Source organism: Amycolatopsis sp. TRM77291 (assembly GCF_054166285.1).
In genome coordinates, this window is sequence record NZ_JBSZHF010000001.1 from 493,460 (window position 1) to 545,842 (window position 52,383).

At 69.5% G+C, this 52,383-nt stretch carries 50 protein-coding genes (1 of these 50 running past the window's edge); 28 read left to right on the plus strand and 22 right to left on the minus strand.

Annotated features, from left to right (window positions below):
• From ACXIZN_RS02330 to ACXIZN_RS02345, 4 genes are all read right to left on the minus strand, one after another.
• A protein-coding gene (locus ACXIZN_RS02330) for a GNAT family N-acetyltransferase (RefSeq protein ID WP_457952291.1) crosses the window boundary here: on the minus strand, positions 1-177 show its 5' end (the start). Its footprint begins 291 nt before the window's first position; the window shows 177 of its 468 coding nt (coding positions 1-177); the start codon lies at positions 175-177; its stop codon lies beyond the left edge, outside the window.
• On the minus strand, positions 167-1,375 hold the full coding sequence (locus ACXIZN_RS02335) for an MDR family MFS transporter (RefSeq protein WP_457952292.1): 1,209 nt from the start codon (positions 1,373-1,375) through the stop codon (positions 167-169). The genes ACXIZN_RS02330 and ACXIZN_RS02335 overlap by 11 nt, the downstream gene beginning before the upstream one ends.
• Positions 1,375-3,543 (minus strand): YcaO-like family protein, encoded by a 2,169-nt coding sequence (locus ACXIZN_RS02340; RefSeq protein ID WP_457952294.1) that lies wholly within the window; start codon positions 3,541-3,543, stop codon positions 1,375-1,377. The genes ACXIZN_RS02335 and ACXIZN_RS02340 overlap by 1 nt, the downstream gene beginning before the upstream one ends.
• 251 nt (positions 3,544-3,794) lie before the next feature.
• The gene (locus ACXIZN_RS02345; RefSeq protein ID WP_257485210.1) at positions 3,795-3,929 is read right to left on the minus strand and encodes a hypothetical protein; all 135 of its coding nucleotides are present in this window, start codon (positions 3,927-3,929) and stop codon (positions 3,795-3,797) included.
• 197 nt (positions 3,930-4,126) lie between these two features.
• On the opposite strand from ACXIZN_RS02345, the gene rlmN reads away from it, so the two are divergent.
• From rlmN to ACXIZN_RS02365, 4 genes are all read left to right on the plus strand, one after another.
• Positions 4,127-5,233: a 23S rRNA (adenine(2503)-C(2))-methyltransferase RlmN gene (gene rlmN / locus ACXIZN_RS02350; RefSeq protein WP_457952296.1), complete on the plus strand. Its 1,107-nt coding sequence runs from the start codon at positions 4,127-4,129 to the stop codon at positions 5,231-5,233.
• 33 nt (positions 5,234-5,266) lie between these two features.
• Complete coding sequence (locus tag ACXIZN_RS02355) at positions 5,267-5,545, plus strand: hypothetical protein (protein ID WP_126733397.1); 279 nt, start codon at positions 5,267-5,269, stop codon at positions 5,543-5,545.
• A 24-nt stretch (positions 5,546-5,569) separates the two neighbouring features.
• Positions 5,570-5,992 carry a hypothetical protein gene (locus ACXIZN_RS02360; RefSeq protein ID WP_457952297.1) on the plus strand — a complete coding sequence of 141 codons (423 nt, stop codon included), beginning with the start codon at positions 5,570-5,572 and terminating at the stop codon, positions 5,990-5,992.
• Positions 5,993-6,094: 102 nt separating this feature from the next.
• A complete protein-coding gene (locus tag ACXIZN_RS02365; protein WP_257485213.1) occupies positions 6,095-6,910 on the plus strand; it encodes a DUF1206 domain-containing protein in 816 nt (271 codons plus the stop codon).
• A gap of 76 nt (positions 6,911-6,986) precedes the next feature.
• On the opposite strand, the gene ACXIZN_RS02370 is transcribed toward ACXIZN_RS02365, so the two are convergent.
• Positions 6,987-7,760 carry an AraC family transcriptional regulator gene (locus ACXIZN_RS02370; RefSeq protein ID WP_457952298.1) on the minus strand — a complete coding sequence of 258 codons (774 nt, stop codon included), beginning with the start codon at positions 7,758-7,760 and terminating at the stop codon, positions 6,987-6,989.
• A gap of 91 nt (positions 7,761-7,851) precedes the next feature.
• On the opposite strand from ACXIZN_RS02370, the gene ACXIZN_RS02375 reads away from it, so the two are divergent.
• From ACXIZN_RS02375 to ACXIZN_RS02400, 6 genes are all read left to right on the plus strand, one after another.
• Positions 7,852-8,655, plus strand: coding sequence for a sulfite exporter TauE/SafE family protein (locus tag ACXIZN_RS02375; RefSeq protein ID WP_457952300.1), 804 nt, complete (start codon positions 7,852-7,854; stop codon positions 8,653-8,655).
• A gap of 127 nt (positions 8,656-8,782) precedes the next feature.
• Positions 8,783-10,768, plus strand: coding sequence for a peptidase S8/S53 subtilisin kexin sedolisin (locus ACXIZN_RS02380; protein WP_457952302.1), 1,986 nt, complete (start codon positions 8,783-8,785; stop codon positions 10,766-10,768).
• An 80-nt stretch (positions 10,769-10,848) separates the two neighbouring features.
• Positions 10,849-12,030, plus strand: a complete 1,182-nt coding sequence (locus ACXIZN_RS02385) for a cysteine desulfurase-like protein (protein WP_457952303.1) — start codon at positions 10,849-10,851, stop codon at positions 12,028-12,030.
• Between the two features lie 122 nt (positions 12,031-12,152).
• Positions 12,153-12,704, plus strand: coding sequence for a hypothetical protein (locus ACXIZN_RS02390; RefSeq protein WP_257485220.1), 552 nt, complete (start codon positions 12,153-12,155; stop codon positions 12,702-12,704).
• A gap of 137 nt (positions 12,705-12,841) precedes the next feature.
• A complete protein-coding gene (locus ACXIZN_RS02395) occupies positions 12,842-13,669 on the plus strand; it encodes a poly(ethylene terephthalate) hydrolase family protein (RefSeq protein ID WP_457952304.1) in 828 nt (275 codons plus the stop codon).
• Between the two features lie 68 nt (positions 13,670-13,737).
• Positions 13,738-14,292 (plus strand): isochorismatase family protein, encoded by a 555-nt coding sequence (locus ACXIZN_RS02400; protein WP_457952305.1) that lies wholly within the window; start codon positions 13,738-13,740, stop codon positions 14,290-14,292.
• Between the two features lie 6 nt (positions 14,293-14,298).
• Here ACXIZN_RS02400 and ACXIZN_RS02405 read toward each other — a convergent pair whose 3' ends face one another.
• The gene (locus ACXIZN_RS02405) at positions 14,299-15,726 is read right to left on the minus strand and encodes a PP2C family protein-serine/threonine phosphatase (protein WP_457952307.1); all 1,428 of its coding nucleotides are present in this window, start codon (positions 15,724-15,726) and stop codon (positions 14,299-14,301) included.
• Positions 15,727-16,072: 346 nt separating this feature from the next.
• Between ACXIZN_RS02405 and ACXIZN_RS02410 the strand changes: the two genes are divergently transcribed.
• Both ACXIZN_RS02410 and ACXIZN_RS02415 read left to right on the plus strand, forming a co-directional pair.
• On the plus strand, positions 16,073-16,897 hold the full coding sequence (locus ACXIZN_RS02410; RefSeq protein WP_457952309.1) for a GAF and ANTAR domain-containing protein: 825 nt from the start codon (positions 16,073-16,075) through the stop codon (positions 16,895-16,897).
• A gap of 28 nt (positions 16,898-16,925) precedes the next feature.
• Positions 16,926-17,789, plus strand: a complete 864-nt coding sequence (locus tag ACXIZN_RS02415) for an alpha/beta fold hydrolase (RefSeq protein ID WP_457952310.1) — start codon at positions 16,926-16,928, stop codon at positions 17,787-17,789.
• Positions 17,790-17,826: 37 nt separating this feature from the next.
• On the opposite strand, the gene ACXIZN_RS02420 is transcribed toward ACXIZN_RS02415, so the two are convergent.
• The 5 genes from ACXIZN_RS02420 to ACXIZN_RS02440 form a co-directional block, all read right to left on the minus strand.
• A complete protein-coding gene (locus tag ACXIZN_RS02420; RefSeq protein WP_457952312.1) occupies positions 17,827-18,168 on the minus strand; it encodes a hypothetical protein in 342 nt (113 codons plus the stop codon).
• Positions 18,169-18,332: 164 nt separating this feature from the next.
• On the minus strand, positions 18,333-19,868 hold the full coding sequence (locus ACXIZN_RS02425) for an alkaline phosphatase D family protein (protein ID WP_457952313.1): 1,536 nt from the start codon (positions 19,866-19,868) through the stop codon (positions 18,333-18,335).
• An 83-nt stretch (positions 19,869-19,951) separates the two neighbouring features.
• The gene (locus ACXIZN_RS02430) at positions 19,952-20,914 is read right to left on the minus strand and encodes an NAD(P)-dependent alcohol dehydrogenase (RefSeq protein ID WP_457952314.1); all 963 of its coding nucleotides are present in this window, start codon (positions 20,912-20,914) and stop codon (positions 19,952-19,954) included.
• Between the two features lie 7 nt (positions 20,915-20,921).
• Positions 20,922-21,143, minus strand: a complete 222-nt coding sequence (locus ACXIZN_RS02435; protein WP_410653126.1) for a helix-turn-helix transcriptional regulator — start codon at positions 21,141-21,143, stop codon at positions 20,922-20,924.
• Complete coding sequence (locus ACXIZN_RS02440) at positions 21,137-21,565, minus strand: hypothetical protein (protein ID WP_457952315.1); 429 nt, start codon at positions 21,563-21,565, stop codon at positions 21,137-21,139. Before ACXIZN_RS02440 ends, ACXIZN_RS02435 begins: the two co-directional genes overlap by 7 nt.
• Positions 21,566-21,673: 108 nt before the next feature.
• Between ACXIZN_RS02440 and ACXIZN_RS02445 the strand changes: the two genes are divergently transcribed.
• The gene (locus ACXIZN_RS02445) at positions 21,674-22,570 is read left to right on the plus strand and encodes an LLM class flavin-dependent oxidoreductase (protein ID WP_457952316.1); all 897 of its coding nucleotides are present in this window, start codon (positions 21,674-21,676) and stop codon (positions 22,568-22,570) included.
• A 255-nt stretch (positions 22,571-22,825) separates the two neighbouring features.
• Here the strand turns inward: ACXIZN_RS02445 and ACXIZN_RS02450 are convergent, their stop codons facing one another.
• Positions 22,826-23,212, minus strand: a complete 387-nt coding sequence (locus ACXIZN_RS02450) for a MarR family winged helix-turn-helix transcriptional regulator (RefSeq protein ID WP_219149891.1) — start codon at positions 23,210-23,212, stop codon at positions 22,826-22,828.
• 86 nt (positions 23,213-23,298) lie between these two features.
• Between ACXIZN_RS02450 and ACXIZN_RS02455 the strand changes: the two genes are divergently transcribed.
• Entirely contained in the window at positions 23,299-24,756 is a 1,458-nt protein-coding gene (locus tag ACXIZN_RS02455) for an MFS transporter (protein ID WP_457952317.1), read from the plus strand.
• 52 nt (positions 24,757-24,808) lie between these two features.
• Here the strand turns inward: ACXIZN_RS02455 and ACXIZN_RS02460 are convergent, their stop codons facing one another.
• Entirely contained in the window at positions 24,809-26,059 is a 1,251-nt protein-coding gene (locus ACXIZN_RS02460; protein ID WP_457952318.1) for a cytochrome P450, read from the minus strand.
• A 48-nt stretch (positions 26,060-26,107) separates the two neighbouring features.
• Here ACXIZN_RS02460 and ACXIZN_RS02465 point away from each other — a divergent pair, with 48 nt between their 5' ends.
• Positions 26,108-26,827: an alpha/beta fold hydrolase gene (locus ACXIZN_RS02465; RefSeq protein ID WP_457952320.1), complete on the plus strand. Its 720-nt coding sequence runs from the start codon at positions 26,108-26,110 to the stop codon at positions 26,825-26,827.
• On the opposite strand, the gene pdxR is transcribed toward ACXIZN_RS02465, so the two are convergent.
• Positions 26,817-28,253 (minus strand): MocR-like pyridoxine biosynthesis transcription factor PdxR, encoded by a 1,437-nt coding sequence (gene pdxR / locus ACXIZN_RS02470; protein ID WP_457952321.1) that lies wholly within the window; start codon positions 28,251-28,253, stop codon positions 26,817-26,819. The two genes, ACXIZN_RS02465 and pdxR, sit on opposite strands and share 11 nt — an antisense overlap.
• Before the next feature lie 12 nt (positions 28,254-28,265).
• The gene (gene metH, locus ACXIZN_RS02475; RefSeq protein WP_457952322.1) at positions 28,266-31,874 is read right to left on the minus strand and encodes a methionine synthase; all 3,609 of its coding nucleotides are present in this window, start codon (positions 31,872-31,874) and stop codon (positions 28,266-28,268) included.
• A gap of 330 nt (positions 31,875-32,204) precedes the next feature.
• Between metH and ACXIZN_RS02480 the strand changes: the two genes are divergently transcribed.
• Complete coding sequence (locus tag ACXIZN_RS02480) at positions 32,205-32,477, plus strand: SMI1/KNR4 family protein (RefSeq protein ID WP_457952323.1); 273 nt, start codon at positions 32,205-32,207, stop codon at positions 32,475-32,477.
• Positions 32,478-32,610: 133 nt separating this feature from the next.
• A complete protein-coding gene (locus ACXIZN_RS02485; RefSeq protein ID WP_457952324.1) occupies positions 32,611-33,069 on the plus strand; it encodes an SMI1/KNR4 family protein in 459 nt (152 codons plus the stop codon).
• 4 nt (positions 33,070-33,073) lie between these two features.
• Here ACXIZN_RS02485 and ACXIZN_RS02490 read toward each other — a convergent pair whose 3' ends face one another.
• Complete coding sequence (locus tag ACXIZN_RS02490) at positions 33,074-33,748, minus strand: peptidylprolyl isomerase (protein WP_126736058.1); 675 nt, start codon at positions 33,746-33,748, stop codon at positions 33,074-33,076.
• Positions 33,749-34,053: 305 nt separating this feature from the next.
• Here ACXIZN_RS02490 and ACXIZN_RS02495 point away from each other — a divergent pair, with 305 nt between their 5' ends.
• Entirely contained in the window at positions 34,054-34,656 is a 603-nt protein-coding gene (locus tag ACXIZN_RS02495; protein WP_457952325.1) for a hypothetical protein, read from the plus strand.
• Positions 34,657-34,668: 12 nt separating this feature from the next.
• On the opposite strand, the gene ACXIZN_RS02500 is transcribed toward ACXIZN_RS02495, so the two are convergent.
• Complete coding sequence (locus tag ACXIZN_RS02500; protein WP_126736056.1) at positions 34,669-34,938, minus strand: DUF2631 domain-containing protein; 270 nt, start codon at positions 34,936-34,938, stop codon at positions 34,669-34,671.
• A gap of 95 nt (positions 34,939-35,033) precedes the next feature.
• Between ACXIZN_RS02500 and dxr the strand changes: the two genes are divergently transcribed.
• The 6 genes from dxr (at position 35,034) to map (ending at position 42,467) form a co-directional block, all read left to right on the plus strand.
• Positions 35,034-36,239 carry a 1-deoxy-D-xylulose-5-phosphate reductoisomerase gene (gene dxr / locus ACXIZN_RS02505; protein WP_457952326.1) on the plus strand — a complete coding sequence of 402 codons (1,206 nt, stop codon included), beginning with the start codon at positions 35,034-35,036 and terminating at the stop codon, positions 36,237-36,239.
• Between the two features lie 3 nt (positions 36,240-36,242).
• Complete coding sequence (locus tag ACXIZN_RS02510) at positions 36,243-37,484, plus strand: M50 family metallopeptidase (protein WP_126736054.1); 1,242 nt, start codon at positions 36,243-36,245, stop codon at positions 37,482-37,484.
• A gap of 118 nt (positions 37,485-37,602) precedes the next feature.
• Positions 37,603-38,754, plus strand: coding sequence for a flavodoxin-dependent (E)-4-hydroxy-3-methylbut-2-enyl-diphosphate synthase (gene ispG, locus ACXIZN_RS02515; RefSeq protein ID WP_167373562.1), 1,152 nt, complete (start codon positions 37,603-37,605; stop codon positions 38,752-38,754).
• Between the two features lie 122 nt (positions 38,755-38,876).
• Positions 38,877-39,731 carry a GNAT family N-acetyltransferase gene (locus ACXIZN_RS02520; protein WP_457952328.1) on the plus strand — a complete coding sequence of 285 codons (855 nt, stop codon included), beginning with the start codon at positions 38,877-38,879 and terminating at the stop codon, positions 39,729-39,731.
• A 49-nt stretch (positions 39,732-39,780) separates the two neighbouring features.
• Positions 39,781-41,586 carry a penicillin-binding transpeptidase domain-containing protein gene (locus tag ACXIZN_RS02525; RefSeq protein ID WP_457952329.1) on the plus strand — a complete coding sequence of 602 codons (1,806 nt, stop codon included), beginning with the start codon at positions 39,781-39,783 and terminating at the stop codon, positions 41,584-41,586.
• Positions 41,587-41,609: 23 nt separating this feature from the next.
• The gene (gene map / locus ACXIZN_RS02530) at positions 41,610-42,467 is read left to right on the plus strand and encodes a type I methionyl aminopeptidase (protein WP_126736051.1); all 858 of its coding nucleotides are present in this window, start codon (positions 41,610-41,612) and stop codon (positions 42,465-42,467) included.
• Between the two features lie 192 nt (positions 42,468-42,659).
• Here map and ACXIZN_RS02535 read toward each other — a convergent pair whose 3' ends face one another.
• Positions 42,660-43,349 carry a FadR/GntR family transcriptional regulator gene (locus tag ACXIZN_RS02535; RefSeq protein WP_457952331.1) on the minus strand — a complete coding sequence of 230 codons (690 nt, stop codon included), beginning with the start codon at positions 43,347-43,349 and terminating at the stop codon, positions 42,660-42,662.
• Positions 43,350-43,397: 48 nt separating this feature from the next.
• Here ACXIZN_RS02535 and ACXIZN_RS02540 point away from each other — a divergent pair, with 48 nt between their 5' ends.
• Positions 43,398-44,645 carry a CynX/NimT family MFS transporter gene (locus ACXIZN_RS02540; RefSeq protein ID WP_457952333.1) on the plus strand — a complete coding sequence of 416 codons (1,248 nt, stop codon included), beginning with the start codon at positions 43,398-43,400 and terminating at the stop codon, positions 44,643-44,645.
• Positions 44,646-44,735: 90 nt separating this feature from the next.
• Complete coding sequence (locus ACXIZN_RS02545) at positions 44,736-45,212, plus strand: hypothetical protein (protein ID WP_457952335.1); 477 nt, start codon at positions 44,736-44,738, stop codon at positions 45,210-45,212.
• A gap of 157 nt (positions 45,213-45,369) precedes the next feature.
• On the opposite strand, the gene ACXIZN_RS02550 is transcribed toward ACXIZN_RS02545, so the two are convergent.
• Positions 45,370-46,764 carry a mycothione reductase gene (locus ACXIZN_RS02550; protein ID WP_457952336.1) on the minus strand — a complete coding sequence of 465 codons (1,395 nt, stop codon included), beginning with the start codon at positions 46,762-46,764 and terminating at the stop codon, positions 45,370-45,372.
• Between the two features lie 76 nt (positions 46,765-46,840).
• Positions 46,841-47,503: a M15 family metallopeptidase gene (locus tag ACXIZN_RS02555; protein WP_457960440.1), complete on the minus strand. Its 663-nt coding sequence runs from the start codon at positions 47,501-47,503 to the stop codon at positions 46,841-46,843.
• Positions 47,504-47,849: 346 nt separating this feature from the next.
• On the opposite strand from ACXIZN_RS02555, the gene ACXIZN_RS02560 reads away from it, so the two are divergent.
• The gene (locus tag ACXIZN_RS02560; protein ID WP_457952337.1) at positions 47,850-48,683 is read left to right on the plus strand and encodes a S1 family peptidase; all 834 of its coding nucleotides are present in this window, start codon (positions 47,850-47,852) and stop codon (positions 48,681-48,683) included.
• 33 nt (positions 48,684-48,716) lie between these two features.
• Positions 48,717-49,199 carry a GNAT family N-acetyltransferase gene (locus ACXIZN_RS02565; protein WP_457952339.1) on the plus strand — a complete coding sequence of 161 codons (483 nt, stop codon included), beginning with the start codon at positions 48,717-48,719 and terminating at the stop codon, positions 49,197-49,199.
• Here the strand turns inward: ACXIZN_RS02565 and ACXIZN_RS02570 are convergent.
• A complete protein-coding gene (locus ACXIZN_RS02570; RefSeq protein ID WP_457952341.1) occupies positions 49,165-50,352 on the minus strand; it encodes an 8-amino-7-oxononanoate synthase in 1,188 nt (395 codons plus the stop codon). The two genes, ACXIZN_RS02565 and ACXIZN_RS02570, sit on opposite strands and share 35 nt — an antisense overlap.
• Positions 50,353-50,495: 143 nt before the next feature.
• Positions 50,496-52,001 carry a DEAD/DEAH box helicase gene (locus tag ACXIZN_RS02575; RefSeq protein ID WP_457952343.1) on the minus strand — a complete coding sequence of 502 codons (1,506 nt, stop codon included), beginning with the start codon at positions 51,999-52,001 and terminating at the stop codon, positions 50,496-50,498.
• Positions 52,002-52,383 lie beyond the last annotated feature (382 nt).

A 52,383-nucleotide genomic window follows, 5' to 3' on the forward strand; every position in this document is an offset into this window, starting at 1 on the left:
GACCCCGTAGGCGAAGCCGCCGAGTGCTCCGGCCTCGCGCACCGTCGTCATCGCGAACCCGGGGAGCGCGGCGTGTTCGGCGAACAGCACACCGAAGCGGGCTACGTCGTCCTCGCCTTCGAGGTACGGCGGTTCGCGGTAGACGCGGCGGTAGACGTCGTCCAGTTCAGAGCGCACGGTTCAGTCTGCCCAGCACCACGATCGCCACGCCACAACAGCCGATCAGCACCAGCCACGGCAGAGCCGCACCGTGCGACAGCAACCAGGTGAACGTCGCCGGGGCGATCACCCGCGCCACGCTCCACACGAGTTCTTCGAGGCCGAGATAACGGCCGCGCAACCGCGCCGGGGCGATCGCGACGGTCAGCGCGCTGCTGGTCGGCGCCTGGAGCAGTTCGGCGGCGGTGAAGACGATCATCGCGAGGGTGAGCACGAGGAACGCCGTCGTGGGCTGCCCGGTGGGCACCAGCGCGAACAGGACGAACGACACCGCCCACACCGCGGCCGAAACCTGGAGCGTGCGCGGCATGCGACGCCGCTCGACCCGGCGCGACACCACGGTCTGCGCGAGCACGACCAGCACCGTGTTGATCGCGAACAGGACACCGGGCTGCCAGGCCGGCAGCTTGAGGCCGTCGAGGACGTACGCGCTCAGCAAGACGGTCAACGCCAGATCGCACAACGCGAAGACGAAGACGGTCACGAGGACGCCCCGGAAGATCCGGTCGGCGAACACCTTCCGGTAGCCGCCTGGGGGAACGGCCTCGGATTCGCTCTCGCGAGGGGCGCCCGCCGGGGCTCGCCACGAGGCGACCAGAACCGCGGCGACGACGAAACTCGCCGCGTTGACCAGCACGATCGCCGTGTAGCCGCCGGGTCCGCCCCAAGCGACCATCGCGGCGCCGAGTAGCCCGCCGAGCCCGATGCCGACGTTGCGCAGCGCGCGTTCCATCGCGTACCAGCGGGCGCGCTGGCCGTCGTCGGCCACCTGCGCCACCAGCGCGCCGGTCGACGGCCAGAACATGCCCTCGCCCCAGAACGTGATCGCGGCGAGGACGACCAGATGCCAGGCCTCGCCGGCGAAGAGATAGCCGGTGAAGGTCACCGCCCGGATCAGGTTGGCGGTGATCACCATCCGTCCCGGCCCGAACCGGTCGATCAGCCGTCCGGCGAGCGGACCCGACGGCAGCGCGATCATCGCCGCGATCGACAGCGCCACTCCGACGGCCGTCAGCGACAGACCCTTCGCCGCGTGGAAGTACACGACGGCGAACGGCAGGAACAAACCGGTCCCCAGCGCGTCGACGCTTTGCGCCGCGATGAGCGGGAACCGGCCGCGAGTGCTCGGGAGACCGAGCAGGTCGGCGGCGGCCATCACGCGTGGGGGAGCGGGAAGACGTTGAGTTCGTGCTCGGCGAGCGGTTCGTCGCGCCAGCCGAGCGCCACCGCCGCGTCGGCGATCCTTCCGTTGCCCCACAACGGAGATCCTGCGGGGAAGTTCGACACGAGCCCCGGGACCAGCGTATGCGCGGCGTGGAATCCGGCGGCCGCGACGTCGCAGGTCGTCAGGTCGACGCTGAGCACCTCGAAACCGCGGGCTTCGACGCGGGATTGGTAGGCCTTGAGCCGCCGTTCCCCGAGGGCGGGCAGGTCGTCCCAGCCCCGGCTCGGCAGGTCCGTGAGCCAGGGCGCCACTCGCTTCACGGCCCGCGGGTCGAGATAGATCTGTTGCTGGCAAAGGAGATCCGCGACGTCGGCGAAATCTTCGCGGTACGAGTCCAGGTAGCGCCGATCGGCCCGGTGCGGTTTGAGGTTGCCCAGATGCGGCAGGTCCCGGCGCATTCCGGCCAGTTCGCGTTCGTCGTCGAGGGCGCGGCAGGTGTGCTGGAGCGTGAACCCTTCGGCGAGCGCCTTCTTCGCGGCCTCCAGCGCGTCCGGCCGGGTCGCGAAACCGATCGACAGCCAGCGTTTCACGCGGTCGAGGACCACCGCGGCGACCACCGGGACGTCGAACTCGTTGTCCAGGTGGATGAGCGTGACCTCGTAGTCGTCGGTGGCGTCGGCGATGAGCGACCGGATCTCGTCCGGGATCGTGAGCCTGCCGAGCCGTGGCGTGTTGGCCCACCAGAGCATGGTGGTGTCGCGCTCGAGGACCTCTTCGAGGCCGGAGGTGACGGCGTGCTCCTCGGTGGTCCCGCTCGCGAGGCCGGCGATCAGCGGATCGGCGAAAGACGCTTCCCCCGGTTGGCGTTCGTTCGAGAACAGGAACGCCGGAACCCAGACGGGTTCTCCGCTGGTGTGGGAGAAGCCTTCCACCCATGAACATTCCGTGTCCTGGGTCAGCGGCGCGAACGGGAAACCCGGCGACCGGTACTGCGCGGCCGAATAGAGGTTCAGCCGTCGCGGGTCGAGTGCGGGGACGCCGTAGCGGAAGAATTGCTTGTAGCTGCCGAAGCACACTTCGCGCTCCGGAGCGAGCCAGCTTCCGCAGTAGCGCTCCACCGCTTCGCCGATGGCCGACTGGCGCGCGAGGTCGAAGTCGTGCCACGACGTACCGAAGGCCTGACGGTCGTTGGGCCAGTTCGTCACGCGGCGCATGTCCGCGACATCGACCGCGCAGACCCGCAGCCGGGCGGGCATCCCCGGCGCGGGCGGGATCTCGCCGACACCGGTCACGATCCCGGTCTGGTCGTCCACCAGCAGACCGGGGTCGGTCGTGGCGGGAACGGCCCGGGCCCGGTCGGGTACGGGGAGGATCGGACGGCGGATCTCGGTGAGGTCCGCCGGGTTCAGTTCGATCTCACCGGTGATCAGGCCGGATCGTCCGCCGGAGAGCCAGTGTTCGAGATGGACGGCGAGGGTGGTCAGCGCCCAGCGGGCGTCGCCCGGCCGAAGCGGGGTGGAGTCACAGGGGGCCGAGAGGAACGCTTCGACGACACGCGGGTCCTGCGCGGCGGAGCGGCGCCGTGCGACGACGTCGGCGAAATCGATGCCGCCGGGCGCGATGGCGGGTCCCGCGATCACCCGGCCGCGTTCGCGGCGCAACGGCAGCCAGCGCACCCCGCTGCCGGCGCACAACGCGTCCAGCGCGATCAGTTCGGTGTAGGCGGGGTGATCGAAGGCCGCGACCACGACGGTGTTCTCCATGTCAACTTCGGACAGATCGTGGAAATAGGGGACCGTCTCGACGCTCGTGTATCCACCGCCGTGGAGGATTTCCGCCAGCGGCTCGATGAGCGCGGGCGAACCGGTGAGAAGGATCGAGGTGGCGGCGACGTCGTCGGCCCCGGTGTCCAGGCCGGAGCGGAGGCAGCCGTCCGCTTCGAGGATCTCCATCATCTCCTCGTAGTCCGGATCCATGCCGGCCAGCAGCTCGGCACGGGTGCGGGTGCCGTCGCATCGGCTCGCCCAGGCACGGAACTCCCGGGTGGGCGCGGCGATGTAGAACTGTCCCCCGTTGGGCGTGACGAGAAAGCAGAGCTCCGGTTCGAGATCGGTGATCTCGATTCCGTCGAGCCGCGGTCTGATGTCTTCGGACCCCATGGCAACCCCATCGTTTCCAGGACTTCCGCCTCGCCGCCGCGGTCCCGGAAGCGGGACCGCGGCGGCGCGGGCGGCTTTCGTCGGCCGGTTTACTTGGCGGCGGAACGGTTGTGGACGACCGCGCGGTTGTGCACGACGGCCCGGTTGTGGACGACCGCGCGGTTGTGGACCACGGCGCGGNGGACTGCCGCCTCGCCGCCGCGGTCCCGGAAGCGGGACCGCGGCGGCGCGGGCGGCTTTCGTCGGCCGGTTTACTTGGCGGCGGAACGGTTGTGGACGACCGCGCGGTTGTGCACGACGGCCCGGTTGTGGACGACCGCGCGGTTGTGGACCACGGCGCGGTTGTGGACGACGACGGCGGCGGGGCGCTCGAAGGTCGAGATCATGAGTCCTCCTGATTTTCACTCGGGGTCGTCACGCTCCGTGGCGCGACATGACCAAGTCTCGGGCCTGACGTGACCTCCCGACGTCTCCTGATATGCGATCCGCACGGACGGCCCGGGCACGGTTCACGTGACTTGGGAAACAGCGATCCGGGGCGGCGAAGGCGCGTCAGAGGTGGACATGGGACACTGAGTGAGCTATGACTGCCCTCCCTCTCGTCTTCGACGCGCCCAAGCGCGGCCTTCCGCCGCGCCACCTCGCCGACCTTTCCGCCGCCGAGCGGGCCGCTGCCGTCGCCGAGCTGGGGGAGAAGCCGTTCCGCGCGAAGCAGCTTTCGAACCATTACTTCTCGCGGCTCACGGTGGACCCCGAGGAGATGACCGACATCCCCGCGGCGTCGCGGGAGAAGCTCGTCGGCGATCTGATGCCGACGTTGCTCACCGAGATCAAGGCGCTCGCGTGCGACGACGGCACCACGCGCAAGACGCTGTGGCGCGCGCACGACGGGACGCTGCTGGAGAGCGTGCTGATGCGCTACCCGGATCGGGCGACCCTGTGCATCTCGAGCCAGGCGGGCTGCGGCATGGCGTGCCCGTTCTGCGCGACCGGCCAGGGCGGCCTCGACCGGAACCTGTCGACCGCGGAGATCGTCGACCAGGTCCGCGCCGCCGCCGCGGTGATGCGCGACGGAGCGATGCCCGGCGGACCCGGCCGACTGTCGAACATCGTCTTCATGGGCATGGGCGAGCCGCTGGCGAACTACAAGCGGGTGGTGGCGGCGGTCCGGCGGATCACGGATCCCTCGCCGGACGGGCTCGGTATCGGACAGCGTTCGGTGACGGTGTCGACGGTGGGGCTCGCGCCGGCGATCCGCAAGCTCGCGGACGAGAAGATGCAGGTGCGGCTGGCGGTTTCGCTGCACACGCCGGACGACGAGCTGCGGGACACGCTGGTGCCGGTGAACGAGCGCTGGTCGGTGGACGAGGTCCTGTCCGCGGCCCGGTACTACGCGGACACATCCGGCCGCCGGGTCTCGATCGAGTACGCGCTGATCCGGGACGTCAACGATCAGCCTTGGCGTGCCGAGCTGCTGGCGAAGCGGCTCCGCCAGCACCTCGGCCAGCTGGTGCACGTGAACGTGATCCCGCTGAACCCGACGCCTGGCAGCAAGTGGGACGCCTCGCCGAAGCCGGTGGAGCGGGAGTTCGTCCGGCTGGTGAACGCGGGCGGAGTGGCGTGCACGGTTCGTGACACGCGTGGTCAGGAGATCGCGGCGGCGTGCGGTCAGCTCGCCGCCGAGAACTGAGTCCTTCCTTTCAGTGATGGAGATTTTGTCGTGATGTATGCCCCCAGCCTGCTGGATCCGGCTGCGGAGGAGCTGAAGCTCACGGACGTGATCGGCCACGGCGCGACCGGTGTCGCGCGCGAGGCCAGGACGTTGCTCGGTGAGCGGTTCAGCTCGGTGACCTTCATGTACGTCCTGATGCGGGCGTTCGAGGTGGAGTACATGGCGGCGCGGGACGCTTCGCGGTGGCACGAGTTCCACGGCGGGCCGTACGCGTTGTCCGACGCCGACCTCGAAGCCCTGCTGGCGCCCTGGCTCGGTTCCCGCCGCTAGACCGCGAGGTGACAGGATGCGGGCGTGTATTGCCTGCAGGCCGTCGTCGTCACCGAGTCCGCACGCGCTGAATTGCTCGCTTCGGTCGAGGGCGCGCGGCTCGTCCCGCTCGTGCATCACCTGTCGCTGATGCCGTTGCCCGAGGCGATGTCGGAAGCCGGGGAATTCCGGACCGTGCTCGCCGCGTGCTCCGAGCACGGCGCTGTGGCGTACGTCGAGGCCGAGTACTTCGGTGGTGCCGGGACGCAATCCGCGCAGGTGTGGGACGGCGGCGAGACGGTCCTCGGCCCGCTGCACCTTCCCGAGGACGAGACGGCCCCGGCCGCCGGCAGTCCGATTTCCCAGGCGCTTCGGCGGCTCGGCGTGGCCAAGGGCGACCACTTCGACGAGTTCGACGCCGTCGGGCTCGGCAGGCACCGCCACACCGGCGATTGGCTCTCCTCTTAGCGATCCGCTCCTCCTCTGCCGCTGGGCCGGACGGCCCAGTCACACGGCGGTCATGGCCGTCGGCGGCGACACTCGATGAAGACTCATGAGGAGGTGGACCGGATGTCCGCGACCAAAGCGAGACAGGTGCGCCACAACACGGCCGTCCAGGTGCTCGGACGGATCGGGATGGGCTGCTACGGCCTGGTGTATCTGCTCATCGGGTACCTGGCGGTGCGCGTCGCCGTCGGCGGTGGCGGCCAGGAGGCCGACGGCCGTGGCGCGATCACCGAGGTCGGCTCGACCCCGATGGGCGGCGTGCTGTTGTGGGTGCTGGCGGCGGGGCTGGTGGCCTACGGCCTGTGGCAGGGGCTGCTGGCCGCGGTCGGCTACACCTGGATCGACAAGCAGAGGAAACGCACCGTCAAACGGGTGACGTCCGGCGTGCGCTGCGTGGTGGGGATCTCCTTGGGCGTCTACGCGGCCAGGGTCGCCATGGGCTCGGGGGAACAGGGCAGCGGCGACCAGAAACAGCAGGAGTTCACCGCGCGGCTGCTCGGGTTGCCCGCCGGGCCGTTCCTGGTGACCTTGGTGGCCGTCGTCGTGTTCGGGGTCGCGGTGGGTTCGGTGGTGAAGGGCGTGCGCCGGACCTTCCTGCAGGATCTCGACCTCTCGCGGCTCCCGTCGGGGACGCGGCGGTGGGTCGAGCGGCTCGGCAGGATCGGTTACGTGGCAAGGGGTGTCGTATTCGGCGTGGTCGCGGTACTCGTCGGCTACGCGGCGCTGACGCACGACGCGGCCCGCTCCGGCGGGCTCGACGCCGCCCTGCGGACCTTGGCCGCCCAGCCGTTCGGCACGGTACTGCTCATCGTGGTGGCCGCCGGGGTCGCGGCCTTCGGCGTGTACTGCGTCGGGGCGGCACGGGCACAACGTGGCTGACGGCGCGGCCTGGGCCTGAACGGAAGGTAGGGGCGGCGTAAGAGTGGCCTCGTGTCTCACTTTGAGACATCGGCGATCAGAGCGACGACGCGGCGCGATAGTCCTTCGGCGAGGTCCCGAGAAGCCGGGTGAACATCGTGGAGAACGCGGCGGGGCTCTCGTAGCCGAGCGAGGCGGCGATCCCGGCGATGGGAAGACCGTCCGACAGCAGCGAGAGGGAATGCAGTACGCAGGCCCGCTGCCGCCAGCGGGCGAAACCCATCCCGGTTTCGGTGGTGAAGAGCCGGTTCAGCGTCCGCTCGCTCACGTGCAGCCGGTCGGCCCAGCCGCCGACCGGATCGTGGATGTCCGGAGCGTCCAAAAAGGACTCGCACAGGGCGCGCAGCCGGTCGTGCTTCGGCAACGGGAGATCGAGGCGGACCGGGGCGGCCCGGCGGATCTCGTGCAGGGTCAGGCCGATGACCGCGGCGTCCCGCCCGCGCGGGGTGTACAGCCCGGGCACGCCGACGGCCTCGTTCAGGAGTTCCCGGAGCAGCGCGGAGACTTCGACGACCTGACAGCGGCGCGGGAACCACGGCACCGCCTTCGGCTCGATGTACAGGCTCCGGGTGCTCACGGTCGTGGTGAAGACCTGATGGACCGTTCCCGGCGGCACGAGCACCGCCCGCCGCGTCGGGATGGTCCACGTGCCGTCGGCCGTTTCGACCCGCATCGATCCCGTCGCGCTGTAGAGGAACTGCGCCCGCCGGTGCCGATGCGGGAGGATTCGGTGCCCCGGCGGGTAATCGGTGCGGATCGCCACCACGGCGCGGTCGAGGTGGTCGACCTCGTCGATGGGGATGTCGCGCACCTCACCCAGCCTACGCCGGGTGTCCGATGCGCGAAAGAAAGTGGCGTTCTTTCGAATGCCCGCCGCGCCGCGGGCGCCTACCGTCGCAGGAGTGCTGATCGAGATCTCGGTGCTCCTCGCGTTCGGTTGCCTGAGCGGGGTCACCACCGTCCTTTTCGGATTCGGCGGCGGTTTCGTCACCGTGCCCGTCGTCTACGCCTTCGCGCTCGCCGATCCGGAGCACGCAGCGTCCGCGATGCACGTGGCGGTGGCCACGTCGACCGCGGTGATGGTGGTCAACGCCGGGAGCGCGTCCGTCGCGCAACTGCGGACAGGACGGCTACGCCGCGACTATTTGTGGCCGCTCATCGCGTTCATCGGCCTGGGTGCCGTTCTCGGGTCCTTCGCGGCGACCATGGCCGGCGAGGGCGTGCTGCGCTGGCTCTTCGTCGCCTATCTCGCGCTGACCATCGCCGACAGCGTTGTCCGGAAGGGATTCGTGAGCAGGCGGGACGACGGCAGGCCGCGCGCGCTCGGCGGGTTCACCACCACCGCGGGCGGAACGGGGATCGGTGCCGTGGCGAGCTTTCTCGGCGTCGGGGGCAGTGTCCTCACCGTCCCGCTCATGCGGCGCAAGGGTTTGCCGATGGCCGACGCGGCCGCGCTGGCGAACCCGCTGAGCCTGCCGGTGGCGGTGATCGGCACGGCCGTCTACGCCTTCGCGGTGACGGGCCCGGCCCCGGGCGCCGCCCACCTCGGCTACATCGACCTGGTGGCCGCGGGGGCGCTGCTGTGCGGATCGCTGCCCGCCATCGCCGTGACCCGCCGGGTGGTCGGCCGCATCCCGGATCGCGCCCACGCCATCGCGTACCTCGCCTTGCTCGCCACCGCGCTGATAGCGCTCGTCGTCCGTTAGTGATCCGATGAGTTCGGGTGATGTCAAGCCTTGACAAGGCATTGTCGGGATGGCAAGGGGTTATCGGCAGGCAAAGATCCGACGAATCCTCTATACCTTTGGGAGAACTTGCGCCAAGATCTCCCGCATGAAACTGAGATCGATCACCAAACGCATGTTCGTTCTCGGACTGCTGACGGCTCTCGGGACCACCGGGGCGACGTCGGTGGCCACCGCCGAACCCCAGCTGCCGCCTGCCGAGGTCAACGCGACCGGACAGCCGCACGGCGCCTGGGACCCGGTCGGCCCGAACAGCGTCGGCGGGCTGCTGGCGGTTTCACCCGCCGGGCTCGCGATGATGGTGCCCGGCCCGCCCGCCCTGTGGCTCTCCGGCGACCGCGGCGCCTCGTGGACCGTGCGCAGGGGCCTGCCGGCGGACACGTCCATGCAGGGATTCTTCGCCGATCCGGTGAACCCGGACCGGATGCTCGCGGTGGGCAACTCGCCCGGCGGGATGCCCGGCGAGTGGCACGGGATGCTGCTGCGGACCACCGACCGTGGTCAGAGCTGGGAGACCCTGCGCGAGTGGTACCCCGACGGCGCGTTCGGCATGGCCACGGACCCGACGGGCCGGGTCGTCGTGGTGCAGAACCTCGACTCGCTGAGTGTCAGCATCGACGGGGGCGAGCACTGGAACGACGTGCCGAGGACCTGGCCGCGCGAGGGGATCGCCTCGCCGGTCGGCGCGCTCAAGCTCACGATGGTCGGCGACGACGCCTACTTCGCGACGGTGTACCCCGAATACGCGCTCTGGGTGGTCCGCGGCGTCAGCGGCAAGGAGCGGCGGGCGGAACTCGTCTACCGCACCAACGGCGAGGTCAATCAGGTCGCCGCGGACGGCGGGCGGCTCGTGGTCACGGTCGGCCCCGAACTCCACGGTTCCGCCGACGGCGGCAAGACCTGGACGGTGCTGCGCCGCGAGCCGGCCGGGCAGACCCTGCGCGAACCGCGTTTCGTCGGCGGACGCCTGTACGTCTCGACGTATAACGACATAGACGTCAGCCCGGACTTCGGCCGCACCTGGGCCCGCAAACCGGTGCCCGCCCCGGGCGAAGGCGTCAGCGACATGATCGAGCTTCCCGCAGCGCCGGGCAAACCCGCCACCACGCTGATCTCCTCGCTGTACCGCGGCGTGTACGCCGATGGCGGCAAGAGTGGATACCAGCAGATCGGCGTGCCCGGTGAGACCATTCGCGACCTCGTGACCACCGGGAACCTCCTGCGGGAGAGCGTCGTCGCGGCCGGTGTGCAGGAGATCTACAACACCCCGCTCCCGCGCGGCAAGGTCTCCGCGACCGACCGCGTCTGGCAGTCGCACCCCACCGACCGGCTGCACGAGGACGCGAGCCTGTCCGTCTCGCCGAGCCGTCCGGACGTCGTCTGGCAGGTCACCCGGAACGGGTTCTCGCTCGACGTGCTGCGCAGCGGTGACGGCGGGCGGACCTGGCAGTTCGCGGCGAAGGCGAAGGAAGGGCTCCCCAGGACGATCTTCGCCCATCCGGCCGATCCGGACCGGATCTTCGTCTCGGCCTTCGCGCCGACCGGTTACGTGCTCTACCGCAGCGACGACGCCGGGAAGACCTGGGAAAAGCACTCGGTCGACAGTGGCTTCATCACGTTCGCCGGCGATCCGTGGAACCCGAACCGTGTCTGGGGCGGTGACTCCGGCGGTCTGTCCCGGTCGGACGACGGTGGCAAGACCTGGACCCACGTCTCCGATGAACCGGTCAGTTCCATCTCCGTCAGCCGATGGGGTGGCGGACGCGTCCTCGTCGGTGGCGCGGGCATCCTGCTCAGCGAGGACGACGGGCGGACGTTCCGCCGGGTCCGCGACGGCGAGGATCCCCGCGAGATCAGCCGGATCCGGCCGCATCCGTTCGACTTCCGGGTGTGGTTCGCGAGCAGCGCGACCGGGGGAGGCGTGCTGCGCAGCACGGACTTCGGCCGCACCTGGTCGCCGGTACCCGGCGCGATGCCCGATCCCAGGGTGCTCTCCCTCGCGATCAGTGCCGACGGCCGGTATCTGTTCGCCGGCACCGCGCAGTCCGGCGCGTACCGGTTGAAGCTGTACTGAGTCCGAGCGCTTCGTGGCCGGAGAAAGTTCCGGCCACGAAGCGTTTACTCGGTCCCCCGTCGAATGTCAGAGTCGAGTGCATGGCCATCGACGTCGCCGCCCTCCGGCTCCACTTCCCTTCCCTCGCCGACGGAACCGCCTTCTTCGACGGGCCCGCGGGTACCCAGACACCCCGGCCCGTCGCCGACGCCATCGCCCGGACGCTCACCGGGCCGCTGTCGAACCGGGGCAAGGTCAGCCCGTCCGAACTCAACGCCGAGAACGCCGTCGTGGCCTTCCGGGCCGCCTACGCGGACTTCCTCGGCGTGCCTGCCGAAGGTGTCGTCCACGGCCGCAGCGCCACCCAGCTGACGTACGACTTTTCCCGGCATCTGGCCAAAAACTGGTGTGCGGGCGACGAGATCGTCGTCAGCCGTCTCGATCACGACGCCAACGTCCGGCCGTGGGTCCAGGCCGCGGAACGAACCGGGATGACCGTCCGCTGGCTCGACATCGATCCGGAGACCACCGAACTCGACCTCGATACGCTGGTCCTCACCGAAAGGACGAGGCTGGTCGCGGTCACGGCGGCTTCGAACGTCCTCGGTACGAAGCCGCCGATCCGCCGGATCGCCGATCTCGCCCACGACGCCGGGGCGCTGGTGTTCGTGGACGGAGTCCACTACGCCGCCCACGACCTGGTTGACGTTCCCGCGCTGGGAGCGGATTTCTTCGTCTGCTCGCCGTACAAGTTCCTCGGCCCGCACTGCGGGGTGCTCGGCGCGTCGCCTGCCCTCCTCGAAACCGTCGAGCCGGACAAGCTCCTGCCGTCGCCCGGCACCGTGCCCGAACGGTTCGAATTCGGCACGCTGCCCTACGAAATCCTCGCGGGCGCGACGGCGGCCGTGGACTTCCTCGCCGCACTCGACCCTGGATCGGCCGGACCGCGGCGGGCGCGGCTGGCGAACTCGATGAACTCGTTGCATGAGCACGAACACACGCTGCGCGCCAGGCTGGAGAAAGGGCTGGGCGACGGCGTCACGGTCCACGGCAAGGCCGCCGACCGGACGCCGACCGTCCTGATGGGCCTCGGCGGCCGCGAGCGCGAGGCGCAGAAGTACCTCGCCGAGAGGAACGTCGTCGCACCGGCGGGATCCTTCTACGCCTACGAAGTCTTCGCTTCCCTGAAACTGGAGGACCCCGCGCTCCGCGTCGGGCTGGCACCGTACACCAGCACCGAGGACGTCGACAGGCTGCTGGACGGGCTTTCGGCGTTCGGGTGACAGGCCACAGTGGACAGTGCGGCGGGCCTGTGCCGGACGGCCTCCGCCGCTTCACCCGGGACCCGTAACTCGAACAGGTTGGATTTCCGCGCCGCCGCCGGGAGCCGTATTACCGTTCGGTCATGATCGACAACGGGAGGTTCGCGATGCGTTTCCGGTCGGTGGCCGCTTCTGTCCTTCTCGGTTGCGCGCTGTGCGTCGCGCCCGCGGCACTCGGGGCCGGGGCGCGGTCGCTCGCGATCCAGCCCTGCCCCGAGGTCAACGATCCGCCCGACTACACGATCTCGAACGGCGCCAAGGCGTGGATGAAGACGAATCTCCGCAGCGACTACCTGCGCGGGCCCGGGACGATCACCTACAACAAGACCACGACCTCGTCGGTCAACGCGTCCATCACCGGTACGACCAGTGCCGAGGCGGGCGTCATCTTCGCGAAGGCGAGTGTCTCGCTGGCGGTGAGCGTCGGGGCGAGCTACTCGAAGTCCGATTCCTGGTCCTATTCCGCGACGGTGCCCGCCGGGAAGACGTTGCGGTTGCAGCAGTACAAGGAAGCGCGCTCGTTCACCGTGCAGAAGTACCGGATCGTCCCGCCGTGCAAGGTCAAGTACCTCTGGAAGAAGAACGCCGTCGCGCCGGTCAAGAGCCCCAGCTACCTGTGGCAGCTCATCGGCTGACCCCGGTTTTGGGGCCGATCACAAGACTCGTTCGCCCGATCTTGTGATCGGCCACATGGACCTACGGTGACCGTGCCGACACGCTGGGAGGAGCGTCGCGGGCAACGGGGCCCGGACGGAACGGGACGGTGGCCACGATGGGGAGACTTCGCGCACGGATACTGATCGCCGGGATGGTCGCGCTCGCGACCGTGGGCATCACGCCCGCCGCGACGGCCGAGACCGGCATCGCGAGCCGGTGGAGTGAACCAGGGCCCTACGCGGTGACCGTCGAGGCCCTCGACAGCACGCACACCGTGTACCGGCCTTCGCGGCTGGAGAAGCACCCGGTGATCCTGTGGGGCAACGGGACCGGTGCCAGTCCGAAGATTTATGACGGCTTGTTGCGGCATCTGGCTTCCCACGGCTTCGTGGTCGCGGCGGCCGACACCCCGAACGCGGGTTCCGGCCAGGAGATGCTGGCCGGGGCCACGACCCTGATCGCGGAGAACTCCCGACCCGGCAGCCCGTACCAAGGGAAGATCGACACGGCGCACATCGGCGCCACCGGCCACTCCCAGGGTGGCGGCGGGGCGATCGCCGCCGGCGCGGACGCCCGCGTCACCACGACGATCCCGATCGAACCCGGACCGCAGGGCTCGGCCGCGGCGCTGAAGGGTCCTTCGTTCTTCCTGGGCGGGCAGTTCGACAACATCGTCGTTCCCGGGTTGTTGGTCATTCCGCGGTACCGCCTGGCGGACCAGGTCCCCGCGATCTACGGCGAACTCGCCGGAGCGACCCATTTCACGCCGGTCGGCGACGGGGGCGGGTTCCGCGGCGCGATCACGGCGTGGTTCCGGTTCTGGCTTTCCGGCGACGAAGGGGCCCGCGCGGAATTCTTCGGCCCTTCCTGCGGATTGTGCCGTGACGGGGCGTGGTCCGACGTCCGGCGCAACGCGAAGGCGCTGGCCGTCCCGGGCGCTTGATCGACGGATCTTGTCGGTGCCCGAGGCTAAGGTCTGCCGCAGCAGCCTGACCTGGAGGGATATCCGCGATGACCACACTCGTCAACCGGCCGAACACCGCGCTCCTCGTCGTCGACGTCCAGAACGGAGTCGTCGACGAGGCCCACGAGCGCGACGCCGTGGTCGCGAAGATCGGCGGGCTCGTCGGCAGGGCGCGCAGGGAAGGCGTGCCGGTCGTCTGGGTGCAGCATTCCGACGAGGAACTCGTGCGGGACAGCGAAGAGTGGCGCATCGTCGGCGAACTGGACCGTGAAGATTCCGAGCCTCTCGTCGAAAAGTCCTATGGGGATTCGTTCGAGGACACCGATCTGGAGCAGGTGCTCGCCGAGCGCGGGGTCGGGCGGCTCGTGGTCGTCGGGGCGGAGACCGACGCCTGCATCCGTTCGACCCTGCACGGCGCGATGGTCCGCGGGTACGACGCGACGCTGGTCGGCGACGCGCACACGACCGTGGACAAGTCGGAGTGGGGAGCGCCGACACCGGAGCAGGTCATCGCGCACACGAACCTGTACTGGCGGTATCAGGCCGCGCCGGGCCGGAAGGGAGGGACGGTCAAGGCGGAAGACGTCGTTTTCCGCGGCTGAACCGCTTCACCGCGTTCCCGGCCAGCACGCGATCAGCAGTCCGGCGTCGCCCGTGAAACCGCTGCCGTAGTGGGACTTCGCCGCGTCGAGCACGCGGCGGACGATTTCCGGCGGTACGTGCCCGGCACCGGCGGCCAGGCTGTCGGCGAGCGCGAACCTCTCGCGGTCGGCGGCGCCCGCTCCCGTGAGGCCTTCGGTGTGCAGGACGAGGAGGTCTCCGGGACGGAGGCGAGCGGTCGTGATGTGCCCGGGGCCGCCGTCGCCGAACGGTGGTCGCCGTGCACTGTCCACTGTGGCCGGCCCGTGCCCGGTGCCGAACACGAGCGGTGGTTCGCCGCCCGCTTCGAGATGGCGCAGGGTGCCTCGGGTGAGGTCCAATTCGGTCAGCGTGCCGCGGACGGTGGTGCCGTCACGGAACTGCGCCGAAAGTGCTTTGTCGACGGTGCTCTCCTGGCCGCGCAGGTCCTGGCCTTCGCGACGGGCCGATCGATAGGCCGCGAGCGCCGTCGAGACCGCCAGACCCGCGGACCCGGTGTCCCGGCCCGCGTCGAAGATCGCCAGCCACGCCGTCGTTTCGGAAAGGGCGTAGTCGAAGGACACTCCGCGAACGTCGTAGGCGGGCTCGACGCCGCCCGCCACCACGAAGTCGCCCGTCGCCGCCGTCAACGGCGGCAGGTTCTGCCAGAGCAGTTCGGCGGTGGGACCGCGCCACCTCCGGCGCCGGGTCGTGTCGAGGCCGTCGCCGTAGCGCATCGCGGCGGCGATGAGGTGGCCGGACAGCGACGCGAGCCACTCGCACTGGGTGCGCAGCGCGGGGTCGTGGAGGTCGGTGCCCTGGAGGGCGCCGATCTCGAGCACGCCCATCCGCTCGTCGCCGTCCAGGAGCGGGGTCCACAGCCGCGGCCCACCCGGCTCCTCGGTCAGCACGGTGCCGGCGTGCCGGTAGGCCCGTCCGGCGGTGCTGGCCTCGATGGGCAGCGGCACCCGGGCGGGCGCGGACTCGGCGGGGAGGGGGTGGAGCTGCCGCTGCTCGTAGTCGGCGAGATAGACCGTCAGCTCCAGGTCGAGCGACCGGCCCGCGGCGGCGACGATCGCGGGCAGCCGCTCTGGAGAGACCCGCTGGGCGCCGTCGAGAAGTCCCACCAGCGCGGCCAGGAGACCGCGGGGGCGGCTGTCGTCCCCGGCGTCGCGGCTGTACGGTGCCCGCCGCGCGCCGGAAAGCTCGTCGAGCCGCTCGTTGAGCGCGTGGGCCACCATGTCGCGCTGGATTCTGGACAGGTGGAGCACGCCCTGCAGGTAGGCCGACAAGTCGGCTTCGCTGACATCGCCGCCCAGCGCGAAATACCTCAGCCACAGTTGCTCCAAGGTGAGGCCTGTGCGCGCGAAGCATTCGGCGATGATCCGTCGCTGCTCCGCGGCCTGGAGCGAGGACACAGTGATCACCCCCGGGGTTCTCGGCGACACTGGCCCGGGTACCACCGCGCCGCCAGGTGAAACATGAGCCGTCCCGGCGCGGAATACGCCAGGTGGCCGAACCGGGTATCGCCGCTGTGGCCGGAAGACGCGAACCGGCGCGCGCCGAACGTGGGTCGCGGTAGGCCGGGTGATCGCATTCGGCTAAGGTCGGTTTCCGAAAGCGGTTCTGAGCGTTGAGAAGTTAGCGCCGATCCGCCGGTAACCGGGTTGGTTGCGGCGGTTGATGGTGCGCGCTCGGCGCCGGTTCCCGCCGGTGACTCCCGTGGTGCATCACGCCGATGTGCAGAAGTGGGAGAGGCGGGCTTTGGCCGATGAATTCGACTGGCAGCAGGACAAGAACCGATTCGTCGAGGATGTCGGCGACGGCGACCTGCCGGTGACCTCCGAAAGCGGCGCCCGGCTCATCGCCGGGCCACTTGTCACTCAGTTCGTAGCCCTGACCAGGGCGTTGCTGGATTCCGGCTCGATCGCGGCGGTGCTCGAACGGGTGGTCTTCGCAACGCGTGACCTGGTGCCGGGCGCGGATCTGGTCAGTGTCACCCTCCTCGATCCCGACGGCGGCTTCCACACGCCGGTGCGGACCGATGAGATCGCCGGTGAACTGGATCAGCTGCAGTACCAGTACGGCGAGGGTGCTTGCGTCGAAGCGGCGCGGGTTTCGGGGCCGGCGGCGGCGTTCAGCGACAATCTGGCGGAAGACGCCCGGTGGCCGCGCTTCGGTCCCGCCGCGGCGGCGCTCGGGTTCCACTCGCTGGTCTCGACGGCCCTCCTGCCGGAAGCGTCGAGTTCGCAGCTTTCCGGCGCGCTGAACGTCTATTCGCGGAGCCCGCACGGCATCGCCAAGGCCGACCGCGACGTGCTGCTGCTTCTGGCGACGCACGCGTCACTGGCCTTGGCGACGACACACGCGGTCACGCGAGGCCAGCTCCAGGAGGAGCAGCTCCAGCAGGCGCTCGACAGCCGTGACGCGATCGGGCAGGCCAAGGGCATCCTGATGGCGCGGCGCGGGATCGACGCCGCGGAGGCGTTCGAGGTGCTGCGGCACACGTCGCAGAACATGAACGTCAAACTCCGCGAGCTGGCGGAGATGCTGTCCAAACGGCATACGGAACTGCAACTGCCGGACTGAGCGGGCGGCCGCCACTACGATCGCGGTCATGGGTTTCGGCGAGCTGGAGTTGTCGCGGACGTTCGAATGGCGTGGCCGTTCGGTGGCGTGGGAACGCCTCGGCGAAGGCGCCCCGGTGGTGCTGTGTCACGGGACACCGTGGTCGGCGCAGCTGTGGGCGCCTTTCGCGCGAGCGCTCAGCGCGGAATTCGCCGTCCACGTCTGGGACATGCCGGGGTACGGCCGTTCGTCGAAGGATCCCGGCCACGCCGTCGATCTCGGGATGCAGGGCGATCTTTTCGCCGATCTGCTCGCGCATTGGGGGTTGACCGCCCCGCACGTGATCGCCCACGACTACGGCGGGGTCGTTTCCCTGCGCGCGAAGCTGCTGCACGGCGCGGAATACGCCTCGCTCGCCCTGGTGGACGTCGTCGCGCTGCGGCCGTGGGGTTCGGAATTCTTCCGGCTCGTCGCGGAGAACGCCGAGGTCTTCCAGGCACAGCCCCCGGTGGTGCACCGAGGAGCGCTGGAGTCCTACATCGGGACGGCCTCCCATCGTGGTCTCACCGGCGCGCAGCTGGCCACGCTGACCGGGCCTTGGCTGGACGCGGACGGTCAACGCGCCTTCTACCGGCAGATCGCCGAGGCCGACGTCCGGTACACCGACGAGATCCAGGACCGTTATCCGGAACTGGCGCTGCCGGTGAAGGTGATCTGGGGCGCGGACGACACGTGGATCCCCGTGGACCGGGCCGAGCAGCTCGCCGCCGCGATTCCCGGTGCCCTCCTGGACGTCATTCCCGAGGCCGGGCATCTGATCCAGTACGACGCGCCGGTCGAACTGGCTTTCTCCCTGCATCGGTGGCTCACCGCGGAAGTGGGCCGGTGGGGACCTGCCGGGAGCGGACGCTGAACCGCGCCGTCAAGATCGACATCGAGTCATTCGGATATCAGAATTCGTCTACGTGATATCCGGCGACGTACGCGCTCGAAAGCAGGGCACCGTGACATTCCGCCGTCGACGGGCCGAAACCGATCGGGACCCAATGCCCGACGGTGTACCAATAGGAGGATCCGGACGCGCAGTGGGCGACCACCCGGTAGGTCTCCGAGTGTCTCGGCAGCGAGAAGCAGGTCAGGGAAATGCCCTCGCCGAAGAGGATTCCGTAGCGATCGCCGTTGCATCCGTAGGGTGGGAACCTGCCTTCGGTCGCCGCGGAGGCCGGCGTGGCGGCCAGGAATACGGCCGCCGAAAAGGCGGCCATGACTAAAGCGGCGATTTTCTTCTTCATCGAATTCTCCCGCGGCTCGTTCCCAATGGAATGCCAAGGTTAGCCGCACGGAAGAATTGTCGTGAATTCATCGGGCAGGTGAAACGAGAACGCGTGCGGTGAACCGCGCTGCTCCGAAAGAGCGTCGTTCGCCCCTCTTCTGAGTTCCCGGCTCCCCTTTTGGCCTAGCGTCGCCGGTACTGCGCCGGAGACGTGATGGTGGACCGGTCTTCGTACGACCCGGGCCTGCCGCGGTCGACGTGGAACGTCGTCAGGGTGCTCACCGGGGAGCGCGGGTCGCGCCGGTCGCCGATCACCCGCATATGCGTGCTCCAGCGGCGCGGGGTGACCTCGTAGACGTCGTACCCGTACCGGTTGCCCTCGAAGTACTTGAGATGCGGGTTGGCCGCGCCCATCTTCGGTCCGTTCGTGGCGTTCCATTCGGGGGAGTAGGCGCCGGAGCTGACCGAATGCGCGGTGAACTCCGTGCCGATCACCGGGGTGGACGGATCCGCGAAGTCCGGGCGGATGTCGTCGACGAACGCGGAATGCCAGTCGCCGGTGATCACCACGAGGTCTTCGAGGCCGCTCTGGGCCACGTGGGTCAGCACTTCCTTGCGCTCGGCGAGGAAACCGTCCCATTGGTCCGTGAACATGTAGCCGCCGCCGGGCTTCGCGAGCTGGCTCAGCATGATCGAGTTCACCCAGCAGTGCCACGCCTCGCCCGCGCCGGTCACCTGGTCCTTGAGCCACGCCTTCTGGTCCGCGCCGAGGATCGTGCCGTCGGGCAGGTTCTGCGCCGACCGGTACTGCCGGAGATCCAGAATGGACAGATCGAGGAGGTCTCCCCAGCGCCGCTGCCGGTGGATCCTCGGCGTCGAGGGGTGGTCGGGGCGCACCGGCATGTGCTCGAACCAGGCCTGGTACGCCGCCGAGCGCCGCGCCCGCAAGGACGGGGTGGTGCCGCTGTAGTCGTTGACGACCTCGTGATCGTCCCAGGTGATGAACCAGGGGTGGGCGGCGTGGGCGTCCCGCAGCGAGGGGTCGGATTTGTAGAGCGCGTGCCGCCGCCGGTACGCCGGCAGGGTCAGCACCTCGGGGCCTTCGTGGTCGCGCAGCGGATTCCCGCCGACCTGACCGTGCTCGTAGACGTAGTCACCCAGGTGGACGACGAAGTCCAGCTCTTCCCGCGCGATCCCGGCGTGCGCCGCGTAGAACCCGTCGTGGAAGGCCTGGCAGTTCGCCGAGGCGAACCGCACCCGCCGCACCGGTCCGACCGGCGCGGTCCGGGTGCGGCCGATCCGGCTGACCTTGCCGAGCGCGTGGAAGCGGTAGTAGTACTGAGCGCCCGGCTCCAGCCCGGACACCGGGACGTGCACGCTGTGCCCGAGCCCGGCGGTGGCGGCCGTCGTCCCGTGTGCCACGCGGCGGCGGAACCCGCGGTCGGTGGCGACCTCCCAGGCGACCTCGACGGTGTCGTCCAGCGGCTGCTCGAACTCCATCGGCTTCGGCGCGAGCCTGGTCCAGAGCGCGACGCCGTACGGGACGGGGTCGCCGGACGCGACCCCGAGGGTGAACGGCGCTTCGTCCCAGGTCGCGCCCAGCGCCGCCGCGGCCTCCTCCGCCTGCGCGACCGTCATCCGCGAACTCAACGGCCAGGCCAGCCCCAGCGCACCGGCGGTGGCGGCGCCTCGCAACAGGTCCCGGCGGTTGACGGACATCGGTGGTCTCCTCGGCAGTCGGCGGATCGCTCTCCGACACCGAACACTGCCAAGATGGCCGGAGCCCGAAGCGGGGGAGAACATCAGACGGTGATGACGACCTTGCCGCGTGCGTGGCCTTCACGGACGTAGCGGATGGCTTCGGGCACGTCGGCCAGCGAGTAGGCCCGGTCGATGACCGGCGTCAGTTTCCCCGCTTCGGCGAGCGCCCGCAGCGTCTGGAGATCGTCCTGGTCCTCGGTGGAGAACAGGCCGCGCAGCTTCTGCTTCACGAACGGTCCGAGGAGCAGCGCCCGCACATTGCGCCCCACCGCGCCGATCCACTTTCCGTCGCTCTCGCCGCCGACGAGGACGAGGGTGCCTTGCGGAGTGAGGGCCTTCCGCAGCGAGGCCAGCGACCGGTTGCCCGCGGTGTCGAGGATGAGGTCGTAGCCGCCACCGAACTCCTCACGGGTGTAGTCGAAAACGCGGCTCGCGCCGAGTGAGCGGACGAGGTCGACCTTGCCCGTGCCGCACACACCGTCGACCTCGGCGCCGAACGCCTTGGCGATCTGCACCGCGAAAGTGCCGACGCCACCGCCGGCGCCGATGACCAGGACCTTCTGCCGGGGCGCGACCCGGCCTCTGTCCCGAAGCGCTTGGAGCGCGGTGAACGCGGAGATGGGCACAGCCGCCGCTTCGTCGAAGCCGAGCCGCTCGGGCTTCCGGGCGATCTTGTCCACTGTGGTCAGTGCGTACTCGGCGAAGGAACCTTGGCAGGTACCGAAAACCTCGTCGCCCGGCCGGAACCGGGTCACGTCGTCGCCGACGGCGTGCACCACGCCCGCGAAGTCCAGCCCGCGGACCCGGGCCTTCGGTCTCCGCACGCCGAAACCCATCAAGCGCACCAAATACGGCGTGCCCTCCATGAGGTGCCAGACTCCGGGATCGACCGCGGCCGCCCGGATCCGGACGACCACCCCGCCCGGTCCGGCTTCGGGTTCGGGCAGGTCGGTCAGGGTCAGGACGTCGGTGGAGCCGTACTCTTTCTGGGCGATCGCCTTCACGGCGGCCTCATTCCTGGTCTGGGTACTGGAAAACGTCGTCGAGCGCGACGCCGAACACCCTGGCGATCCGGAAGGCCGTCTCCAGGGACGGCGAGTAGCGGCCCTGTTCGATGGCGATCACCGTCTGGCGGGTGGCGCCGATCCGGTCCGCGAGTTCGGCCTGGGTCATCTCACCCTTCGCGAACCGCAGTGCGCGGATGGAGTTCGTGACCTTGGTCGGCTTCACCATGCCTGGAATCCCCAGCGGTAGGCGGCGATCTTCGCGATCGAGCCGAGCAGGGAGGACAGGACGAAGGCGAGGTACACGGTGTTGGCGATCCAGAAGTGGTCCAGCTCCGCCATCGCCATGACGAGTGCCGCGACACCGCCGATCACGACGAACGACTGTCCGATGTACTCGCCGAACCGGCCGATCTCGCGGTCGCGCTGGTCCTTGCGGCCCGCGTCACGTGGCGAGGTGATCGCGGCGGTGATGTTCAAGACGATCGAAGCCACGATGGCCGCGCCGATCGTCCACAACAACGGTGCCACGTAAGGGATGTCGGCGAGCGGGCCGGAGCCCGCCCGGCGGAGGACGACGATCAGGTACGCGGCATAGCCGAAGACCGTGACCACCACCATGATCCACGCGCGTTTTTCTTCCATCGCCACGAAGCCCAAGGTAAAGAGTTCTAGACATCATGTCAAATATTCTTTACTTAGACACCGGCAAGTAGTTCGTGATACAAATAGTGCGTACTGCGAACTTGAGGAGTGGTGATGACACTTTTCGGCTTCGGGCTCGAAACCGGCGTCGGCGAGGTGGAAGACCTCCTGCGGCACGCCGAACAGGCCGACCGCGCGGGACTCGACCTGGTCAGCCTGTCCGACCATCCGTACTTCGCCGACCGGCTCGACGCCTACGCGGCGCTGGGCGTGATCCTCGGCCGGACGTCGCGGGTCACGGCCGCGGTCAACGTGACCAACCTGCCGAGCCGTCCCGCGCCGATGCTGGCGAGGACGATCACGTCACTCTCGGCGCTCTCGGGTGGCCGGGTCGCGCTCGGCATCGGCGCGGGCGGGCTGTGGCGTGAGATCGCCAAACTCGGTGTCGCGCACCGGACGCCCGCCGAGGCGGTCCGGGCGATGGGCGAGGCGATCACCCTGATCAAGGCGCTTTCCGGCGGCGGGGCACCGGTGACCTTCGAGGGGGAGTTCTACTCCGTCGACGGGCTGGTGCCGGCGGCCGCGCCCGCGCCTCCCGTCTGGACGGGCGCCGTCGGGCCCAAATCCCTCGCGGTGACCGGAAAACTCGCGGACGGCTGGATCCCGGGGCATGCCGCGGACTGGCTCAGCCCGCGGTTCGCCGAATCCCGTCCGGTGATCGACCAGGCCGCCGTCGACGCCGGCCGTGACCCTGGCGAGGTCGCCACCATCTACAACTTCCCCGGCCGCATAACGGAAAAGCCCACGGCGTCGCCGCGTGACGACGAGGGGCGGTGGGTCGGTGGTTCGCCGGAGCAGTGGGTCGAGGAACTGGTCACGGCGGTGCGCGACCACGGCGCCGCGGGGTTCATCTACTTCCCGGTCGAAGACGGGACCACTACCGACAGCGCGCTCGGCCGCTGGGGGAACGAGGTCGTCCCGGCGATCCGTGAGGAGCTGGCCAAGGGCTGACCGCCGGTGACACGCGCGTTCCGCGGGCTGGTTCCGTGTCGCGAAAGCCACTTTGGGGACGTCTGATGTCCCGAAAGTGGCTTTCGCGACACCCGCCGACGACACGGGCCGTGCCGCCCGGGCCTTGAGCCCCGGCGATCNTGGAATCGTCCTAGCCACTCACGAGGCCTTGGTTCCGTGTCGCGAAAGCCACTTTGGGGACGTCTGATGTCCCGAAAGTGGCTTTCGCGACACCCGCCGAGGCTGGGCGTGAGGTCAGGCGCCGACGGTGAGGGTCTCTTCGAGGGTCGCCCGGTGCGTCGGCTTCGCCTCTTCGTAGCGGCGGCGCCCCTCGTCGGTCACGACGACGAAGATCCCGCGCCGGTCCGACTCGCAGAGCGCGCGCTGGACGAGCCCTTCGCGCTCGAGGCGGGCGACGAGTCGTGAGGTGGCGCTCTGGCTCAGGTGCACGACCTCGGTCAGGTCGGCCGCGCGGCATTTGCCGACCACACAGTTCACCAGTCGTTCCAGGGCTTCGAACTCGGTGACGCCGAGGCCGTGGCGCTCCTGAAGGCGGCACTCGAGCCGCCCGAAGACCGCCGCGTGCCGGGCGGACAGTTCGTGCCACTCCCGCAGCAGGTCTTGTTCGGCGACGTCGCTCACGCGGCCCAAGATAGCATGCACGTGAATTTTATGCAAAGTCATTAAATGCACTTGCATTAGATGCGTGTGCATGTACTGTACGGATCATGAGTTCTTCCGTGCAGCTGTCCACCAGCTCGACAAGGTGGGACGCGCGCCTCTGGGGTGTCCTGCTCACTGTGTCCGTCGTCGTGGGCCTCGACGCGCTCGACGTGTCGATGGTCGCCGTCGCCCTCCCGTCCATCCAGGCCGAACTCGGCCTCTCCACCGGTGCCCTGCAATGGATCATCAGCGCCTACGTGCTCGGCTACGGCGGCCTGCTGCTCCTCGGCGGGCGCACCGCCGACCTGCTCGGCAGGCGCCGGGTCTTCCTCGTCGCCGTCGCGGTCTTCGCGCTCGCTTCCCTGCTCGGCGGCCTCGTCGACGACGGCGCGCTGCTGATCGCCACCCGCTTCATCAAGGGTCTCGCCGCCGCGTTCACCGCGCCGGCCGCGTTGTCCATCATCACCACGACCTTCCACGAAGGCCCCGCCCGCAACCGGGCGATCAGCATCTTCGCCGTCTTCGGTGCCAGCGGTTACTCCGCGGGCCTCGTCTTCTCCGGGCTGCTCACCGAGGTGGGCTGGCGCTGGACGTTCCTGCTGCCGGTGCCGATCGCGCTCGCCGCGCTGGCCGCCGCGATCAAGCTGATCCCGTCCTACTCGCCGCAGACCGGTGGCGGCTACGACTTCCCGGGCGCGATCACCGGTGCGGCCGGTTCGCTCCTGCTGGTCTTCGCCGTGGTCGAGGCACCTGAGATCGGCTGGGCCGCGCCGCGGACGCTGATCTCGTTCGCCCTCGCGCTCGCCCTGCTCGTCACCTTCGTGTTCATCGAGAAGCGCAGCAAGCACCCGCTGCTCCGGCTCGGCATCCTGCGCTCCGGCCCGCTGGCCCGCGCCAACCTCGGTGGCGCGACGTTCTTCGGCGCCTACATCGGTTTCCAGTTCGTCGTCATGCTGTACCTGCAGAACGTGCTGGGCTGGTCCGCGTTGCAGACCGCGCTCGGGTTCCTGCCCGCCGCGCTGATCGTGGCCTTCGGGTCGCCGAGGATCGAGCCGCTGATCGACCGGCTCGGCACCCCGCGCACGATCCTCGCCGGTGTCGTCGCCCACGTCATCGGATACGCGCTGTTCCTGCGGATCGACGAGAGCTCCAGCTACGCAGGCTCGGTGCTGCCGAGCATGATCCTGCTGGGCATCGGCTTCATGCTGGCGTTCTCCTCGCTGAACATCCAGGCGACCAACGGCATCTCCGACGACGAGCAGGGGCTCGCCGGCGGGCTGCTGAACACGTCGATCCAGGTCGGCGGCGCGATCGGGCTCGCCATCGTGACCGCGGTCCTGACCGGGAACTCCGGCGGCGCCACCGGCTCGGCCGCGCTGCTGAACGGTCTGGCGCCCGCGCTCACCGTGGTCACCGGTATCGCCGTGATCAGTGTCCTGGTGGCACTGTCCGGAATCGTCGGCCTGCGCAAGGCCGAAGCCCGCTCCACCGTCGCCGAACCGGAGTTCGCCGCGGCCGAATGACCAGGGGGTGATGGGCCCCTTCCCGCGCTCGGGGGCGGGAAGGGGCTCTTCGCTACCAGCGGATCGGCAGCGATTTCAGCCCGTTCTGGAAGTTCGACCGCAACCGCACCGGAGCGCCGGCGGGTTCGACCTCGCCGAGCTGGTCCAGGACCGCTTCGAACATCGCGCGCAGCTGCACCCTGGCGAGCTGGGCGCCGAGGCAGAAATGCGGGCCGTGCCCGAAGGTCAGGTGATCGTTGGGAGCGCGGCCGATGTCGAAGCGGTCCGGATCCTCGAAAACGGTCTCGTCGCGGTTCGCGGCGGAGAACCAGACGACCACCTTTTCGCCCGCGCGGATGTCCACATCGGACAGAACGACGTCCTCGGTCGCGGTCCGGCGGAAATGCATGACCGGCGTCCACCAGCGCAGCATCTCTTCCACCGCGCCGGGAAGCAGGGAACGGTCGGCGAGCAGCCGCCGGTACTGATCCGGATGCGACAGCAGCGCCTGCATCCCGCCGGGGATGCCGTTGCGCAGCGTTTCGTTGCCCGCCACGGAAAACAGCCAGAACAGGTTCTCGAACTCCGCGATGGACACCCGTCCGCCATCTTCGACGTGGCCCATCAGGTTGCTCATCACGTCGTCACCGGGGTTCCGGCGTTTGTACTCGCCGAGCGCGGTGGCGTACGCGTAGAGATCCGGCATCCCCTCGCGAGTGCGCGGATCGGGCATCGACCCGTCCGGCCCCGGAACCGGCCGGACCGCCAGCGCCGCCCGCGCGAGATCGGTGACCTCGTCCGCGTCGACGGTCGCGCTCACCGCGTAGTCGGCGTCCTGATAGCCGATCACGCGATTGCTCCAGTCGTACATCAGCCGCCGGTCCCGCTCGGGGATCCCGAAGACCTCGGCGAGCGTCAGCAGCGGGAGATCCGCGGCGATCGCGGCGAAATCGCACTCGCCGTCCGCGCGGACGCCGGCGATCAGCTCCCTCGCCCAGCCCTGGATCCGCTCGGTCAGCCTGGCGACCGCACGCGGCGTGAACGCCTTGGTGAGCAGGCCCCGCAACCGGGCGTGCTCGGGCGGATCCATGTTGAGCATCATGCGGCGGACGTAACCGAGGTCCTGCTCGGTCGCCGGATCCCGGATCTGCGTCCCGCCGAGGTGCGACGAGAACAGCTTCGGGTTCTTCAGCACGTGCTTGACGTCCGAATGCCGCAGCACGGCCCAGAAATCGTCCACGCGTACGACCGGCGACTCCCGGCGCAGCGCCGCGAGGTGCTCGTACGGCACGCCTCGGGTGTATACGTCCGGATCGGTGATCACGGCGTCGACCCTAGCCCGCGGGCGGGGGACTGCGGAAAGATCCGTCCGGTGGACACGCTGAAGATGCGCACCGCCGGAACCGAAGGCCCCGCCGTGCTCCTGCTGCACGGCCTCGGCGCGACGGGCGCGGTCTGGGACGGGCTCATGGCGCTGCCGGGTTATCGCTGGCTGGCGCCGGATCTGCCCGGTCACGGTGGATCGGCGCGGTTGCCGCACTACTCGTTCGGCGGACTGGCCGCGGCGGTCGCCGACGCGCTCCCGGAACGCGGTCCGTTGCTGGTCGTCGGCCATTCCCTCGGTGGTGTCGTGGGGCTCGCGCTGGCCTCCGGCTGGTTCGGGCTGGAGGTCGCCGGGCTGCTGGCGGTCGGCGTCAAGGTCGAATGGAGCGAGGACGACCTCGCGCGGGCGGCCGCCATGGCGGCGAAACCGCCTCGAGTGTTCCCGGCACGCGAAGACGCCGAATGCGGCTTCCTCAAGATCGCCGGATTGACCGGATTGGCCGAAGCGGACCCCGACGGAATCGTCGAAACCGAAGGCGGCTGGCGGCTCGCCCTGGACCCGCGCGCCTTCGCGGTCGGCGCTCCCGACATGCCCGGCCTGCTCGGCGCGGCGCGCTGCCCGGTGACCCTCGCGGCAGGCGAGAACGACCCCATGAGCCGCCCCGAGCAGCTTCGCGCGCTCAGCTCGTCCGCCATCGAACTCCCGGGACTGGGCCACAACGCGCACGTCGAAAACCCGGCCGCGGTGCTGGCCGCGCTCAGCGCTTGAGCTTGCCGAGGACGGCGATGCCCTCGGCGATGTCACTCGCCGGGCTCGCCCCGTAGCCGAGGACGAGACCCGGATTCATCGGCCGCTGACAGTGCCACGACAGCGGCTGCACCTTCACACCCTGCTCCAGCGCGGCGGCGGCGAAGTCGAGGTCGGAGAACTCCGCGTCGAAGGTGATCGTCAGGTGCAGCCCCGCGGCGGCGCCGTGCACCACGGCGTCGGGGAGATGTGTCCGGAGCGCGTCGATCATCGCGTCCCGGCGGCGGCGATGCCGTTTGCGCACGAACCGCAGCTGCCGCTCCATCTCGCCGGACTCCATCAGATGCGCGAGCACCAGCTGCGGGAGGACGGCGTTGCCAAGGTCGGCGAACCGTTTGGCCGCGACCACCTCGTCCCGGTACCGCGACGGGACCAGCATCCAGCCCACCCGGAGCGCGGGCGCGAGCCACTTCGACACGCTGCCCGCGTAACAGACCTGCTCGGCGAGCATCGAGCGCAGCGCGGGAACGGGCGGACGGTCGTAGCGGTGCTCGGCGTCGTAGTCGTCCTCGATGATCAGCCCGCCGTCCGCGGCCCAGCGCATGAGCTCGCGACGGCGTTCCCCGCCGAGCACGACCCCGGTCGGGAACTGGTGCGCGGGCGTGAGCAGCACGGCGGGCGCGCCACTGCGCACGAGCTCGCCGACGTCGACCCCGTCCTCGTCGACGCGGATCGGCGGCGTCGCCAGCCGCCGGTCGTGCAGATGCTGACGGGCGCCCAGCGAACTCGGGTCCTCGACGGCGATCTCGGAGACGCCGTTCTCGAGCAGCACCTGGGCCAGCAGGCCGAGGCCCTGCGCGACACCGGCGACGATCAGCACGTCGTCGGCGTCGACGGTGATACCGCGGGTGCGGGCGATCCAGTGCGCGATCGCGAGGCGTAGCGCGGGCGCGCCCCGCGGGTCGCCATAGCCGAAGTCCGCCGCCGAGAGGCTGTTGAGCACCGTGCGTTCGGCACGTAGCCAGGCCGTTCGCGGGAACGCCGTCAGATCCGGCACGCCGGGGGACAGGTCGATCCTCGCCGGGGTCGCCCGCAGCGAGTCGAAGACGCCGATCCCGGGCGCGGGCCGGAAGATCGTGCCCGCGGCGGGCGGGCCGGAGGCCGTCTGCTCCTTGGTCCTCGCCGGTGCCGCGACGACCACCGTGCCCGCGCGGCCGCGTCCGGCGACGTGCCCGTCCTCGACCAGCCGCTGGTAGGCCTCGGTGACCACGCCGCGGGAGACCCGCAGGTCCGCGGCCAGCGCCCTGGTCGCGGGCAGCCTGCTGCCGACCGGCAGGCGGCCGTCGGAGATGGCGTGCCGCAACCGCGACGCCAGCCAGGCCGACCGGCGCCCCGGCGGGGCGTCCCCGATGTCCAGCTGCAGGAAGTCCGAACCTTCGGCAGTCACCTGATCATTGTGTCATTCGGGCTCGTAGGCGAGGTTCGGCCGCAGCCACTGCTCCATAGTGGACAGTTCGAGGCCTCGGCGGGCGGCGTAGTCCTCGACCTGGTCCTTGCCGAGCCGTCCGACGGTGAAGTACCGGGAATCGGGGTGGGCGAAGATCAGCCCGCTGACGCTCGCCGCCGGCGTCATCGCGAACGACTCGGTCAGCCCCATCCCGAGCCGGTCGGAATCGAGCAGCTCGAACAGCTCCCGCTTCTCGCTGTGGTCCGGGCTCGCCGGGTAGCCCAGCGCCGGGCGGATGCCGCGGAACCTTTCGGCGTGCAGATCCTCCAGCTTCGGATCGGCGTCCGGCTCGAACCAGTCCCGCCGTGCCTTGAGGTGGAGGTACTCGGCGAACGCCTCGGCGAGCCGGTCCGCGAGCGCCTTCACCATGATGGCGCGGTAGTCGTCCTGCTTGGCCTCGAACTCGGCCGCGAAGTCCTCGGCACCGAGGATGGTGACCGCGAAGCCGCCGAGATGGTCGCCCGCGCCGGCCGGGGCGATGTAGTCCGCCAGGCAGCGGTTGGGCCGCGACAGCGGTTTCTTGGTCTGCTGGCGCAGCATCGGGAACTTGACGCCCGACTCCAGGATGATGTCGTCGCCCTCGGAGTGCGCCGGCCAGAACGCGTACGCGCCCTTCGCCTGGAACCGCTCTTCGGCGATGATCTGGTCCATCAGGGTGTTCGCGTCGTCGAACAGCTCCCTGGCCACCGGGTTGTTCAGGATCGCCGGGTACTTGCCCTTCAGCTCCCAGGCCAGGAACAGGAAGGTCCAGTCGATCATCTCGCGCAGCTCGGTGAGCGACGGCGAGACGTACCGGACGCCGGTGAACGCGGGCGTCGGGATGTCGTCGAAGGAGACCTTCTCCGGGTTGGCCCTCGCCTCCTCGACCGTCAGCAACGGCGTCCGCTGCTTGTTCGCGTGCTGGACGCGCAGCTCTTCCTGGTCCTCGCGGTTCTTCTTGTCGAGGATCTCGGCGCGGTCGGCGTCGAGCAGGTCGCCGACGACGCCGACGACGCGGGAGGCGTCGAGGACGTGCACGGTCGTGTGCTCGTACGCGGGCGCGATGCGGACCGCGGTGTGCTGGCGTGACGTGGTCGCGCCGCCGATCAGCAGCGGCAGCTTCAGCCCGCGCCGCTCCATTTCGGCGGCGACGTTGACCATCTCGTCCAGCGACGGCGTGATCAGGCCCGAAAGCCCGATGGCGTCGGCGCCTTCGGAGACGGCGGTGTCCAGGATGACCGAGGCCGGGACCATCACGCCGAGGTCGATCACCTCGTAGTTGTTGCAGCCGAGGACGACGCCGACGATGTTCTTGCCGATGTCGTGCACGTCGCCCTTGACCGTCGCCAGGACGACCTTCCCGTTGCCCTGGCGGGTTTCGATCCGGCCTTCGAGGCGCGCCTTCTCCTTCTCGGCCTCCATGAACGGTTCGAGGTAGGCGACCGACCGCTTCATCACGCGCGCGCTCTTGACCACCTGCGGCAGGAACATCTTGCCGGACCCGAACAGGTCGCCGACGATCTTCATGCCGTCCATGAGGGGGCCTTCGATGACCTCCAGCGGCTTCGGCAGCTTCTGGCGCGCTTCCTCGGTGTCCTCTTCGATGTAGTCGACGATGCCGTGCACCAGCGCGTGACTCAGCCGTGCCTCGACGGTGTTGTCGCGCCAGGAAAGGTCGACCGTGCGCTGGGTTCCCTTGCCGTTGACCGTTTCCGCGAACGTGACGAGCCTGTCGGTGGCGTCCTCGCGGCGGTCGAAGAGCACGTCCTCGACCAGCTCCAGCAGATCCTTGGGGATGTCCTCGTAGACCGCGAGCTGCCCGGCGTTGACGATGCCCATGTCCAGCCCGGCGCGCACCGCGTGCAGCAGGAAGGCCGAGTGCATCGCCTCGCGCACGACGTTGTTGCCGCGGAAGGAGAAGGAGAGGTTCGAGATACCGCCGCTGATGTGCACGCCGGGGCAGCGTTCCTTGATCCGCGGCAGCGCGTCGATGAACGCCTTGGCGTACCCGTTGTGCTCGGAGATACCGGTCGCGACCGCGAGCACGTTCGGGTCGAAGATGATGTCCTCGGCGACGAAACCCGCCTGCTGGGTGAGCAGATCGTAGGCGCGGGCGCAGATTTCGACCTTCCGGTCGGCGGTGTCGGCCTGGCCCTGTTCGTCGAAGGCCATCACGACCACGCCCGCGCCGTAGTCGCGGATGCGGCGGGCCTGCTGGAGGAACTGCTCCTCGCCCTCCTTGAGGCTGATGGAGTTGACGACTCCCTTGCCCTGCACGCATTTCAGCCCGGCCTCGAGCACCGTCCAGCGCGAGCTGTCGATCATGATCGGCAGCCGGGCGACCTCGGGTTCGGTGGCGATGAGGTTCAGGAACGTGGTCATCGCCTTTTCGCTGTCGAGCAGGTCGGCGTCCATGTTGACGTCCAGCAGGTTCGCCCCGCCGCGGACCTGCTCCAGCGCGACGTCGACGGCGGCCTGGTGGTCGTCGGCCTCGATCAGCTTGCGGAACTTGGCGGAACCGGTGACGTTGGTCCGCTCGCCGATCATGACGAACCCGGTGTCCTTGCCGATCTCGAACGGCTCCAGCCCGCTGAACCTGGTGTGCGGCTTCGGGGCCGGGACGTTCCGCGGCTTCATCCCGCGGACGGCGTCGGCGATCTCCTTGATGTGCGCGGGGGTCGTGCCGCAGCAGCCGCCGACGACGTTGACCATCCCGGCCGTGGCGAAGTCGCCGAGCAGCCCGCCGGTCTCCTCGGGCGTCTGGTCGTAACCGCCGAACGCGTTCGGCAGACCCGCGTTCGGGTGGCAGGCGGTGTACGTGCCCGCGAGGCGGGACAGCTCGGCGATGTGCGGGCGCATCTCCTCGGCGCCCAGCGAACAGTTGACGCCGACGAGCAGCGGATCCGCGTGCTCGATGGAGCTCCAGAACGCCTCGACCGTCTGCCCGGACAGCGTCCGGCCGCTCAGGTCGACGATCGTCACCGAGATCCACAGCGGCAGATGCGGCGCGACGTCGCGGGCGGCGGCGATGGCGGCCTTGCAGTTGAGCGTGTCGAAGATCGTCTCGATGAGCAGCAGGTCCACGCCGCCCTCGGCGAGCGCCTTGATCTGGTCGGCGTACGCGGCGTACACCTCGTCGAAGGTGACCGCGCGGAACGCCGGGTCCTCGACCTTGGGTGACAGCGACAACGTGACGTTCAGTGGCCCGACCGACCCGGCGACGAACTTCCCGCCCGCCGCGTCCGCCGCCTCGCGGGCGATCTGGGCGCCACGGAGGTTCATCTCGTACGCGAGATGCTCGAGCCCGTAGTCCGCCTGGCCGATCGTGGTGGCGGTGAACGTGTTCGTGGTCGTGATGTCCGCGCCGGCGTCCAGATACTGGCGGTGGATGTCGAGCACGACGTCCGGCCTCGTGATGTTCAGCAGGTCGGGGTCGCCGGTGATGTCACGGGGATGGTCCTGGAACCGCTCGGTGCGGTAATCCTCCGGCTTGAGGCCGGCGTTCTGGAGCATCGACCCCCACGCCCCGTCGAGCACGACGATGCGCTCATCAAGCAGCTTTCGCAGGGCCGTCGTTTCCATCCAGCGCTCCTCCCATGTCGTGGGAGGCGCCCTTGCGGTGAAGTCCGGGGCCGAGCGTGGCGGACCCGGCGGTCCGTTGCAGCGCCTCTCGACCTTGGTGCTCAAGACTACCGGATCAGGACAAGGGCACTTCGCCTGAATTGCTCTCGTGCTGGCCAGCGCGGGTTCGGCTTTCCCGCATCGTGGGATGGCGGGTTTCGGCCTGCGTGGGCCACGATCCTGTGGCCGACGTCGATCATGCGGGGGTCGTTGCCGGATTTCGGTAATGCCACCATCGTGCGTTCGGCGCGGGATGTGGTCGCCGCGGCGACGGGAAGGCCGAGTCATCGAATGAGCATCGACGCGAGCGAGCGACTGATCGAACTGGTGCGTGCGAACGGCGACGTGTCGAACCGCGCCGACGGTGCGAACGAGGGGACGATCGCCGCCGCGGAACGAACTCTGGGTGTCGAGTTCCCTCGGTCGTATCGACGCCTGGTCGAGGAATTCGGCACCTGGGACATCGCGGGACTGGAGTTCCTCGGTGTGTACAGCGCTCCCGGGGTGCGGTGTGGTGGTTTCGCAGCGACGGCATCGATTTCGAGGACTGGCTGGAATCGGTGACGCGGGATCCGGTCTGGAGAACGCTCCGGCGGAAGGAGATCGCCGAATTCGTTCTCACACAGGAATCTGTCTGACTTCGGCGAGCAGTGTTTTGGGGAGGACGACGGTGGTCGAACCGTTCGCAAGCGTAGACATGTTCGCAGGCCCACCTGTCGACGATGCGCTGATCGCTGAGACCGAGAAACGACTCGGGTATCGCCTCCCGTCGTCCTATTTGGACGTCCTGCGCCGGGCGAACGGCGGGGTTCCTCCGGCGCAGGCGGTGTCCGACTTCGTTCCCGACCTCTGGGTGGCCGATCATTTCGAGGTGCGATCGCTGATCGGAATCGGCGGTGCCCAAGGAATCGACTCAAGCGGCGGACACGGAAGCAAGGGCATGATCGCGGAGTGGGGGTACCCGGATATCGGGATCGTCCTCTTCGACATGCCTTCCGGTGGGCACGACGCGGTCATGCTCGACTATCGCGAATGCGATGGCGATGCTGAGCCATCCGTCGTTTATCTCGACGAAGATCGGGTTCCCCGCCGGATCGCCCGTGATCTCGCCGAATTCCTCGGGCTCCTGGTCGAATCCGGTGACTCGCGAGTCTGAACGATCAGAAACCCACAGTCGCCTTCTGGATCTTCACCGGCTTCGCGGGCAGCCCGTCGGCGGGACCGTTCGGATCCGTCGGGATGATGCCGTTCGCCACGATCCGGTCCAGCACCTCCATGCCCCGCACGACCTTGCCCATCACCGAGTAGTTCTTCGGGATGTTCGCGAACGAGTGCACGATGAAGAACTCGCTGCCGTTCGTGCCGGGGCCCTGGTTGCCCATGGCGATGGTGCCGCGTTCGTAGGTCTCAGTGCCGTCGACCTCGTCCGGGAACTTGTAGCCCGGCCCGCCCTTCTCGGCTTCGTAGATGTCGCCGCACTGGAGCACACCGAGGCGCGACGAGTTCGTGAGGCGCCAGCACTGGCTGTGGTCGTAGAAACGCTGGAGCGCCAGGCTCGCCAGGTTGTGGACGGCGCACGGAGCGGCGCCGGCGCGGTTCAGGCGCACGGTCACCGGGCCGTAGTTGAAGCGGAAGGTGACGTCGACGGTGCCGCGCGTGAACGCGAAGGGGAGCGGGCGCAGGACCGGGCGGGCCGCGGGGTTTTCCGGTGTCGGCGTGAACTCGCAGCGCACGATCGGCAGGGACGCCGGGGCGGGCGCGGCGGTGGCCACGCCGGGCAGCAGGACGGCGGCGAGAGCGGAAACGACAGCGGTGACACCCCAGCGCAGCTTCATGAGGGGGAACCTAACCCAAAAGGATGGTCGTCGGGTAGCCGTTCACGTGGGCGCGCTGCCTCGCGTCGGTCCGTGAAGGCCTCCTTGCCTACCCTCAAGGTAGTGAAGGAGGCCTTCACTACCTCGCCATCGCCCCAATCGCCCCAGGTGCAACAGCAATCGCAGAGGCGGGCGCGTCAGCTGAGGAAACTCGGCCTTCATGTCCATCGGGCGGGTGAGGGTGGCGGTGAGACATCGGTCCAGGTGGTCGTGACCGCCGATTCGGGCTAGAACACGAATCGCCACTCAAGATCACCTGGAGCCGCATGTTCACCGCCGCGTACCTCGCCCTTTCCCTCGTCCTGCTCCCGCCCACCGAGATCCGCCCCGACCAGGTCGAGCACGTCGCCCTGCCCTGCGTCCAAGCAGGCGCGACGAGCGACGACGCGGACGCCGCCAAAAGCCTCAACCAGCAGCTCGCCACCAAGATGCGCGGCTACATGAACCCGTACAACACGTCGTGCGCCAGAGTGATCGTCGAGACGGTCCAGAGAGCGGGGCTCAACGATCGCGCGGCGGCCATCGCGATCGCCACGGTGATCGTCGAGTCCAGCATCGCCAACCTCGACGGCGGTCTCGGCGACTCGGTCGGACTCTTCCAGCAGCGCGCGAGCTGGGGGAGTTTCGAGCAGCGGACCGATCCGGTCTGGGCGACCGGCCGGTTCCTCGCCGTGATGCGGCAGTTCTACCCGAACGACTCGTGGAACAACGTCGCCATCGGGGAGGTCGCCGCGGTCGTCCAGCGGCCGGCGGCGAAGTACCGGCATCGCTACGGGGTCGAGGCGGGCGACGCGGTCAAGATCGTCGGCGAGTTGTGGTCCCAGAACGGCCGATGGCCCCTGACCACGAAGGTGGACAGGGGCCATTGAGCCGTGAACAAGCTACTTGCGCCAGGCCGTGCGCTGCTTGCGGATGTCCAGCACGAGGCCGAACACGAGCAGCAGGGACAGGCCGATCAGCCACAGGTTCTCGGTCCAGCCGTGGTGGTTGCCGTACAGCATCACCAGCAGGATGATCGCGGTCAGCCAGCCCGCGATCCGCGTCGCCTTCGGGAAGGAACCGTGCCAGCCCCACTCGGCCGACGGCTCGTCGCGGGGGTCAACGGTGTCGACGCCCACCCGGCCGCGCTTTTCGACCGCCTTGCTCGCCACGATCAACTCCTCAAAACCCGATGGTTCGCTTGCCCGCGAATGATCCCACACCTGGCTGCACGCGCCCGACGGGCCCCAAGCGACAATGAGCCCCGATGACTACCTCGCGAAGTGTGCTCGTGCTCGGTTCGACCGGATCGGTCGGCGCCCAGGCCCTCGACGTCGCGGCCCGCAACCCGGAGCTGTTCCGGGTCGCCGGGATCGCCGCGGGCGGGTCCGACCCCGCCGCGCTGGCCGCGCAGGCCCTGGCGCACCAGGTCGACGCCGTGGCGATCAGCAGGCCGACGGCCGTGGAAGACCTGCAGCTCGCGCTGTACGCCGAGGCGCAGAAGCGCGGCTACAACCGCGGCGACTTCAAGCTCCCGCGCATCTTCGCCGGGGCCGACGCGGTCGTCGAGATGATCGACGCCACCCCGGTCGACGTCGTGCTCAACGCGCTCCCCGGCTCCCAGGGGCTCCCGCCGACCCTGCGCGCGCTCGCCACCGGCGCCACGCTCGCGCTGGCCAACAAGGAGTCGCTGATCGCGGGCGGGCCGCTCGTGCTGGCCGCGGCCAAGCCCGGCCAGCTGGTGCCCGTCGACTCCGAGCACTCCGCGATCGCGCAGGCCCTGCGCGCCGGCCGCGAGTCCGAGGTCGCCCGGCTGGTGCTCACCGCGTCGGGTGGCCCGTTCCGAGGCCGCGAACGCGAGGAACTCGCCGACGTCACCGTCGAGCAGGCGATGGCGCATCCGACCTGGTCGATGGGCCCGCTCATCACGATCAACTCGTCCACTTTGGTCAACAAGGGGCTGGAGCTGATCGAGGCGAAGCTCCTGTTCGACATCGAGACCGACCGCATCGACGTGGTCGTCCACCCGCAGTCGATCATCCACTCGATGGTGACCTTCGTGGACGGCTCGACGATCGCCCAGGCCAGTCCGCCCGACATGCGGCTGCCGATCGCGCTCGCCCTGCACTGGCCGGACCGCGTCCCCGGCGCCGCGGCCGCGTGCGTCTGGGACAAGCCAGCGAGCTGGACGTTCGAGCCGTTGGACAACGACGCGTTCCCCGCCGTCGAGCTGGCGAGGCACGCCGGAACGGTCGGCGGCTGTGTCCCGGCCGTCTACAACGCGGCGAACGAGGAGCTGGTGGCCGCCTTCCTGGCACAGAACACCGGCTTCACCTCGATTGTGGACACTATTGCCCAGGTGGTGGAAGCCGCCGACGAATGGCGTCGTGAACCTCGCGACGTTGATGACGTACTAGCTGCCGAGCGCTGGGCTCGCGCGCGTGCCGGTGCGCTGATCGGTAAGGGGAAGTAGCGCGTGGTCTTCATTCTCGGGATCGTGCTGTTCGCGCTGGGCATCTGCCTGTCCGTCGCGCTGCACGAGGCCGGTCACATGTGGGCGGCGAAAGCCTTCGGCATGAAGGTCCGGCGCTACTTCATCGGCTTCGGGCCGACGATCTTCTCCTTCCGCCGCGGCGAGACCGAGTACGGCATGAAGTGGATCCCGCTCGGCGGGTTCTGCGACATCGCGGGCATGACCGCGCTCGACGAGGTCACCCCGGAAGAGTCGAAGCGCGCGATGTGGCGCTTCAAGACCTGGAAGCGCACCGTCGTCATGTCGGCGGGTTCGGCGATGCACTTCATCCTCGGGTTCATCATCCTGTACCTGATGGCCGTCACCATGGGCCTGCCGAATCCGGCCGCGCAGGCCGCGCCCACCGAGGCCGTGATCAGCGCCACGTCGTGTGCTCGTCCGGCCACCACCGTCGAGCAGCTGAACGACACGGCCTGCCCGCCCGGCGCCCCGACACCCGCGAAGACCGCCGGTCTCCAGGCCGGCGACAAGGTCGTCTCCGTCGCGGGCAAGCCGATCAAGACCTGGCGCGAGATGCTCGCCGCCGTCCAGGTCGCCAGTGGCCCGACGCCGTTCGTGGTCGAACGGAACGGCCAGACGCTGAACCTGACCGTCGACGTGCCGCGCGTGCAGCGGCTGGTCGCCGACGGTTCCAACAACACCACGGTCAAGGACGTCGGCATGATCGGCGCTTCGCCGATCCAGAACACCGCGCCGCCGCTGCTGAGCTATGGCCCGGTGGACGCTGTCGGCGCGACGTTCTCCTTCACCGGCACGATGTTCTCCGAGACCGCCAAGCGGCTGATCGAGTTCCCGTCGCGGATCCCGGCGGTGGTGGACTCCATCTTCGGCGGCGAGCGCGACCCGAACACCCCGGTCAGCGTGGTCGGTGCCAGCCGGATCGGTGGCGAGGCCGCCGAGCGCGGTCTGTGGGAGATCTTCGTGCTCCTGCTGGCGAGCCTGAACTTCTTCATCGGCGTGTTCAACCTGCTGCCGCTGCTCCCGCTCGACGGCGGGCATATCGCGGTCGTCTGGTACGAGCGCGTGCGGGACTGGTTCCGCAAACTGCGCGGCAAGGCGGCGGGTGGTCCGGTCGACTACACGAAGCTGTCCGCGGTGACGATGGTGCTCGTCTTCATCGGCGGCGCGGTGACTCTGCTCACCGTCACCGCCGACATCGTGAACCCGGTCAAGCTGTTCCAGTGACGCGGGAGGACGGCGGGAGAGCGCGCTGTCAGCATCGTTGCGCTGCCCAGGTAATGCTGCTCACCGTGACGGCTGACGTCGTGGATGTCCGCCGATCGGGGTAGGTACGCTTGAGGACGTGACTGTCGCTCTTGGTATGCCAGCGCTTCCTCCTCCCGTCCTCTCCGAGCGTCGCAAGACCCGACAGCTGCAGGTCGGGCCGGTCGGCGTCGGCAGCGAGCACCCGATCTCGGTGCAGTCGATGACCACCACGCTCACCTCCGACGTCAACGCGACCCTGCAGCAGATCGCCGAGCTGACCGCTGCGGGCTGTGACATCGTCCGCGTCGCGTGCCCGTCGGCGGACGACGCCGAGGCGCTGCCCGCGATCGCGAAGAAGTCGCAGATCCCGGTGATCGCCGACATCCACTTCCAGCCGAAGTACGTCTTCGCCGCGATCGAGGCGGGCTGCGCGGCGGTCCGGGTGAACCCGGGCAACATCCGCAAGTTCGACGACCAGGTCAAGGAGATCGCGCGGGCCGCGAAGGACCACGGCACCCCGATCCGGATCGGCGTCAACGCCGGTTCGCTGGACAAGCGGATCATGGACAAGTACGGCAAGGCGACCCCGGAGGCGCTGGCCGAGTCGGCGCTGTGGGAGGCGTCGCTGTTCGCCGAGCACGACTTCTACGACGTGAAGATCTCCGTGAAGCACAACGACCCGGTGGTCATGGTGCGCGCGTACGAGATCCTCGCCGAGCAGTGCGACTACCCGCTGCACCTCGGCGTCACCGAGGCGGGCCCGGCGTTCCAGGGCACCATCAAATCGGCCGTCGCGTTCGGCGCGCTGCTGCGCCAGGGCATCGGCGACACCATCCGCGTGTCGCTCTCGGCGCCGCCGGTGGAAGAGGTCAAGGTCGGGATCCAGATCCTGCAGTCGCTCAACCTCAAGGAGCGCAAGCTCGAGATCGTCTCCTGCCCCTCGTGCGGCCGCGCGCAGGTGGACGTCTACACCCTCGCCGAGCAGGTGACCGCCGGGCTGGAGGGCATGGAGGTCCCGCTGCGCGTCGCGGTCATGGGCTGCGTCGTCAACGGCCCCGGCGAGGCACGCGAGGCCGACCTCGGCGTCGCTTCGGGCAACGGCAAGGGCCAGATCTTCGTGAAGGGCGAGGTCATCAAGACCGTGCCCGAGCACGCGATCGTCGAGACGCTGATCGAAGAGGCCATGCGCATCGCCGAGGAGTCGGGCCAGACGATCGGCGAGGGCGAGCCCACCGTCACCGTCGGCTGAGTGGTCGAGACCACGCCGGGAACGGACCTTTCCCGGCGTGGTGATCTCGACCTGCCGAAGTTCTCTCAGCGTGTCGTGAAGCTTGCGTTCCGTTTACGCCGTCGATCTGGCACCCTGGAGTGGTGTTGCGGCTTGCAGGTGCACGGCTGCTCGATGATCGGGACTATCCCGCGGTCCGTGCCGCGCTCGCCACAGACCCGGTCGGCAGCTGCATGGTCAGTGCCAGGGTGGAGACCGCGGGTCTCGACCCCTGGCGGCTCGGTGGTGAGCTCTGGGCCGCGGATTCCCGCCCCGTTCGCGCGGGCAGGCTCCAGGGGCTGTGCTTCTCCGGGCCGAACTTGATCCCCTTGCGCGGCAACGCCTCGGCCCTGCGTTCTTTCGCCGATCGCGCCCTGCGCCGTCAGCGCACCTGTTCGTCACTGGTCGGCCCGGCCGAGCAGGTTCTGGGGCTCTGGGACGAACTCGAGCCGGAATGGGGCCCCGCCAGGGAAGTCCGGCACGACCAGCCGTTGATGGCGCTCGACGGGATCCCGTCCGTCGCCGCCGATCCGCTGGTCCGCGCGGTACGCCCGGAGGAACTCGACCGGTATCTCCCGGCCGCGATCGCCATGTTCATCGAGGAGGTCGGCGTCGACCCGCGCAGCGGTGACGGTGGCGCCGGATATCGCGCCCGCGTCGCCGAGCTGATCGCCGGCGGCCGCGCGTTCGCCCGGTTCGAGGACGGCGAGGTCGTCTTCAAGGCCGAGATCGGCGCGATGTCCTCGACGGTCGGCCAGATCCAGGGTGTCTGGGTGCATCCGGAACGCCGCGGCGGCGGGGTCGGCACGGCCGGGACGGCGTCCGTGGTGACCAGGCTCGTCCGCGGGATGGGCCGCACGGCGAGCCTGTACGTCAACGCCTACAACAGCCCGGCGCTCGCCGCGTACCGCAAGATCGGCTTCCAGCAGGTCGGCCGGTACGCGACGGTTCTGTTCTAGACCGTGTCGCGTCCGGCCGGACGAGGCCGGGGCTGGCAGGATCCGACGCATGCCTGCAGGTCGTCGTGTCGCCGTCGTCGTGCTCGCGGGGGTGGTGGGCCTCTCGGCCGCCGGATGCGGCCTCTTCGCCGATTCCGGTCCTGAAGACGCCATCTCGGGCTTCCTCGGCGGTCTTTCCTCCGGTGACGTCACCGCCGCGGCCTCCTTCACCGATTCGCCGGAGGCCGCGCGCGCGTCGCTGGAGATGGCTCGGAAGGCGCTGTCCCCCGAGTCGATCACCATCGTGGACAAGCAGGTCCAGCATTCGTCCGGGGCGGACAACGGGACGGCGACCTACCAGCTCACCTGGAAGCTGCCACGCGGCCGGACTTGGACGTACAAGGCCGACGCGCAGGTCCATTCCACGCAGGACGGCTGGAAGGTGCGCTGGTTGCCGACTGCGCTCCATCCGCAGCTCGCCGCCCAGCAGAGCATCGCGCTGAAGGCCGATCCGCCGGAGCTCGCGCCGGTGCTCGACCGCGACGGGTTGCCGTTGCTGCGTCCGCAGACGGTCGTCAGCGTGGTGCTCGACCCGGCGAAGGCCGGCGATCTGGTGGCCGTCACCGACAAACTCGGCGCGGCGCTCAACCGGTTCGAGGCGTCGGTGACCGGCCAGTCGATCCGCGACGGGATGAAGACGCTCAAACCCGGCTCCGGCTATCCGGTGGTGAGCCTGCGGGCGAACAGCTATCAAGAGGTGAAGCCCGAGATCTACGATCTGCCGGGCGTCCGGTTCAGCCAGCAGGAAAGGCTGCTGCCCGACGACAAGAACTTCGGCAAGCAGGTGCTGCCCGCGGTCCGGTCGCTCGTCGAGGACCAGGTGGAGGGCTCGGCGGGCTGGCGCGTCGTCACGCTCGACACGGGCGGCGGCGAGATCACCGACCTGCACTCCGAGAACCCCAAGCCCGCGCCCGCCGTCGTCAGCACGCTCAGCGTGAAGACGCAGGGTTCGGCGGAGCGGGCGCTCGCCCCGGTCCCGACGGCCTCCGCGCTGGTCGCGATCCAGCCGTCGACCGGCGAACTGCTGGCGGTGGCGCAGAACGCCCCGGCCGACCCGCAGGGCGCGATCTCGCTCACCGGCCGGTTCCCGCCGGGCTCCACGTTCAAGATGGCCACCGCCGTCGCGGGGCTGACCGCGGGTTCGGTGCGGGCGGACAGCCCCGTCGACTGCCCCGGCACGGCCACGTTCGAAAACCGGACGGTGCCGAACGAGGGCAAGTTCGCGCTCGGCGTCGTCCCGCTGTCCACGGCGTTCGCCAAGTCCTGCAACACGACGTTCGCGAAACTCGCCACCGACCTGCCGCCCGCCGCGCTGACCGACGCCGCACGCGACCTCGGCGTCGGCGCCGACTTCGTGATCCCCGGCCTGACCACGATCACCGGTTCGGTCCCGCCGGCGAACACCGTCGCGCAGCGGGCGGAGAACGGTTTCGGCCAGGGGACCGTCGTGACGAGCCCGTTCGGGCTGGCGGTCGCCACCGCGACGGTCCAGTCCGGGAAGGTCCCGGTGCCGACGCTGGTGCGCGGGATGACCACGACGTCGTCCGGGCTCGGCAAACCGATCAAGCCGGAGGTGCTCGACGCGCTGCGCGGGATGATGCGCGAGGTCGTCACCGACGGCACGGCGACGCTGCTCAAGCCGTTGGCGGACGTACGGGGCAAGACCGGCACGGCGCAGTTCGGCGACGGCACGCGTTCGCACGGCTGGTTCGTCGGCTACACCGGCGACCTGGCCTTCGCGGTGCTGACGACCGACGCGGGAACGTCCAGGCCCGCGGTCGAGGCCGCCCAGCGCTTCCTGACGGGGCTCGGCTAGCCGCCAGGTCGTAGGCTGGGCTCATGTCCGTTCGCTCCCCCTTGAAGCCCGGCGTCCAGACGCCGAGGCGAGTCGTCCCCGCCAGCATCGCCCGTCCCGAGTACGTCGACCGGCCGGCGCCGAAACGCGACACGGGCAACGGGGTCCGCACGCCCGAGGTCATCGAGGCGATGCGGGTCGCGGGCCGGATCGCGGCGCAGGCGCTCGAGGAGGGCGGCAAGGCCGTCAAACCCGGTGCGACCACCGACGACATCGACAAGGTGATCCACGAGTTCCTGCTGGACAACCACGCGTACCCGTCGACCCTGGGCTACCGCGCGTTCCCGAAGTCGTGCTGCACCTCGCTCAACGAGGTGATCTGCCACGGCATCCCGGACTCGACGGTGATCGAGGACGGCGATATCTGCAACATCGACGTCACCGCGTTCATCGGCGGCGTCCACGGCGACACCAACGCGACGTTCCTGGCGGGTGACGTCTCCGAGGAGGCGCGGCTGCTGGTCGAGCGCACGCGCGAGGCGACGATGCGCGCCATCAAGGCCGTCCGCCCCGGCAGGCAGCTCAACGTGATCGGCCGCGTCATCGAGTCCTACGCGAAGCGGTTCGGCTACGGCGTCGTGCGTGACTTCACCGGCCACGGCGTCGGCCCGGCGTTCCACACCGCGCCGACCGTGCTGCACTACGAGGAGCCGTCGGTCGACACGGTGATCGAGCAGGGGATGACCTTCACGATCGAGCCGATGATCACCCTCGGCACCATCGACTACGACATCTGGGCCGACGACTGGACCGTCACCACCAAGGACAAGAAGTGGACGGCGCAGTTCGAGCACACCCTCGTGGTGACCGAGGACGGCGCCGAGATCCTCACCCTGCCGTAGCCACCTCGTGAAGGACCCCTTCATTGCGTCTAGCGCGGTGAAGGGGTCCTTCACGTGTTTGGGCCGGGGCTTCGGATGGCGATCGCGTAGTCCGTGAAGGCCTCCTTCCCTACCTTGAGGGTAGGCAAGGAGGCCTTCACGGACCTTCGACCAAGGCCACGCCCAGTGGGTCGCCTAGGCCCCCTGTGCCGGTCAGCTCTCGTCCTGCTCCACCCTGGCCAGGAGTTCGTCCAGGAAACCGCACGCCTCGCTGGCGGCCCGGTCGGCGTCCTGGTCGGCGATGGCCTCGGCGAGGCCTTCATGCCCTATCTCCGGCAGGTACTCGCCCCCCGGCGTCACGTTCGACGTGGCGGCCACGCTGGCCGTGATCACCTCGGTGAGCCCGCGGTACATCTCGGTCAGCAGGGTGTTATGTCCACTTTGGACGACGGCGAAGTGGAATTCCGCGTCGAGGCGGGCGAAATCCTCCCAATGGCCCTCGCGCAGTTCGGCGTTGCGGCGTTCGAGCAGTTCCTTGAGCTCGGCGACCTCCTCGTCGGTCCGCGCCGCGGCCGCGAGCCGGGCGCCTTCGACCTCGAGGATGCGCCGCACCTGCAGCACCTCGCGCAGTTCCGAACCGCACAACCGCCGGATCGCGCCCGAGACCTCGCTCGTCGCCCGCACGTAGGTCCCGTCGCCCTGCCGGACCTCGAGCAGCCCCGTGTGCGCGAGTGCGCGCACGGCCTCGCGGACGGTGTTGCGCCCGACGCCGAGCTGCCCGGCGAGCTCCGGTTCGGTCGGAATCCGCTGGCCGATGGGCCATTCTCCCTGCGTGACGGCGTCACGCAGCTGCTCGATGACCTGATCGACCAGGCCGGCACGGCGCGTGGTGGCCAATGGCACAGCGTTGTCCCTTCATCCAATCATCCTATGTATGTGATACTAGCCGACGTGCGTGTCGACTCTCGAGAATCCGTGGCCCCGTTCGACGAAAGCCTTGAACTCGAAGGTTCGATCGAAACGGAGTGGCGGCCGGGAGTGATCACCGGCGGCGTGCTGCTCGGTGTCGCGGTGATCCTGGTGGCGCTCAACCTGCGCCCCGCGATCACCAGTGTCGGACCCATGCTCGGCGAGATGCGCGACGACCTCGGCGCCACGGCGACCTGGGCAGGCGTGCTCACCACGCTCCCCGGCCTCTGTTTCGCGGCCGCCGGTCTCGCCGCGCCCCTGCTGGCCCGCCGGTTCGGTATCGGCGCGGCCATCGCCTCCGCGCTTTCGGTGCTGGCCGTCGGCCTTGTGCTGCGCGTGCTCGACGGCCCGTACGTCGTGCTCGGGGGGACCCTGGTGGCCACGGCGGGAATCGCACTGGCGAACGTACTGATCCCGGTCGTCATCAAGGACTCCTTCCCGGCACGTGTCGGCATGATGACCGGCGTGTACACCGCCGCTCTGCAGGGCGGGGGCGCCCTGGGGTCCGCGCTCACCCCTCCCTTGGAGAACGCGTTCGGCGGCTGGCGCCAAGGTCTCGGCGCCTGGTCGGTACTGGCGGTGCTCGCACTCCTCGTCTGGATTCTCGCAGCCCGCGGTGCGGGACGTGCGCCCGTTGCCGAGGCAGGCAAGCAGGGTAGCGGGCGTTCGCTCCTGCGTAGTCCCCTTGCGTGGATGGTCACGCTTTTCTTCGGAACTCAGGCCTTTTTGGCCTACGTCGTGATGGGCTGGCTGCCGGAGGTGATGATCGACGCCGGGGTGAGCAAGGGTGATTCCGGGCTGCTGCTCGGCCTGATCTCGCTCATCGCCGTCCCGATCAGTCTCGTGGTCGCCCCGATGGCCGCGCGGCACAAGAGCCAGAGCCCGTGGATCGTCGGGCTGGGTGTTCCCGGTTTCGTCGGCATGGTCGGCATGATGGTGGCGCCCGCCGCCTCGCCGCTGCTCTGGTGCCTCCTCATCGGGCTCGGGATGAGCGTCTTCTCGCTCGCGCTGACCGTGATCGCGCTGCGGGCGCGCACCGGTGAGGACACCGCGCGGCTGTCGGGGATGGCGCAGGGCATCGGCTACCTGATGGCCGCCGTCGGGCCCTTCCTCTTCGGGCTGCTTCACGACCTCACCCACGACTGGACCGTCCCCTGGATCATGATGCTCGTGGTCTTCGCCGCGCAGATGACCTTCGGCGCCTTGGCCGGTCGCCGCCGCTTCGTCTGAACGCGTTCAAAAAACATCTTGACCCCACCGTGGGCGGAGCCATAGCCTGACCGAGTTGAACCTGTTCAAAACTTGGTCCTGGGGGTCGGCGTGGTGGAGGGACTGGCGTACGGGGCGGCTCTGGCGTGTTTCGCCGCGGTGTGTGTCGCCGTGGCGCCGGAGCGGCCCGCGGCGGTGGGCTCGCCGCACGAGTTCTACCGCGCCGTGGACCGGGTGTGCGTGCGGGTGTGGAAGGACAGCGGTGCGGACATCGAGCGCTACTGGCCGGATCCGGAGGGAGACGCCGCGGCGGAGCTGCGCAAGTGGCAGCACTACGTCGCGACGCGGGTGGACGACGCCAAGGACGTCCTCAAGGGGGCGACGGGGGTCCGCGCGGTGCAGGGAGGGGCGGCGTCCGCGCGGGAGGAGTTCTTGGCGGCGATCCGCCGGTACGTCGAGGCGGGCGAGCGGTTCTCGGGGGACGGGGCCCGCTCGGCCGTCTTGATGGACGCCTCGGACGTCGAGAGGAACGCGGTGAGCGCGCTCGCGGCGCGGAACGGGGCCCGCGCCTGCGACCGCGTCGTCTGACCGCCCGCATTCAGAGGACTAAATGCGAGATAAGGCACAGGCGGCGGGTCGCGAAAGCCACTTTCGCGACGTGTGATGTCCTGAAAGTGGCTTTCGCGACACGGTCACCGATCGGGCCGGGACGAGCCGCATTCAGAGGACCAAATGCGAGCGGGGGTCAGTCCAGGGGCAGGTTCAGCAGCGCGTTCTCGACCAGTTCCGGCATCGCGGGGTGGATCCAGTACTGCCCGCGCGCCATGCTCTTCGCGTCGAGGCCGAAGCTCATCGCCTGGATCAGCGGCTGGATCACCGAAGACGCCTGCGGGCCGATGATGTGCGCGCCCAGCAGCTGCCCGGTGGCCGGGTCGGCGAGCAGCTTCGCGAAACCGGTGGTGTCCTCCATCGCCCAGCCGTAGGCGATACCCGCGTAGTCCTGGTGCGACGTGACGTACGAGACGCCGCGCTCCCGCGCCTCGCGTTCGGTCAGCCCGACCGAAGCGACCTGCGGGGAGGTGAACACCGCGTGCGGGACGAACCGGTGGTCGGCCTCGATCCGCTCGTCCGGGTGCAGCAGGTTGTGCTGCACGACGCGCTGCTCGTGGTTCGCGACGTGCTTCAGCTCGAAGACCGACGAGATGTCGCCGAGCGCGTAGATCCCGTCGACCACGGTCTGCTGGTACTCGTCGACCACGACGTGCCCGCGCTCACCCGTGGTCACCCCGGTGGCGGCGACGTCGAGGAGGTCGGAGTTCGGGGTGCGCCCGGTCGCGACCAGCAGCACGTCGGCCTCGACGGTCTCGGCGCCTTCCGGGCCTTCGAGGTCCAGGGCGACGCCCGACGCGGTCTTGCGCGCGCGGACGGTCTTCCGGTCGAGCCGGACGTCGAACCGCTGCGCGGCCAGTTCGGTGAACCGGGCGCTGACGTCGTCGTCCTCGGAACGCAGCAGCGCGCCGGACCGGTTGACCACGGTCACGTCCACCCCGAACGAGGCGAAGACGTGCGCGAACTCGGCCGCGATGTACCCGCCGCCGAGGATCACGATGCTCGACGGCAGTTCGTCGAGCCGCATCACCGTGTCGGAGGTGTGGTAGCCGGTCTCGGCGAGCCCGGGGACGTCCGGGACGACCGGGCGCCCGCCCGCGGCGAGCACGAACCTGTCGGCGGTGATGGTCTCCGGCGGACGGCCGTCGGAGTAGGTGACCTGCAGTTCCTTGTGCCCGGTGAAGCGGCCTTCGGCCTCGTACACGGTGACGTTCTTGTTGTCCTCGTGCTGGACGCGGTACTCGCGGCCGCCGGCGGCGATCGGGTCGATCCGGCCGAAGATCCGGTCGCGGACGTCGCGCCAGCGGACCCCGGTCAGCTCCTCGTCGACGCCGAACTTCGACGACGTGGCGGGGGTGGCCGCGACGTTGGCGGCGTGCACGAACATCTTCGTCGGGATGCAGCCCACGTTCAGGCAGGTCCCGCCGAACGTGCCCTTCTCCACGATCGCCGTGTTCCAGTCCGCGAAACGCGGGTCGAGGATCGAGTTGCCCGATCCGGTACCGACGATCACCAGGTCGTAGTGGGGCACGCTGTCTTCCTTTGCGGCGGGGGAGCGGGTGGTTCCGACTCTAGCCAACTTGTCACGGCGAGCGGTTGTTCCCGCTTCAGCGCCCGTTGGCGCTGAAGTGCATCAGATCCTTCGGCGTCGTCCAGGTACCGCCCCAGGTCCAGCCGATCGCGGAGAAGGCGGCCACGGTCCGGTCCCCGGCGGTGACCATCCCCGGCCGCCGGTTTCCTCGGTCGTGGTACGCCGACGCGAGCTCGGGCAGCACGAGGTCGCCCTTGGTGTACGGGTTGCAGAAGGGGTTGACGTCGATCGCGAGGCCGTAGGCGTGCGCGGACCAGTTCGTCTGGCCACGCGCCGGACGGCAGACGAAGGCGTTGGTGTTGTTCCCGTCACCCGTCGGGGGAGCGGTGAGTTCGGCGGGAGCGGTCACGCGCATTTCCTCGATCGGGAACTTCGCGGCGAACAACTGCCCGAACACGGTGACGACGGCGTTCGCCACCGACGCGTTCACGAGCATTTCCCCGGTATGCGCGCGGCCGTCGAAACCCCAGAACGACAGCGTGAGATAACGCAATTGGCCGGCCGCGACCGGGCATCCCGCCTGCCAGGTGCTGCGCGCGAGAATCCCGGCGGGAACGGGATTCACCGTGCCCGAGAACCGGTTCCCGGCAGGCGGCGGAAGCAGGTCGGTGGTCGGCAGGGAACGGTTCGCCAGCACGGGAGGAGTCGGGAGGATCTGTCCGAAACCGTCACGGCCCAAGGGAAGCGGCTTCGCGCCGACCTGCCAGGCAGGGGCGGAGGTGGGCGGAGTCGTTGCCGCCGAAGAGGTTTTCGCGGGCGCGCTGGTCACCGCGGGAGTGGACGGCGCGGGCGGGGCCGGGCTCGAACACGAAAAGAGCAGAAGGGCCGTAGCCGCCAGAACCGTCGCCGTAGCCCGCACGGTGTCCAGGGTGACAGATGCGTTCGGTGAGCACAGGTCCACCCGTTTCAGTGACACCGCATCGGGCTTTCTCCGATTAGGGTATTCGCGATCGCTCGTGTACGCGCTGGAGTCGAATGACTTCCCAGGGTCTGACCGTACGTACGCCCCGGTGAAGGGACAGAACATGCCCAAGAAGTCACGTCGCACCCTGCTGCTCGCGGTCGGTGCGGTCCTCGCGACGGCCGTGATGGTGCCGGTCGCGGTCAACAGCGCGGCGGCGGACGACAGCTCGATTAGCGGTCCGGAACAGGCGGCCGAGCCGAGGATCGTGGGCGGCGGCAAGGCTTCGGTCTCGCAGCACCCGTACGCGGTCTATCTGGCCGATCGCGGCGGCAACCAGTACTGCGGCGCGGTGATCGTCAGTTCCACGACGGTCGCGACGGCGGCGCACTGCGCGGTCGCGGTCAAGCGCGCCGATATCCGCGTGGTGGCGGGGCGGGACGACAAGCGCTCCCGGGACGGCGTGGAGCTGCGGGTTTCGCGGATCTGGGTCAGCCCCGACTACAGCGGCGATCCCGGAAAGGGTGACGACATCGCGGTGCTGACGGTCAGCGGGCAGCTGCCGTACCGGCCCGCGAAGGTCGCGGACAACGGCGACGCCGGCCTGTACGAGGAAGGCACGAAGGCGACGGTCCTCGGCTGGGGCCGCGTCTCCGAGGGCGGCGCGCGGTCGGACTACCTGCGCAGCGCGGTCGTCCCGGTGGTCAGCGACAAGACCTGCCGCACCGCGTACTCGGGCTACGACCCGAGCGACATGGTGTGCGCCGGCTACCCCGAAGGCGGTATCGACGCCTGCCAGGGCGATTCGGGCGGGCCGCTCATGGTCGGCGACACGCTGATCGGGATCGTGTCGTTCGGCGAAGGCTGCGCGAAGGCGGGCAAACCCGGCGTCTACACCCGTGTCTCCCACTTCGCGAGCGAGATCTCCCAGCAGAAGAACCGGGGCCTGATCGGCTGATCGGTGCCGTCTTCACGTCCGATGTGCTAACAAGTGGGCGTGACCACCGACACCCCGATCATCGAGACCTCGTCGTTCCCGCTGTCCGTCGCCGGTGACGAGATCACCGCCGCACAGCTGCACGGCATCCTCCGCCTGCGCGTGGACGTGTTCGTCGTCGAGCAGGACTGCGCCTATCACGAGATCGACGGGCGTGACCTCCTGCCCGGCACCCGGCACCTCTGGATCGGGGGTTCCGTCGCCGTCGATTCGTACCTGCGGGTGCTGCAGGACGCCGGCGGCACCTTCCGCATCGGCAGGGTGTGCACGGCCGTCCGCTCACGCGGAAAGGGACTCGCGGGACGCCTGATGGAGACCGCGCTCGCCGGGATCGGCGACGCGCCGTGCGTCCTCGACGCGCAGACGTACGCGACGGATTTCTACGCCAAGTACGGCTTCGTGGTCGAAGGCGAAGAGTTCATGGAGGACGGGATCCCGCACCTCACGATGTGGCGCCGGGAGGCGCCGCGGCCGTGATCACCCCGACCGCGCGGTCCACGTCGGCCTCGGTGAGGTCGGCCCGCGCGGTCAGGCGCAGGCGGGAGATGCCGTCGGGTACGGACGGCGGACGGAAGCACCCGACCCGCACGCCCTGATCGGCGCACGCTGCCGCCCACGCGACGGCCGATTCCGGCGACGGCGCCTGCACCGAGATCACCGCGGCGTCCGGGAGACTGACCCGGAAACCCGCGGATTTCAGCTGCATGGCGAGATTTCCGGCGGCGTCGGTCACCTTGGTGGCCAGTTCGGGCTCGGCCTTCAACGCGGTGAGGGCGGCCAGCGCGGCGGCCGCACTGGCGGGCGCGAGGCCGGTGTCGAAGATGAAACTGCGCGCGGTGTCCACGAGATGTTTGATCACCCGACGCGGCCCGAGTACCGCACCACCTTGTGCCCCAAGGGATTTCGACAGCGTGATCGTGGTGACGACGTCCGGTGCGCCGGAGAGTCCCGCCGCGTGGACGGCACCGCGGCCGCCCTCGCCGAGGACGCCGAAGCCGTGCGCGTCGTCGACGAGCAGTGAAGCGCCGTGCTCGCGGCAGACACCGGCGAGCCGCTCCAGCGGGGCGATGTCGCCGTCGACGGAGAACACGGAATCGGTGACGACGAGCGCGCGCGGCTTGCGGCGGGTCGCGAGCGCGTGCTTGAAGGCGTTCGGGTCGCTGTGCGCGACGGCGGCGATGTCCGAGCGGGACAGGCGGCAGCCCTCGATCAGCGAGGCGTGGATGTACTTGTCCGTGACGATCGCGGAATCCGCGCCGGACAGCGCGGTGACCGCGCCGAGGTTCGCGGTGAAGCCGGACGAGAAGACCAGCGCGGCCTGTGTGCCGCAGAAACGGGCGAGCTCGTGTTCGAGTTCGGCGTGGACCTCGGTGGTGCCGGAGACGAGCCTGGAGCCGGTGGCCCCGGCGCCCCAGCGCAACGCCGCCGCGGCCGCGGCACCGGCGACGCGCTTGTCCCTGGCGAGCCCGAGGTAGTCGTTACCCGCGAGATCCAGCTCAGGTTCCTGCGCCTGCCGGATGCGCAGCTTGCGCACCAGCCCGGCCTCGGCCCGCTTCTCCGCCTCCACGTCGAGCCAGTCGAAGACCTGGTCGGGCGGGAGGTTCTGGGAAGCGGGGCCGGAAGAAGTCACGTCCCGCAGTCTCCCATCCGCCGTTCGGCGGCGGGCGTGGTGGTCCCCACAGCGAACGCGACGAACGGGCCGTTCCCCGCGGAATTCGCAAGGAACGGCCCGTTCATGGCACTGGCCGCCGGAGGGGACCGGCTTCAGTCACTTCAGCTGTCGTAGCTGCGACGCGGGCGGCCGTTGCCCGGACGCTGCGGACGGCCGTTGCCGCCACCGGACTCGCCACGACGCGGGCGGCCGCGGAAGCCGCCGGGACGGCCGCCTTCGCGGTGACCGTGACCCTCGCGCGAGCCCTGGTAACCGCCGCGGTCGCCACCGTAGCCACGGCCACCGCCGCGACGCGGGGACTCACGACGACGCTCGACGACCGGCTCGCCGCTGGGCTGCTGCGCACCGGTGATGCGAGCGAGCTCGGCGTCGCCCGGGCGGACCGTGGTCTGCTCGGCGCGGACACCGGCGCGGTCGGTCATCCGGCGCACCATGCGGCGCTGGTCGTGGGTGACCAGCGTGACCACGACACCGGACGCCCCGGCGCGCGCGGTGCGGCCGGCGCGGTGCAGGTAGTCCTTGTGGTCGGCGGCCGGGTCGACGTGCAGCACCAGCGAGATGTCGTCGACGTGGATACCGCGCGCGGCGACGTCCGTGGCGACGAGGACGGGCGCGTAGCCCTCCTTGAAGTCCGCGAGGACCCGGTTGCGCTGGCCCTGCGTCTTGCCGCCGTGCAGGGCGGCCGCGTGGACGCCCTTCTCGCGCAGGCGCTCGGTGAGGCGGTCCACGTGGTGCTTGGTGCGGACGAACATGATCGTGCGGCCCTCACGGGCACCGATCTCGGTGATGATGTCCTGCTTGTCCTGGTGCGACACCTGGAGCACGTGGTGATCCATGGTGGTGACACTGGCGGTCGACGGGGCGACCGAGTGCGTGACCGGGTTGGTCAGATACGCGCGGACCAGGCGGTCGACGTCACCGTCGAGGGTGGCGGAGAACAGCAGGCGCTGGCCGTCACGCGGGGTCAGGTCGAGGATCTCGCGGACCTGCGGCATGAAGCCCATGTCGGCCATCTGGTCGGCTTCGTCGAGCGCGATGAAGGTGCAGTCCGACAGCGACGCGGTGCCCTGCCGGACGTGGTCCGACAGCCGGCCGGGGGTGGCGATCAGCAGGTCGACGCCGCGGGACAGCGCGTCGGCCTGGCGGGTGAAGGCCATGCCGCCGACGGCGGTGCGGCACCACAGGCCGAGGGACTTGGCCAGCGGGGTCAGCGAGTCGGCGACCTGCATGGCCAGCTCGCGGGTCGGGACCAGGATCAGCGCACGCGGGTGCTTCGGCCGGGCGCGGCCGCCGTTGAGCCGGGTCAGCATCGCGAGGCCGAAGGCCAGGGTCTTGCCGGAACCGGTCTGGGCGCGGCCCAGTACGTCGCGGCCGGAGAGCGCGTCGGGGATGGTCGCCGACTGGATCGGGAACGGGGAGGTGATACCGGCGTCGGCCAGAGCCCGCAGCAGCGGCTCGGGAAGGCCGAGCTCCGCCCAGGTGGTGGCCTTGACACTCTCGACGGCGTCGTTGTGCAGCATCGAGTCACCCGCGGGGCGGGTGCGCGGCTTACTGCGGTGCTGACGCGCCGACGGTGAGACGTGGCCGGAGTTGAACGTGACTGTCACAAATGCCTCTCGGACGTGGCACGTCACAAGGAGGCCCGGGCTGCCCGCACGCAGGCAAGGCAAGATGGTGTGCACAGATGGGCGTTCACAGGGACGAACCCGGCACACCGCGTCTGCGTGACACCGCGCGCCAATTGGTTGATACGGATACCGCGAGCCATTCGGTTGGCTTTGGAGGCGACGGACACCAACTCATCCACGCCGCCGGTTGCGGTCTGTCACTACTGTACCGGACCGTTATCCGGCCTCCCAACCGGAGGGACCGATTGTGGGCAGGGTCTCCACGAAGGGTCGTTCCCGGCGCGGCACGCCGGGTGGGCCGGGGCACTTAAAGTAGGGAAACAGTGTGGAACTTAGTGTAGATCTCGGGGGGAGCCGGATC

What these genes read in the sequence shown, in the direction of transcription:
- ACXIZN_RS02335 (WP_457952292.1), bottom strand. Translation starts at nt 1,375, where the DNA reads ATGGCCGCCGCCGACCTGCTCGGTCTCCCGAGCACTCGCGGCCGGTTC.
- ACXIZN_RS02340 (WP_457952294.1), bottom strand. Translation starts at nt 3,543, where the DNA reads ATGGGGTCCGAAGACATCAGACCGCGGCTCGACGGAATCGAGATCACC.
- ACXIZN_RS02345 (WP_257485210.1), bottom strand. Translation starts at nt 3,929, where the DNA reads ATGATCTCGACCTTCGAGCGCCCCGCCGCCGTCGTCGTCCACAACCGC.
- rlmN (WP_457952296.1), top strand. Translation starts at nt 4,127, where the DNA reads ATGACTGCCCTCCCTCTCGTCTTCGACGCGCCCAAGCGCGGCCTTCCG.
- ACXIZN_RS02355 (WP_126733397.1), top strand. Translation starts at nt 5,267, where the DNA reads ATGTATGCCCCCAGCCTGCTGGATCCGGCTGCGGAGGAGCTGAAGCTC.
- ACXIZN_RS02365 (WP_257485213.1), top strand. Translation starts at nt 6,095, where the DNA reads ATGTCCGCGACCAAAGCGAGACAGGTGCGCCACAACACGGCCGTCCAG.
- ACXIZN_RS02380 (WP_457952302.1), top strand. Translation starts at nt 8,783, where the DNA reads ATGAAACTGAGATCGATCACCAAACGCATGTTCGTTCTCGGACTGCTG.
- ACXIZN_RS02385 (WP_457952303.1), top strand. Translation starts at nt 10,849, where the DNA reads ATGGCCATCGACGTCGCCGCCCTCCGGCTCCACTTCCCTTCCCTCGCC.
- ACXIZN_RS02390 (WP_257485220.1), top strand. Translation starts at nt 12,153, where the DNA reads ATGATCGACAACGGGAGGTTCGCGATGCGTTTCCGGTCGGTGGCCGCT.
- ACXIZN_RS02395 (WP_457952304.1), top strand. Translation starts at nt 12,842, where the DNA reads ATGGGGAGACTTCGCGCACGGATACTGATCGCCGGGATGGTCGCGCTC.
- ACXIZN_RS02400 (WP_457952305.1), top strand. Translation starts at nt 13,738, where the DNA reads ATGACCACACTCGTCAACCGGCCGAACACCGCGCTCCTCGTCGTCGAC.
- ACXIZN_RS02415 (WP_457952310.1), top strand. Translation starts at nt 16,926, where the DNA reads ATGGGTTTCGGCGAGCTGGAGTTGTCGCGGACGTTCGAATGGCGTGGC.
- ACXIZN_RS02420 (WP_457952312.1), bottom strand. Translation starts at nt 18,168, where the DNA reads ATGAAGAAGAAAATCGCCGCTTTAGTCATGGCCGCCTTTTCGGCGGCC.
- ACXIZN_RS02425 (WP_457952313.1), bottom strand. Translation starts at nt 19,868, where the DNA reads ATGTCCGTCAACCGCCGGGACCTGTTGCGAGGCGCCGCCACCGCCGGT.
- ACXIZN_RS02435 (WP_410653126.1), bottom strand. Translation starts at nt 21,143, where the DNA reads ATGGTGAAGCCGACCAAGGTCACGAACTCCATCCGCGCACTGCGGTTC.
- ACXIZN_RS02445 (WP_457952316.1), top strand. Translation starts at nt 21,674, where the DNA reads ATGACACTTTTCGGCTTCGGGCTCGAAACCGGCGTCGGCGAGGTGGAA.
- ACXIZN_RS02455 (WP_457952317.1), top strand. Translation starts at nt 23,299, where the DNA reads ATGAGTTCTTCCGTGCAGCTGTCCACCAGCTCGACAAGGTGGGACGCG.
- metH (WP_457952322.1), bottom strand. Translation starts at nt 31,874, where the DNA reads ATGGAAACGACGGCCCTGCGAAAGCTGCTTGATGAGCGCATCGTCGTG.
- ACXIZN_RS02480 (WP_457952323.1), top strand. Translation starts at nt 32,205, where the DNA reads ATGAGCATCGACGCGAGCGAGCGACTGATCGAACTGGTGCGTGCGAAC.
- ACXIZN_RS02485 (WP_457952324.1), top strand. Translation starts at nt 32,611, where the DNA reads ATGTTCGCAGGCCCACCTGTCGACGATGCGCTGATCGCTGAGACCGAG.
- ACXIZN_RS02490 (WP_126736058.1), bottom strand. Translation starts at nt 33,748, where the DNA reads ATGAAGCTGCGCTGGGGTGTCACCGCTGTCGTTTCCGCTCTCGCCGCC.
- ACXIZN_RS02495 (WP_457952325.1), top strand. Translation starts at nt 34,054, where the DNA reads ATGTTCACCGCCGCGTACCTCGCCCTTTCCCTCGTCCTGCTCCCGCCC.
- dxr (WP_457952326.1), top strand. Translation starts at nt 35,034, where the DNA reads ATGACTACCTCGCGAAGTGTGCTCGTGCTCGGTTCGACCGGATCGGTC.
- ACXIZN_RS02525 (WP_457952329.1), top strand. Translation starts at nt 39,781, where the DNA reads ATGCCTGCAGGTCGTCGTGTCGCCGTCGTCGTGCTCGCGGGGGTGGTG.
- map (WP_126736051.1), top strand. Translation starts at nt 41,610, where the DNA reads ATGTCCGTTCGCTCCCCCTTGAAGCCCGGCGTCCAGACGCCGAGGCGA.
- ACXIZN_RS02560 (WP_457952337.1), top strand. Translation starts at nt 47,850, where the DNA reads ATGCCCAAGAAGTCACGTCGCACCCTGCTGCTCGCGGTCGGTGCGGTC.